The 57,671-nt window shown below is 38.2% G+C and carries 46 protein-coding genes; 12 read left to right on the forward strand and 34 right to left on the reverse strand.

Annotated elements, in window-relative coordinates:
- Nucleotides 1-195 precede the first annotated feature (195 nt).
- From tnpB to A7967_RS07435, 5 genes are all read right to left on the reverse strand, one after another.
- A complete protein-coding gene (gene tnpB, locus A7967_RS07415; RefSeq protein WP_054206959.1) occupies nt 196-543 on the reverse strand; it encodes an IS66 family insertion sequence element accessory protein TnpB in 348 nt (115 codons plus the stop codon).
- Nucleotides 540-839 carry an IS66 family insertion sequence element accessory protein TnpA gene (tnpA, locus tag A7967_RS07420; RefSeq protein ID WP_054206958.1) on the reverse strand — a complete coding sequence of 100 codons (300 nt, stop codon included), beginning with the start codon at nt 837-839 and terminating at the stop codon, nt 540-542. The genes tnpB and tnpA overlap by 4 nt, the downstream gene beginning before the upstream one ends.
- Nucleotides 840-915: 76 nt before the next feature.
- Nucleotides 916-3,039: a S46 family peptidase gene (locus tag A7967_RS07425; RefSeq protein ID WP_064435592.1), complete on the reverse strand. Its 2,124-nt coding sequence runs from the start codon at nt 3,037-3,039 to the stop codon at nt 916-918.
- A gap of 164 nt (nt 3,040-3,203) precedes the next feature.
- Nucleotides 3,204-4,475 (reverse strand): O-acetylhomoserine aminocarboxypropyltransferase/cysteine synthase family protein, encoded by a 1,272-nt coding sequence (locus tag A7967_RS07430; RefSeq protein WP_054203764.1) that lies wholly within the window; start codon nt 4,473-4,475, stop codon nt 3,204-3,206.
- A 344-nt stretch (nt 4,476-4,819) separates the two neighbouring features.
- Nucleotides 4,820-6,601, reverse strand: a complete 1,782-nt coding sequence (locus A7967_RS07435) for a M61 family metallopeptidase (RefSeq protein WP_054203765.1) — start codon at nt 6,599-6,601, stop codon at nt 4,820-4,822.
- A gap of 275 nt (nt 6,602-6,876) precedes the next feature.
- On the opposite strand from A7967_RS07435, the gene A7967_RS07440 reads away from it, so the two are divergent.
- From A7967_RS07440 to ilvN, 8 genes are all read left to right on the forward strand, one after another.
- Complete coding sequence (locus A7967_RS07440) at nt 6,877-8,355, forward strand: GGDEF domain-containing protein (protein ID WP_054203892.1); 1,479 nt, start codon at nt 6,877-6,879, stop codon at nt 8,353-8,355.
- Between the two features lie 39 nt (nt 8,356-8,394).
- On the forward strand, nt 8,395-9,738 hold the full coding sequence (gene ppnN, locus A7967_RS07445; RefSeq protein WP_054203766.1) for a nucleotide 5'-monophosphate nucleosidase PpnN: 1,344 nt from the start codon (nt 8,395-8,397) through the stop codon (nt 9,736-9,738).
- A 13-nt stretch (nt 9,739-9,751) separates the two neighbouring features.
- Nucleotides 9,752-10,525, forward strand: a complete 774-nt coding sequence (xni, locus tag A7967_RS07450; protein WP_054454648.1) for a flap endonuclease Xni — start codon at nt 9,752-9,754, stop codon at nt 10,523-10,525.
- Between the two features lie 70 nt (nt 10,526-10,595).
- A complete protein-coding gene (locus A7967_RS07455) occupies nt 10,596-10,979 on the forward strand; it encodes a DUF3192 domain-containing protein (protein WP_054203768.1) in 384 nt (127 codons plus the stop codon).
- A gap of 9 nt (nt 10,980-10,988) precedes the next feature.
- Entirely contained in the window at nt 10,989-12,674 is a 1,686-nt protein-coding gene (locus A7967_RS07460; RefSeq protein ID WP_054203769.1) for a hypothetical protein, read from the forward strand.
- A 181-nt stretch (nt 12,675-12,855) separates the two neighbouring features.
- A complete protein-coding gene (locus A7967_RS07465) occupies nt 12,856-13,863 on the forward strand; it encodes an isocitrate dehydrogenase (protein WP_054203770.1) in 1,008 nt (335 codons plus the stop codon).
- Between the two features lie 1,012 nt (nt 13,864-14,875).
- Entirely contained in the window at nt 14,876-16,600 is a 1,725-nt protein-coding gene (locus A7967_RS07470) for an acetolactate synthase 3 large subunit (protein ID WP_054203771.1), read from the forward strand.
- Nucleotides 16,600-17,097 carry an acetolactate synthase small subunit gene (gene ilvN, locus A7967_RS07475; RefSeq protein WP_054203772.1) on the forward strand — a complete coding sequence of 166 codons (498 nt, stop codon included), beginning with the start codon at nt 16,600-16,602 and terminating at the stop codon, nt 17,095-17,097. The genes A7967_RS07470 and ilvN overlap by 1 nt, the downstream gene beginning before the upstream one ends.
- Before the next feature lie 63 nt (nt 17,098-17,160).
- Here ilvN and A7967_RS07480 read toward each other — a convergent pair whose 3' ends face one another.
- The 15 genes from A7967_RS07480 to A7967_RS07550 all read right to left on the reverse strand — a co-directional run bounded on the left by A7967_RS07480 (nt 17,161) and on the right by A7967_RS07550 (nt 28,436).
- Nucleotides 17,161-17,436, reverse strand: a complete 276-nt coding sequence (locus A7967_RS07480; RefSeq protein ID WP_054203773.1) for an HU family DNA-binding protein — start codon at nt 17,434-17,436, stop codon at nt 17,161-17,163.
- A gap of 204 nt (nt 17,437-17,640) precedes the next feature.
- On the reverse strand, nt 17,641-18,177 hold the full coding sequence (locus A7967_RS07485; protein ID WP_054203774.1) for a DUF3833 domain-containing protein: 537 nt from the start codon (nt 18,175-18,177) through the stop codon (nt 17,641-17,643).
- A 43-nt stretch (nt 18,178-18,220) separates the two neighbouring features.
- Entirely contained in the window at nt 18,221-18,712 is a 492-nt protein-coding gene (locus tag A7967_RS07490) for a chalcone isomerase family protein (protein ID WP_064435593.1), read from the reverse strand.
- Between the two features lie 26 nt (nt 18,713-18,738).
- Nucleotides 18,739-19,203: a DUF2878 domain-containing protein gene (locus tag A7967_RS07495; RefSeq protein ID WP_054203894.1), complete on the reverse strand. Its 465-nt coding sequence runs from the start codon at nt 19,201-19,203 to the stop codon at nt 18,739-18,741.
- Between the two features lie 28 nt (nt 19,204-19,231).
- Complete coding sequence (locus tag A7967_RS07500) at nt 19,232-20,494, reverse strand: SAM-dependent methyltransferase (protein ID WP_054203775.1); 1,263 nt, start codon at nt 20,492-20,494, stop codon at nt 19,232-19,234.
- Between the two features lie 29 nt (nt 20,495-20,523).
- Nucleotides 20,524-21,261 (reverse strand): DUF1365 domain-containing protein, encoded by a 738-nt coding sequence (locus tag A7967_RS07505; protein ID WP_064435594.1) that lies wholly within the window; start codon nt 21,259-21,261, stop codon nt 20,524-20,526.
- Nucleotides 21,254-22,510, reverse strand: coding sequence for an NAD(P)/FAD-dependent oxidoreductase (locus A7967_RS07510; protein ID WP_054203777.1), 1,257 nt, complete (start codon nt 22,508-22,510; stop codon nt 21,254-21,256). Before A7967_RS07510 ends, A7967_RS07505 begins: the two co-directional genes overlap by 8 nt.
- Nucleotides 22,507-23,217, reverse strand: a complete 711-nt coding sequence (locus A7967_RS07515) for an SDR family NAD(P)-dependent oxidoreductase (RefSeq protein WP_054203778.1) — start codon at nt 23,215-23,217, stop codon at nt 22,507-22,509. Before A7967_RS07515 ends, A7967_RS07510 begins: the two co-directional genes overlap by 4 nt.
- On the reverse strand, nt 23,214-23,645 hold the full coding sequence (locus A7967_RS07520; protein WP_054203779.1) for a nuclear transport factor 2 family protein: 432 nt from the start codon (nt 23,643-23,645) through the stop codon (nt 23,214-23,216). The genes A7967_RS07515 and A7967_RS07520 overlap by 4 nt, the downstream gene beginning before the upstream one ends.
- Nucleotides 23,646-23,662: 17 nt before the next feature.
- Nucleotides 23,663-25,054, reverse strand: a complete 1,392-nt coding sequence (gene phrB, locus A7967_RS07525) for a deoxyribodipyrimidine photo-lyase (RefSeq protein WP_054203780.1) — start codon at nt 25,052-25,054, stop codon at nt 23,663-23,665.
- On the reverse strand, nt 25,054-26,007 hold the full coding sequence (locus A7967_RS07530; protein ID WP_054203781.1) for a YbgA family protein: 954 nt from the start codon (nt 26,005-26,007) through the stop codon (nt 25,054-25,056). The genes phrB and A7967_RS07530 overlap by 1 nt, the downstream gene beginning before the upstream one ends.
- An 8-nt stretch (nt 26,008-26,015) precedes the next feature.
- Nucleotides 26,016-26,675 carry a ChrR family anti-sigma-E factor gene (locus tag A7967_RS07535; protein WP_054203782.1) on the reverse strand — a complete coding sequence of 220 codons (660 nt, stop codon included), beginning with the start codon at nt 26,673-26,675 and terminating at the stop codon, nt 26,016-26,018.
- The gene (locus A7967_RS07540) at nt 26,668-27,291 is read right to left on the reverse strand and encodes a sigma-70 family RNA polymerase sigma factor (protein WP_054203783.1); all 624 of its coding nucleotides are present in this window, start codon (nt 27,289-27,291) and stop codon (nt 26,668-26,670) included. The genes A7967_RS07535 and A7967_RS07540 overlap by 8 nt, the downstream gene beginning before the upstream one ends.
- A gap of 66 nt (nt 27,292-27,357) precedes the next feature.
- Nucleotides 27,358-27,936, reverse strand: a complete 579-nt coding sequence (locus A7967_RS07545; protein ID WP_054203784.1) for an LON peptidase substrate-binding domain-containing protein — start codon at nt 27,934-27,936, stop codon at nt 27,358-27,360.
- Between the two features lie 206 nt (nt 27,937-28,142).
- A complete protein-coding gene (locus A7967_RS07550) occupies nt 28,143-28,436 on the reverse strand; it encodes a hypothetical protein (protein ID WP_054203785.1) in 294 nt (97 codons plus the stop codon).
- Between the two features lie 257 nt (nt 28,437-28,693).
- Between A7967_RS07550 and trhA the strand changes: the two genes are divergently transcribed.
- Nucleotides 28,694-29,329 carry a PAQR family membrane homeostasis protein TrhA gene (gene trhA, locus A7967_RS07555; RefSeq protein WP_054203786.1) on the forward strand — a complete coding sequence of 212 codons (636 nt, stop codon included), beginning with the start codon at nt 28,694-28,696 and terminating at the stop codon, nt 29,327-29,329.
- Nucleotide 29,330: 1 nt separating this feature from the next.
- Here the strand turns inward: trhA and A7967_RS07560 are convergent, their stop codons facing one another.
- Nucleotides 29,331-29,636: an MGMT family protein gene (locus A7967_RS07560; RefSeq protein ID WP_054203787.1), complete on the reverse strand. Its 306-nt coding sequence runs from the start codon at nt 29,634-29,636 to the stop codon at nt 29,331-29,333.
- A 1-nt stretch (nt 29,637) separates the two neighbouring features.
- Nucleotides 29,638-30,531 carry a LysR family transcriptional regulator gene (locus tag A7967_RS07565; protein ID WP_054203788.1) on the reverse strand — a complete coding sequence of 298 codons (894 nt, stop codon included), beginning with the start codon at nt 30,529-30,531 and terminating at the stop codon, nt 29,638-29,640.
- A 123-nt stretch (nt 30,532-30,654) separates the two neighbouring features.
- On the opposite strand from A7967_RS07565, the gene A7967_RS07570 reads away from it, so the two are divergent.
- Together A7967_RS07570 and A7967_RS07575 are read left to right on the forward strand one after the other, a co-directional pair.
- A complete protein-coding gene (locus A7967_RS07570) occupies nt 30,655-31,740 on the forward strand; it encodes an efflux RND transporter periplasmic adaptor subunit (protein WP_054203789.1) in 1,086 nt (361 codons plus the stop codon).
- Nucleotide 31,741: 1 nt separating this feature from the next.
- Nucleotides 31,742-34,804 (forward strand): efflux RND transporter permease subunit, encoded by a 3,063-nt coding sequence (locus A7967_RS07575; RefSeq protein WP_054203790.1) that lies wholly within the window; start codon nt 31,742-31,744, stop codon nt 34,802-34,804.
- A gap of 421 nt (nt 34,805-35,225) precedes the next feature.
- Here the strand turns inward: A7967_RS07575 and A7967_RS07580 are convergent, their stop codons facing one another.
- Nucleotides 35,226-39,152 (reverse strand): response regulator, encoded by a 3,927-nt coding sequence (locus A7967_RS07580; protein WP_054203791.1) that lies wholly within the window; start codon nt 39,150-39,152, stop codon nt 35,226-35,228.
- A gap of 178 nt (nt 39,153-39,330) precedes the next feature.
- Between A7967_RS07580 and A7967_RS07585 the strand changes: the two genes are divergently transcribed.
- Nucleotides 39,331-40,452, forward strand: coding sequence for a response regulator (locus A7967_RS07585; RefSeq protein ID WP_054203792.1), 1,122 nt, complete (start codon nt 39,331-39,333; stop codon nt 40,450-40,452).
- A 57-nt stretch (nt 40,453-40,509) separates the two neighbouring features.
- On the opposite strand, the gene rluF is transcribed toward A7967_RS07585, so the two are convergent.
- The 11 genes from rluF to A7967_RS07640 form a co-directional block, all read right to left on the reverse strand.
- Nucleotides 40,510-41,391: a 23S rRNA pseudouridine(2604) synthase RluF gene (rluF, locus tag A7967_RS07590; protein ID WP_054203793.1), complete on the reverse strand. Its 882-nt coding sequence runs from the start codon at nt 41,389-41,391 to the stop codon at nt 40,510-40,512.
- Nucleotides 41,392-41,454: 63 nt separating this feature from the next.
- A complete protein-coding gene (locus tag A7967_RS07595; RefSeq protein WP_054203794.1) occupies nt 41,455-42,525 on the reverse strand; it encodes an ABC transporter substrate-binding protein in 1,071 nt (356 codons plus the stop codon).
- 46 nt (nt 42,526-42,571) lie between these two features.
- Nucleotides 42,572-43,651 (reverse strand): DUF418 domain-containing protein, encoded by a 1,080-nt coding sequence (locus A7967_RS07600; RefSeq protein ID WP_212760595.1) that lies wholly within the window; start codon nt 43,649-43,651, stop codon nt 42,572-42,574.
- Nucleotides 43,652-43,663: 12 nt separating this feature from the next.
- Nucleotides 43,664-44,875, reverse strand: coding sequence for an EAL and HDOD domain-containing protein (locus A7967_RS07605; RefSeq protein WP_054203795.1), 1,212 nt, complete (start codon nt 44,873-44,875; stop codon nt 43,664-43,666).
- Nucleotides 44,876-44,988: 113 nt separating this feature from the next.
- Entirely contained in the window at nt 44,989-46,530 is a 1,542-nt protein-coding gene (locus A7967_RS07610) for a glycogen synthase (RefSeq protein WP_054203796.1), read from the reverse strand.
- Between the two features lie 320 nt (nt 46,531-46,850).
- Entirely contained in the window at nt 46,851-48,152 is a 1,302-nt protein-coding gene (glgC, locus tag A7967_RS07615) for a glucose-1-phosphate adenylyltransferase (RefSeq protein ID WP_054203797.1), read from the reverse strand.
- A gap of 14 nt (nt 48,153-48,166) precedes the next feature.
- Nucleotides 48,167-50,692, reverse strand: coding sequence for a glycogen/starch/alpha-glucan phosphorylase (locus A7967_RS07620; protein ID WP_064435595.1), 2,526 nt, complete (start codon nt 50,690-50,692; stop codon nt 48,167-48,169).
- Nucleotides 50,685-52,742: a glycogen debranching protein GlgX gene (gene glgX, locus A7967_RS07625; protein WP_054203799.1), complete on the reverse strand. Its 2,058-nt coding sequence runs from the start codon at nt 52,740-52,742 to the stop codon at nt 50,685-50,687. Before glgX ends, A7967_RS07620 begins: the two co-directional genes overlap by 8 nt.
- Nucleotides 52,726-54,957, reverse strand: coding sequence for a 1,4-alpha-glucan branching protein GlgB (glgB, locus tag A7967_RS07630; protein ID WP_054203800.1), 2,232 nt, complete (start codon nt 54,955-54,957; stop codon nt 52,726-52,728). The genes glgX and glgB overlap by 17 nt, the downstream gene beginning before the upstream one ends.
- Nucleotides 54,958-56,952, reverse strand: a complete 1,995-nt coding sequence (malQ, locus tag A7967_RS07635) for a 4-alpha-glucanotransferase (RefSeq protein WP_054203801.1) — start codon at nt 56,950-56,952, stop codon at nt 54,958-54,960.
- 9 nt (nt 56,953-56,961) lie between these two features.
- Nucleotides 56,962-57,261 carry an isoamylase early set domain-containing protein gene (locus tag A7967_RS07640; RefSeq protein ID WP_054203802.1) on the reverse strand — a complete coding sequence of 100 codons (300 nt, stop codon included), beginning with the start codon at nt 57,259-57,261 and terminating at the stop codon, nt 56,962-56,964.
- Nucleotides 57,262-57,671 lie beyond the last annotated feature (410 nt).

Consider the following 57,671-nt stretch of genomic DNA (forward strand, 5'->3'; position numbering starts at 1 on the left):
GAATTTGCGCATCTTTTTCAGCAACGACTTGTTGCAACTCAAGCACCATGCGCTTGAGTTGTTCTAGGTCGTCAGGAAGTAAGTGTGCATCAATTTTCATGTTCGCAATTTAACAGAATTTGACGTTGTTTTCTTGTTTGACGCAAAGATAAAGCAGACGGTGTGGCAACGATCATTTACTGTCAATATGATCGATTAGATCATCGATTGATACTGCAATTCTTCATGACCAAGCACATCATATCCCGACAACAACCAATCCAATTGCCCAGGACTGAGTTCAAATTCTTGCAAACTGACTTTACTTGGCCATTTGAACTTTTGTTTTTCTAAGCGCTTGTACCACAAAGCAAACCCCGTTTTATCCCAGTAAACCAGCTTGAGTTTATCTTTCGATTTATTGCAGAACAAAAATAATGCGCCAGTGTAAGCATCACGTTCAAGCTCGCTTTCAACGAGTGCGACCAGACCATCAATAGACTTTCGAAAATCCACGGCGTCACGATGCAAGTAAATACGCGCGGGTTCAACAAACATTTTCATAAGGCAAGCTCACGCAACAATTGACTCAAATAAGCGACAGGCATTGTGGGTGGGAAGCTAATTTTCACGCTGCCGATAGTAAGCATGATCGGCAGTTGCTGTTCAGTGGGGGCGACGTGTTTAGTGACTTTTGCTTGAACAAAACGACTGGATTCAGTATTAAGCTTACTTCGTGCCGTATAAAAGCTTGTTTTAGATAAGGCACGTTGCTGGCAAAACTCAGTAATAGTTAAATCGCTGGCTTGTTGTTCTTCGATAATGTTACGCCACTGCTCAAGGCTACGTGTTTTTCTCATGGCTATCTCCTAATTGAAATTCAGAAATAGCTTAATCGGTTTGACGAATTACTGGCAGGTGCACTTTGCTAGACGCTTACTTATCAACTTTATCCATCACCCATAACATATAGCGTGAATCGACGTGGATTGAGCGGTTAAGTGCAGGGTTATAATCCCAATCGCCAATGATGCTTTCGTACACGCCATCAAACAATAAACCAACAAGCTCAGCTTTGCCGTTAAGTGTTGGTGAGCCTGAATTACCGCCTGTTGTGTCAACATTTGATAAGAAGTTAACTGGCACAGTATTCATACCACCGGTGTAATCGCCATACAACTTAGCTTTGATCTGTTTTTGTAGATTTTCAGGCGCATTGAATGGGTCAACATTGGTGTTTTTAGCGAGTAAACCTTCAAGTGAGGTAAATGGCGTTGCAACCAAACCATCTTGTGGCGAATAACCACCAACCGTGCCATACGTTACTCGTAAAGTGCTATTAGCATCAGCATAAACTGGTTTATTTTGTGCTTTGTTAAATGCAATGATTGCACTCATTAGTTGCGGGCGTGCAGCTTGTAATTTACCAGCAAGCGCTTTGTCTTTATCTTCTTCTGCTTTCATTACTGCAAATATCGCTTTAGCGTATTGCATAAATGGGTCTTCGCTTTGTTCTACCTGCGCTAAAGATTGTTCAAATAACGCTAAACGAGCGGCTTCATCATTAAGTGATGAATTTGCGTACATTTGCGAGAGTAATTCACTGTGCTTTGTTTTATCAAACCCATTTTGTAGTTTAAATGCGTTATCAACATCTTCAAAACGTTCTGCTTTTGGTAACGCAGCATACAACTCTAAAAAGTGTAATAAAATTGCTTTATCAACTGTTGCATCAAAACGACGTGTCATACGCTTTAAGCCCGCTTCAAAACGCGGTAAATCACGTTCTTGATAACCAGATTCACGCTCTGCATTTGGCTTTTGTTTTTCATATGCTAAACGATATAAACCACGTGCAGTGCTGATCATTTGCGAACGATGTACATAGCCAAGCATACGGTCACGTTCATTATGATTTTGAGACTGTGCAACTAAAGCCGACAATTCATCTAAGATTTTACCGTATTGATTTTTACGTTTACGATCGCTATTGATCCAGTTTGTTAGGTCTTGCTCAAACTGATTTTTACGCTCAAACATACTGCCTTTATTAAAGCTTTCAATCATTGAACCGTAGTTTTTAATGTAGTTGTTGTAGCCTGCAATTGTGCTTTCATAAGCAATTCGCGCTTTACTACCATCTTCTGAGTTTTCTTCAATCAAAGACACATACTTTGAGTTATGTTTACGCGCTTTTGGGTAGCTGGTGTTAAATACATAATCAACTTCCGCAGCAATTCGGTAGCGATTAGTACGCCCCGGGTAACCTGTTACCATAACAAAGTCGCCTTCTTGAACGCCTTTGGCACTTACACTTAGGTAAGAGTCTGGTACGTACGGTACATTGTCTTCACTAAATTCAGCTGGCTTACCATCTTTACCAACATAGGCACGGTAAAATGCAAAATCACCGGTGTGACGTGGCCACATCCAATTATCGATATCGCCGCCGTATTTTCCTACACCCATTGCCGGCGTATATGCTAAACGTACATCTTTAATTTCTAATGATTTAATAAGGTAAAACTCTAAACCACCGTGGAATGAATATACGTTGCAACGGTAATTGTCATCAGCTTCACACTGAGCTACGAGGGCTTTTTCATTTTTTTCAAGCGCATCGTAACGTGCTTTTGCGCTCAACTTTTTAGTGCCTTTGATTACTTTATCAGTTACGTTGGTCACGGTTTCTGTAACATACACGCGCGATCCTGGTGCTGCAGGTAAATCCTCAGCGGGTGTTTTTGCTAAAAAGCCGTTTTCTAAAATGTTATTTTCAGGCGTTGAGTTATATTGAATAGACCCATAAGCACAATGATGATTGGTAACGACTAAGCCTTTTGGTGATACAAAAGATGCCGTACACCCACCTAAACTAATTACAGCATTCATCGGGAATTCTGTAAGCTTAGAAATAGATTTAGCATCAATTTCAAGCCCTTTAGCCTTTAGTATTGATTCAAGTTCTGGAAGTTGATGTGGCTGCCACATTCCTTCATCTGCAATAACTGTCGTCGAAAATGCAACAGCAAGTGTTGCAATGAGAGGTTTTAAACGCATTTTATAATCCTTTTTATTTTATCCGCAATAGGGTACGCGCGAAGTATGCTTGAGGTCAATCGCCCTGCAATGAATTGTTACATTATAACGGTCAGAAACTAATATATTGATTAATTAATAAATTTGAGAGGGAAAATGCCTCTAAAAGAGGCTTCTGATTATAGTTAAGCACGCTCTAAGGCTTGGCTTACATCTGCAATAATATCGTCAATACTTTCAATGCCGACCGACAAACGAACTAAATCTCGACTAACGCCTGCATTTGCAAGCTCATCATCATTGAGTTGACGATGAGTTGTGGATGCGGGATGACAAGCAAGTGATTTGGCGTCGCCTATATTAACCAGCCGCAAGACCATATTAAGCGCATCAATAAAGCGAGCGCCTGCTTGGGCCCCGCCTTTAATGCCAAAACTTAAAATTCCAGATGCTTTTGAATCCGTCATTTTTTTACTCATTTCATTATAAGGGCTTGATGCTAAGCCTGCGTAATTAACCCAAGACACTTTAGGATGATCTTCAAGGTACTGAGCGAGTTTTTGGGCATTTTCGCAGTGACGTTCCATTCTTAAGCCAAGTGTTTCAAGACCAATTAGAATGTCTGACGCGTTTTTAGGGGCCAATGCTGCGCCTGTATTTCTTAATGGCACAACACGGCAACGGCCTATAAAAGCAGCCTCAGCGAATGCATCTGTATAAACAACATTATGATAAGACGGATCGGGCTCGTTCATCATAGCAAAACGTGTCGCATTTGCTTTCCAATCAAATTTACCCGAATCAATGATGATGCCGCCAATGGCAGTTCCGTGGCCATTAATGTATTTAGTTAATGAATGCACAACAATATCTGCACCGTGCTCAAACGGACGACATAAGTAAGGCGTTGCAACGGTATTATCAACAATCAACGGTACACCCTTTTTGTGTGCAATTTCTGCAAGGCGTGCTATATCAACAATATTACCAGCAGGGTTCCCTATTGACTCACAAAAAACAGCACGGGTATTTTCATCTATAGCATTTTCAAAAGCAGTAAAGTCGTCAGCTTTGATCATGCGAGCTTCAATACCTTGGCGTGGTAATGTGTGGGCAAATAGGTTGTACGTGCCACCGTATACCTGACTGGTGCTAACAATATTAGTGCCCACTTCACATAAACATTGTATTGCGTAAGTAATTGCGGCCATTCCAGAAGCAACTGCCAAGGCACCAATTCCGCCCTCCATTGCAGCTAGTCGCTGCTCAAGAACTGCGTTGGTGGGATTCATGATTCGAGTGTAAATATTACCTGGTACTTTTAAGTCAAATAAATCAGCGCCATGCTGAGTGTTATCAAATGTATAAGATGAAGTATGATAAATAGGCACCGCGGCAGATTTTGTGGTGGCTTCTGATTCATAGCCATGATGAAGTGCTAACGACTCTAATTTCATTATTATTCCTTTTAATTGATGAACTACGTGTAACTTAGCACCTTTCACTTCGTTGGTTCAATTTTTAAGCTCTATGTAGCTTAAAACACTGTAAGTTGATCTGTAGATCACATGTTCAAGCAAAGTTTGGTTAATAACAAAAAAAGGAGCCGCAGCTCCATTTATACCCAAGCCATCTCAAGATCCAGTTTCAGTTGGAATTAAAAGCGATTTAGGCAAGGCATTGATTGAAAATAATGGTTGTTCCCTTATTAAAATCAATAATGCAGTGTAAATCGCTTTTAAACCAACCCGTTGGGCGTCTCATCTTGAGGTAGTTTGGGTATAGTCATTCGTCATGTTAATTATTTAACTAGATTAGGATGATCGACCCCCATCCATGCTTTAAACAATGCCATTTGCTGTTCAGTAGCCTCTTTATTTACGACGATTTTTTTAGCTTTATCAAAGTCTTCAGTAAGAGTTAGTGTCGTGCTTTGTAGTGCATCACGGCGTATAAAGTCAACCGTCACTTTGTCACCCGCTTTGAATGTTTCCAGACTCGCTTTTAAATCTTTTCCAACATGCTTTTTGTTAATTGCTACAATTTTATCTGCCGTTGTTAAGCCAGCTTGCCACGCAGCACCACCACGGCGAACATGCGTTAGCGTAAGTAACTCGCCACTATTTTTAGCCATCGCATCAACACTTGCTAATGTTTTAGCACCTTTAGGGCGTTCAAGCACAAGCCCTACTTTATTAAGTAAAATATCAAAATCAATTTTAGCTGGAGAGTCTACATTTGCAGCCCACCACGTACTATAGTCACGCCCAGTTAAGTCTTTTAAAATCGCTTTCACATTATCAACGCTAAACCCTTGTGGGAGTTTATGTAAATTATAAAGAGCACGATGAACATCGCGATAACTTTGCTTTCCTTGGCTATTCTCAAGTAGATCAATATCAAGCGCCATGGAGATTAATGACCCTTCTAAGTATATATTGGTGCTATAGTTACGCGCGTGGTCACCACCTTGATTAATCCATTTATCAAAACTTGTTTCTGTGGCGCTTTGTACGTCCCGACCCGGCGTTAATAAATGGCGGTTAACTGTTTTTGTTAAACTTTTAAAAAACTCATCTGTCGTTGATATACCAGAACGAACCATTAAATGATCTTCAAAGTAACTAGTTGAACCTTCAGCAATCCACAGTAACTTGTCAAAATTCATATTCGTATAATCATAAGGTACTAACCCTTCTGGGCGGTACGCTTTGACATTCCACGTATGAATAAATTCATGCGCTGCCGTACTAATAAATGCCAGGTAATCTTCGCGCGAACCAAAACGATCTCGCGGTCGTTGAATGATTGTTGAGTTTAAATGCTCTGTTGCACCACCAGCACCTGATGTGGCATGCACCATAAATACATAGCGCTCGTACGGATAATCATCCCAGATCACATTACCTGTTGTGACTAGTTTTTTAAGGTCTTTTAACATTAAGTCAACGTCATAGTTCCCTTCTCCCCAGATCACTAGCTCATAGTCGCGACCACCCACTTTAAAAGTATGATGTTCATTAAGACCTGTTTCGATTGGCGAATCGACCAGTACATCATAATCTGCAGCTTTAAAACTATGTTTTGAGCCTGCGTTATCCATTCCTGACACAGAACGCCACGCTTTTGGAACATCTAGGGTTACCGTCACAGGCTCTTGACGAAATGACTCACTAAACATAAAAAAGCCGGATGCATCAATAAATGCATGACTATCGTCAATATGACGGGCACGCTTACCTAATTCATTGGCATACACTTGGTAATCTATTTGCACATCAGTTGGTTCGTCTAAGTGCACACGCCATGTACTGGCATTTATTTTTTCCCAATTAAGCGCTTTACCTTCATCATCTTTTGCTTGAAAAAAACGCACACCATTAGCCAGATTTAAAATCTCATAACGACCCGTGCGCCATGCCGGTAATTTAACATCTAAATGAGCTTGTGCTGTTTGAGGAAACGCAACACTTACATTCCCTAAATGATGCTCTGGTTGAGTGATCTCAAGAGAGTAATTTACGTCAGCGAATGCTGACGGAGAGAGTGCTGCTAATACCGATAATGCTAAAAAACGTTTCATATAGACTCTTTATTCTAAATTATCATTGCTATGTTATAAATTAGCCTAACAATGATGGCTATTAATGTGAATTAAAAGCGACAAAAAGACACAGTTATAAGCCCGATGAATAAAAATCACCATCAAATGCTAAGTTTTTGACTTCGCGACTACATTTGTTCCAATTTTGTTGTAAACTTAAGGCAATATAAAGATTTAATCAATGGCGGTAGCTATCAGTGTCACAACAGATCGAAGTTTTAAATAAAAAACTTAAACAAGCCATTGAGTCGCGCATGGTGATAGAGCATGCGCGCAAACAACAGGTCGATACATTAACCCATTTTTCAGCTAAATTATCATTAAGCTGTAAAGGTATGGACATTGAACTTGATAACCGTTTAGCTAAATTTCGTAGTGCATTAGCAAAAGGGGTCGATTTTGAAATGTTCGCGCCGCTTATTGATGAAGTTCTTACTCTATTAAAGGGGCAAGAAGCCCTACAGTCAGCTCATCAGCGTGAACTTTACAATAGTGTTCAAGATGCCGGTAAACAGCTGCAAAAAACAAAAGGGCTGCCTGATGACGCAAGACGTACGCTACGTCACTTGCTCGATCATGAATTAAATCAGGTCCAATCAAATAGGGATTTCATTCCTATTCTTAACCGCCTTGTTACTATTTACCATCAAGCTTTACATGCAAAACTTACATTAACTGACTCTAAGCAAGCATCATTACAACCCTCATTGGCAAAAGAACTCTTAAATTTAGCCAATGATTTAGTCTTTGAAGATGAAGCTGCGGAACAAGTTAAAACTATAAAAAATAATATCTCTGAAACGGATACTGTGGATGACTTATTAGTTTCAGCAATTGAAATTATCCGTATTATTGCCGGTAATATAAGTAAAGAGCGGCAATCCGCTCAAAGCTTTTTAGTATCATTAAATCAGACACTTGAAGAATTACATCATTCAATTGTCTCAACCAGCAAACACTCACAATCGATGGGAGCTGAATTTGATGCACTTAATAAACGAATCGAAAGTAAAATAAATAATTTAACGTCACAAACGCAAAATGCAACGTCTATCTCATCGTTAAAGGCACTCGTTGATAATGAATTAAAGTCGCTTAGCCAAGATTTAATTGAAAAAGAACGCCTTGAACAAGAAGACCGTCAAGCGTTAATTTCCAGTTTTAACGAAATAAATCAACGAATTGGTAGTTTAGAAGGCAAGCTATCCAAGTATAAAAAACGTTTACATGAACAGCGTTTTAAAAGCCTACTCGATGGTTTAACTAAATTACCTAATCGTGCTGCATTTGATGAACGCTTTAATCATGAGTTTCACCTTTTTGCAGTCCAAGAATCAGATATGACATTAGTGGTTATTGATGTTGATCACTTTAAGTCAATTAATGATAAGTATGGACACAGTGCTGGTGACAAAACATTGCAAGTAATTGCAAAAGCGTTGCAAATGTCGATTCGTAAATCTGACTTTATTGCACGTTATGGTGGCGAAGAGTTTGTTTTATTAATGCCAGGTATGTCACTTGAACATGCAAGTCAGCCCCTTGAAAAACTACGTAAGGCTGTGAAAGGCATTCCATTTAAATTTAAGAATAAACAAGTCGAAATTACAATTTCACTTGGTGTTACTCAGTTTAAAAAAGGGGATACCCCTTTAAGTGCATTTGATCGCGCTGATGATGCGCTTTACAAAGCTAAAAATACAGGTCGTGACCGAATATGTATCAGTAAATAATCACGACCACCGAACTGCTTTTCAGCAAGGAGAATGCCTATGTTAATACAGTTAAACCCAACCGGTGTGTTAGATTTACTGTCACAATTAGAAGTAGACCTATTAGAGCAATCGTCCACGAGTGAACGTTATAAATTATTTAGAAATTGCGCGTTAGCAGTACTTAATGTTGGTAGCCATACAGATTCAAGCCTTGAAATTTATAATAAATATAAAGACTTTGACATTCGCTTAGTAAGTCGTGAGCGAGGCATTAAGATTGAATTAATTAACCCCCCTACTACGGCTTTTGTTGATGGTGAAATTATTACAGGTATCCACGAGCATATATTCTCTGTGATACGCGACATCTTGTTTATTTGCCAAAAATACGAAAAAGACTTAACAGATCAAAAAAGCATTACTCATATGGTCTTTGATATGTTGCGTAATGCTGCTGCACTTCGCGTGAACAGCGATCCGAGTATGATAGTTTGCTGGGGCGGACATTCGATCAATGAAGTTGAATATAAATATACCAAACAAGTTGGTTATGAACTGGGCTTAAGAGGCTTAAACATTTGTACCGGTTGTGGCCCTGGCGCAATGAAAGGTCCAATGAAAGGCGCAACGATTGGTCACGCCAAACAACGTAATACCAACAACCGTTATTTAGGTTTAACAGAACCAAGCATTATTGCCGCAGAGCCACCTAATCCAATCGTTAACGAACTCGTTATCCTCCCTGATATAGAAAAGCGCCTTGAAGCATTTATTAGAACGGCTCACGGTATTATTATCTTTCCAGGTGGTGCGGGAACGGCCGAAGAGCTGCTTTATTTACTTGGCATTTTATTACATCCTGAGAATCAAAAGCAGTCGTTACCTGTCATTTTAACTGGGCCTAAAGAAAGCGAAAATTATTTCATTGAACTCTGCAAATTTGTAGAAATGACGTTAGGCACTGAAGCTCTTGATAAATTTGAAGTGATCATTGATAACCCTGAATTAGTGGGTATTAAATTAAAATCTGCGATGGCTAATGTACGCGATTACCGCAAGAGCCAAGGCGATGCTTACTACTTTAACTGGACACTGAAAATAGAAAACGATTTTCAACAGCCATTTTCCCCAACGCATAAAAATATGGCGGGACTTGATCTTCATTTAGATCAACCTAAGCAACAGCTTGCAGCTAATCTACGTCGTGCATTCTCTGGCATTGTTGCCGGCAATGTAAAAGATGAAGGGATCCAAGCAATAAAACAAGACGGTCGCTTTATTTTAAGTGGTGAACCTGAATTAATGAACGCCATGGATAAATTATTACGTGCATTTGTTGAACAAGGACGAATGAAACTTCCCGGCAGTAAATATACTCCATGTTACGAAATTAAAGCATGAGGATTTTTATTTAGTGTCTGGACAATTACTTTTAATAGATGCGCTTAATTTAATTAGGCGTATCTATGCTGTTGATAGTAATCAAAATAAAGGCAGCGATGAGCAAATGATTATAACGTGCTGCGCGCGTGTAGCGCATGCCTGTGAAAAATTACTAAAAATCACCCAAGCAACACATGCTATTGCAGTCTTTGATGGCGATAAAAGCTGGCGTTATCATTATTACAAGCAGTATAAAAGTAGCAGAGCACCAATGCCTGAAACTTTAAGAAATTCACTCGCTAAATTTAAACACGCCATAGAGCAAACTGGTATTATTGTTTTTGCACCCGTTAATGATGAAGCTGATGATATTATTGCCACTTTAGCGCATAAGATGGCAAAGAATCAGCTACATTCGACTATTGTATCTACCGACAAGGGCTTTTTACCTAGCCTAAATAATTACATTAGTGTGTACGACTATTTTAAAAAAGAGTATCTAGATTTAAATTCCATACACCAACGCTTTGGTGTTGAACAAGCTAGGTTGATTGATTTTTGGGCCATGGCTGGTGATAAAACCAATGATATTCCTGGAATAAAAGGTGTTGGAACTAAAACAGCACAAGACGTGATAGCTAAACACGCTGATATTACGTTAGCCGCCAATGATGAATCGCTTTCTCCCGGCACCCGTAAAAAACTAGCGTCTGGTATGGAAGACTATATTATTTCAAAAAACTTGGTTAGTTTGCGCACAGATATAAACTTAGGCTTTAGTTTAAAGCAGTTAAGACTCAATTAATCGCATTAGCATGGCACTGAATTTCAACTATGCGTATACTCAATTTTAAGTTTCAGTGTAAGAGTGTCAGATGTTTAAAAAGGTTTTTCGCTATCTAATATTAGGTTTAGGTGTCTATGCTTTAATTGCTACCTTGGTTATTACTTTTTATAAAGATGACCCTCAAGCAATGATTTGGCAAGACCGCGAAGCTTTCAATAAGCGTTATATTGATAAGTTAACGATAGAAAATCCCGTTAATTTGAACAGCGTATTAGATTATTTAGGTAGTCCAGATCTTACCTTTGCAAAGCGTGATAAAGAAGAAGTATGGCAAATTATTTTCTACCGCACTCAGCATATAAAGTCAGACGGGATCACCACTATGGATGAGTGCTCGGGGTTACTATTTAAAAATGGTGAATTAGTTTTATGGGGCCCAAGTGCATTTGATGCCTATCAGCGCGAAGGATAATATTAAATAATGGATACCGTCAATCCACAATCACTGGTAACCCTTTTTGAAAAAACACACCAAGTGCTGCGCTGTTATAATAATAAAAGCCAATGGCCCAATATTTATCCACTACTTAGTCAATTAGCTGAACGCTATTATCAAGTCTATGAGCACACACCACATGCTATGCAGGCTCAACTTACTTTGTACGTAAAAAGCTATGGGTATACGACGAACCTAGTTGTCAATCAATGTGTATTGATCACCGCATTTTGCAAAAGTTTAGGTTATGATAGTAAAGTTACACAACAACTCATTTTTGTTTGCCTTACAAACTACTTATGTGTTCAAACGCAAAGTAACAAGTTAGCACTTCGCCAACCACTTAATTTACAAGAAAAAAAGCAGTGGCAATGTCGCCACCAGCTTGCTATTAAACTTTTGCAATCTTCTCAGGTGCCAACGGATAATATCTCAGCAGTTTTAGCACGACTAAATAAATACAAACAAGCCTTACTTAGCACACCACAAATTATGATTTACGATGGCGCAACAATTTTAGTCGCCCTTGCAAATATAATCGCGATGAATATAACTTATCGTGAACACAATGATCATATCAGCGTTTATAAAGCGGTGGCTGATATTTACTTACGTACACCCAATCAGTTTGCACAATACGCACTAAAAAGCATCATTGCACACATAGGCCCCTTTGTACCTGGAAGTGTTGTTAAACATGGTGAACAGGATCTCGTTTACATCGGTGAAGATAAAACTCAAAAACACCTTGTTATTTCTATTGATACAGAGCAAAAAATACGCTGGCATAGTATTAAAGCGCAACTAGATGCCAATGCTAAACAACGGCCTATTATAGATAAGCGAGTTTTATTCAGTGTTTGGTTTAGTGAGCACCTTGTAAAGAATGAGGAAGTTAATGAGCAGCAACAAGCGCTTTTAATACTGATAAGCCAAGTTAAAGTACAACATGAATATTCATACACGGCACTGATTAAATTATTACAGAATCAAACTCAAACAATTGAAAATTTATGTCAGTCAGTTAAACCTTATAATAAAGAAAATTTACCTGGTAAAGACTTACGGCATAGCCTGTGTATGGTCGGCCTAGATAATGCCCCCGCAATAATACAGCACGTACTATTTGAGCAGCTTGTAACATCCCATAAGCACCCTTTACAGCGTCATATTCATTGTCGTTTACGCGGTATAATTAATATTCTAGCACTGTTTTTCAGACATAATAGTGAGCAACAATTTGAGCAACTTGCCTTGCCTGTTTATGCATATATAAGTTATTTGATTGAGCACGCAAGTACTGATCTAAGCCGAAAAACATTGCATAGTAAAGAACCAAATAATGATAAAAGCCCCCTACTCTCATGGTTATTTGGTGTTCGACAGTTAGACCCTGACTCCCTCAGCCAGTACTTACTCACCGTTTTAAGTGATAACCCATGGACTCAAGCCTTATTAGATGCTGAGCAACATAAAAAGAAATCACTCAGTGATTCGGCTAAGTTATGGGTTGCGGTTAAGTTAATTTCAACACAAGTATATCAACCAAAATACGTACTCAGCCCGTGGCAAAAGCAAATTTTAGATTCTGTATTAAAAGAACTTGGCTGGCCTAGTACTGCGAATTTTTATTCACAATTAACCAGCCTAGGTTTAAGTAATAGTGTATAAACAGCGCATTTTATAAGACATATTGACTATTTTCACGGTTTTTACTGGCAAAAAGTTGAATAAATTGCTATAAAAGCCGCTTAAATTTTCAAACTCATTCACGTAAATTATCTAACAAGTTATCGCAGTTTATTTTTGCGACATATTTACGTGTATTTCTAACTCGTAATAGGAAAAGTTCATGACCAAAAAAATCATCACAGTAATCAAAGGCGACGGTATCGGTCCAAGTATTATTGATTCAGCTCTTGAGATATTACAAGCCGCAGGATGCGATTTTGATTATGAATTCGTTGATGCTGGTCTAGCTGCCTTAGAGAAAACAGGTGAATTATTACCGCAAGAGACTATTGACACTATTGCACGTAATAAAATCACTTTAAAGGGCCCATTAACAACGCCTGTTGGTGAAGGTTTTACTTCAATCAACGTCACATTACGTAAGCAATTTGGTTTATACGCAAACGTGCGCCCAGTAAAATCATTTGTCGGAACAAAAGCCCGCTACGATGATATTGATATCATCACAGTACGTGAAAATACACAGGGTATGTATTCAGGTTTAGGCCAAGTGACTTCAGAAGATGGTAACGAAGCACAAGCAATGTCAATGATCACGCGTGACGGTGCTGAGAAAATCGTTACTTTTGCATATGAGCTTGCCGTTCGTGAAGGCCGTAAAAAAGTAACAGCTGTTCACAAAGCTAACATTTTAAAATCAACATCAGGTTTATTCTTAAAAGTAGCACGTGAAGTTGCAGAGCGTTACCCTGAAATTGAATCAACAGAAATGATTGTTGATGCTACTTGTATGAAATTAGTAATGAGCCCAGAAGAGTTTGACGTTATTGTTACAACAAACCTTTTTGGTGATATTTTATCTGACTTATGTGCAGGTCTAGTTGGTGGTCTTGGTATGGCGCCAGGTGCTAATATTGGTGAAGATGCAGCGATTTTTGAGGCTGTACATGGTAGTGCACCTGACATCGCGGGTAAAAACTTAGCAAACCCGACATCTGTGATCCTAGCGTCAATTCAAATGCTGGAGCATTTAGAAATGGGTGATACAGCTGAGCGCATCCGTAGCGCTGTAGCTGATGTGATTAAGACCGGTGATCGTACAACGCGTGATCTAGGTGGCAACCACGGAACTACCGATTTCACTCAAGCTGTAATTGACCGTCTATAATTTTTTCTGAACGGTTAAAAAGCACAAAAAACCAGTGTTAAAACTGGTTTTTTTGTGCCTGTCAATTTTCGATTCAACGGCCCTTTGTACTAACAATTTTATACCAATCGAGTTAAGTTACTGACCACTTATAGCGACAGGTAAATACGGTGATAACAAGGCATAAATTTTGACATGGTGTTGATCTCGGCAATTGCTCCTGCATTGCTCTACCTCCTGCATCCATGCAGTCGAACATGAAAAATTTATAACGCTGTTAGCGCTTTATTTAGCCCGCTAGAATGGTTAAATATCTAAGTCGATTGGTATTAGTACTCAATTCATAGACGTTTAATGAATAAATTAAGCGCTATCACCTATGCTCATCCCTGCAACATCAGCTGAATACCCTGTGTTCAATCTTTAATTAATTGTATGAAATAGCATCTAAAAATATTTATCTCTCACATAATTAGAGCTCAACACCATTCCTATTATTAAGCTTTGTCATCGTAACGTCTTTGTCTACAATTAGACTCTGTAGCTGAGATCAAATCATCGCTCCATCAACAGCTATCATTTTAAGCATAAATTCTTTAATTACCTCGTAAAAAAACACATTTTAAAGCTAGCTTAAAATAAAAAACCAATTAATTTGGAATTTTAATGCAAGATAGTCTTGCTGGCGGTTGACATTAGGTAGTAAAACACTTAAAAATAGAGGTAATAAAAAAGTGAATTAATTGTGTCTTAGGCACCGAGTAATTAAATAGTTCATTAGAAATTTCATAACAAACATACAGAAGAAAAGTAATATTATGAAACATCAATTTCACCAAATAAACGTTCTCGTACTGGTCTTAGTCTTAAGCCCTGCGAGGATGTATTAAAAGGTGAAACAGCTTTTTAAAAACCCTCGCTCCAGCGGGGGTTTTTTTATGCATTTAAATTGTAATACTAATTTAATTAAGTCTATTAGGTAACTATTTACTTGTAACCTTAATTAAAAGTATCAGGTACGTGAGGAATGAGGATGAGTACGAAACAATATAATGGCTCCGAACTAGTGGTTCAGGCATTAAAAGAGTTAAAGGTTAAATATATATTTGGCTACCCCGGTGGCTCTGTATTAGATCTTTATGATGCTTTATTTCAACAAGATGATGTTGAGCATATTTTAGTAAGACATGAACAAGCAGCAACGCACATGGCCGATGGCTATGCGCGTGCTACAGGCGATGTTGGGGTGGTTTTAGCTACTTCTGGGCCAGGTGCTACAAACTGCATAACGGGCATTGCGACAGCGTACATGGATTCAATTCCAATGGTTGTATTATCAGGTCAAGTACCTACTAACTTAATTGGTGATGATGCATTTCAGGAAACCGATATTATTGGCTGTTCTCGCCCTATTGTTAAACATAGTTTTAACTGTCGTAGCGCTAAAGATATTCCAACAATTTTAGCTAAGGCATTTTATATCGCAAGTAGCGGCCGCCCAGGGCCTGTCGTTGTTGAACTGCCAAAAGACATGTTAAACCCAGCGTTAAAATTTGATTTTGAATTCCCTTCCACAACCGAATTACGAACCTACAACCCTAATACTAAAGGTCATTCAAAACAAATACGCAAAGCTGTAACTGCTATATTAGAAGCTAAAAAATTAGTTATTTATTCTGGCGGCGGTATCATCATTTCAAATACCTCAGAGCAACTAACACGTTTAGTAGAGTCACTTAATGCGCCAATTACCAATACTCTAATGGGTTTAGGTGGCATCAGTGGTGTACACCCCAACTTTATTGGCATGCTAGGCATGCACGGCAGCCTAGAAGCCAACAAAGCAATGGCCAATGCTGATGTAATCTTAGCCTTAGGTGCTCGTTTTGATGACAGGGTAACCAACAATGTTAAAAAGTTTTGCCCGAATGCAACTATTGTCCATGTTGATGTCGATCCAACATCTATTTCGAAAACAATAAAAGCCCATATTCCTGTCGTAGGTTGCCTTGCAACGGTACTTGAACAATTACAGACCGCGATAGATAAAAGCCCTTTAAATATAGACCGAAGTGCCCAAGAAGATTGGTGGCGTCAGATCATCAGCTGGCGCGAGCAAAAGTGCTTAAGCTACAGCAATGATGGCGAAAAAATAAAACCACAAGCTGTTATTGAAGCCCTCTATAAAGCAACAAATGGTGACGCTTATATCAGCTCAGATGTTGGCCAACATCAAATGTTTGCTGCACAATACTATCCGTTTAAAAATCCACGCCAATGGATCAACTCAGGGGGCTTAGGCACCATGGGTTTCGGTTTACCTGCAGCTATGGGCGTGAAGCTGGCATTTCCTGATAAAGAGTCAATTTGTGTGACTGGAGATGGTTCAATTCAAATGAATATTCAAGAATTATCAACCTGCATGCAATACAACTTAGCAGTCAAAATTGTTTCTTTGAATAATCGCTCATTAGGTATGGTACGCCAATGGCAAGATATGGTTTATGGTGGTCGCCACTCATCATCTTATATGGACTCACTGCCTGACTTTGTAAAATTAGCTGAAAGTTATGGTCACGTAGGCATTAGGGTAAATACACTAGATGAGTTACAGCCTGCGATTGACAAAGCTATGGCGATTACTGACAAGTTAGTATTTTTAGATATTTGTGTTGATGAAAAAGAACACGTTTACCCAATGCAGATTAAACTTGGGTCAATTGATGAAATGTGGCTACGTAAAGGAGTAAAAGCATAATGCGCCGTATACTATCTATTTTACTAGAAAATGAGCCAGGTGCCTTGTCGCGTATAGTTGGTCTGTTTTCACAACGCGCCTATAATATTGATAGCTTAACTGTAGGCACTACTGATGATCATTCATTATCACGGATCACCATCACCACAATGGGAGATGACCGTATTGTTGAACAAATCACTAAGCAAGTTAATAAACTTGTGGATGTTTTAAAAATCATCGACCTGACTGAAATAGCACATATTGAGCGTGAGTTATTACTCGTGAAAGTTCATGCTCAAGATGAGGCTAAACGTTCGGCAGTTACTCGCGTAGCCGATGTATTTAACGGCGCTATTTTAGATATGGGCCGCAATAGTTATACATTACAGCTCGTTAGCAGTACAGATAAAATTGAATCATTTTTAGACACTTTACGCCATGAGACCGATATTATCGAAGTGGTACGTTCTGGGGCTGTAGGCATAGGCCGTGGTGATAAAGCGTTAAGAATATAATAATTAAAAAGCACAAAAAAAGGGCTAAACAGCCCTTTTTTTGTTAATAAGTGCTTTAACTTATTAAGGATTAACTTGGTCTTTTAGACCTTTGCCTGCTTTAAAGCTTGGGATAGTTGCCGCTGAAATTTGAATTTCTGCACCTGTTTGTGGGTTACGGCCAGTACGTGCAGCACGCTCTTTTACTGAGAAAGTACCAAAACCAACTAATGCAACAGAATCACCTTCTTTTAAAGATGTTGTTACAGCACCAGTAAACGCGTCAAGTGCACGTGTAGCCGCTGCTTTAGAGATTTCTGCATCAGTAGCGATTTTTTCAACTAATTGAGCTTTATTCATTTGTTAAATTCCTATTCGTTATTATTTTGCCTTCGCAAAACCTATCTTTATGCATTTTTTAAGTATTGGCAACAGCAAATTGCCATTTTTGTTTAAATTCTTAATAAATGGATAAAATTTGGATAATAGTCTTAAAAAATAATGCTTATATCATTAACGAATACTGAATTTAATGACTTTTTAATACTATTATAAAAAAACTATCTACTGTTCAATTTTTTCAATCACCAAAGTAACTTCACCAACCTCAATACCAAATTTATCAATAGCGGTACGGTTAATCAAGCGAGAATCTGTTACCAAGTACATCCAATCGTCAAAGTTAACTTCATAACTGCTACCATCAACAGACAACTCTAAAGAATATGTCCAATGAAAAACACTTCCATTACTCGCACCTTGCGCTATCCCAATGACATCACTAGCAGTTCCTGTTAATGTATTATCATCGTTTAAAGTTATATACCAAACGCGGCGCTGTGTTTCCCCATCATCGTAAACAAAATCTTCTTCTATAACGCCCTTATTGCCATCCCAAAACGCATCCATATCAACAACTAGCTTACGGGTAAGTTCGCCTTTATAATCTTGTACGACACCGTAGGCTTTCAATTTACCATTGAAGAATGTCTTAAAATTAAACTCAGGCTGGCTTTGGCTGTAATAATCGACATCGGGCGCTGCACAGCTCGTTAAAAAAACAAGCATAAATAGAATTAAACCACGGATTGTATTGTTCATATTATTTCCTATTGATAGCGTTTGTAACAAATGGTAATTGTATTTAACGACCCAGTAATTGCTTGCGCATTTTAGGCTCAGATGTGTTTTCAGATAGCCATATAGAGAGGAAGTCATCCGCAAAATTAACATCCTTGATCGAGCCTAGCTCTTTATTTTGATGATAAAAAGTACCTATACCTGTTTCAGTCGTAATAAAAGTAAGTGTCTCGCCTTCTTTTATGTCAGGCCAGATTGCCAATAACTTATCATCATACTTTTTAACCAGTTGGTTTTTCCCTAGGTACCGCCACTGCTCGTTGGTTGCTTTGACAATGTCTTTTGCAGCAAAATCGCGAAGATAAGTAAGTGATAATTTAGTCGGGTGCTGAGGAAACTCGTACTGCCCTGTAGTCGTTGCCAAAGTAGCGTCATAAACATCCCAAAAAATGTACTCAAAACGAGACGTTCCGACGGTTTTAAAATCAGCCGAAACGCATTGACCAACAAAGGCTAAGCACACCGCACAGATTGTATTAGCTATAAAACGGTTCATGAATACCTTTAATTTAATTGTGAAGGTTAAATTTGTGGTGAGCTTTGATTGCTGTTTTGAGCAAAGCGTTTGTTCAAATACATAATGAGATTGAACATACATGACCAAGCCACCCCGTAAACAAGCCAAAACTGCAATAATGGTACAGAAATGGTAATAACACCAAAACGAGCACCCGCCCAATAACTTGCAGGTGCGCTAATGGCACAAACCAATAAAGAAAAAAACCAAGGGAGCTTATTTAAAAACTGCATTGAGGTATTCAGAGTCAGTAATAATGCACACCACAATAATACAAGCCAAAACGGGAAAGGTGACTGTTTAAAATACAACATCCCTGATAAAACCATTAAATACTCGTATGTTAGCGCTATAACTAAGCCAAATGTGATCAGTATTAAATCTTGTTTTTTCTGTTTAGACAAATAAACCATTAGACCAATTACACAGAGTATTGGAATTATTGCTCTAGTTTCAAGGAGTAAGGCCATAAACCAAACACCTTGAAACAATGCAAAATTAATAACCGAGCGCAATGTCGTCTCTTGAATGGCTAAAGCGAGGTTTACGTGCCACTAAATGAACAGTGCTGGTTGCTCTGGTGCGAAAAGCCCCTTCACAATAGGCTAAATAGAAAAGCCAAAGACGATAAAAGCGCTGATCAAACTTAGTTTTATCAATTTCAGGCCAACTTGCGACAAAGCGAGAACGCCAATCTGCTAATGTTCTCGCGTAATGGACTCCTATGTCCTTTATGCTATGGACTACCATGTCGGACTGCTGCTTTATTTGTTTATTCATTTCATCAATACACGGTAAGCATCCACCAGGGAATATATACTGCTGTATGAAATCAGAATTTTTTAAATAGTGCTTGTAACGTTGATCGGCAATAGTTATTGCTTGAATTAGCATCGCACCAGACTCTTTCAATAATTCATTGCACTTTTTGAAAAAACTCGGTAAATATTCATGCCCTACAGCCTCGATCATCTCTATGGAAACAAGCTTGTCATATCGCCCTTCAAGTAAGCGATAGTCTTTTTTAAGCAACGTTATTTTATCCTCTAACCCAAGCTCGGCTACTTTTTGTGCTACGTATGAGTATTGTTCATCTGAAATTGTCGTGGTTGTAACATGACAGCCATAATGCGTTACTGCATGTATTGCAAATGCTCCCCATCCGGTTCCAATTTCAACTACTTTTTCGCCTGGCTGTAAATCTATTTGCTGACAAATTAAATCGAGTTTATGTTTTTGTGCATCTTCTAAAGAAGCGCTTTTTGATGGATAAACTGCACTTGAGTACAACATTTCTGTGCTTAAAAACGATGAATAAAGCTCATTACCAAGATCGTAATGAGCAACAATATTCTTTTTTGAACCGTGCTCTGAGTTTTTGTTCTTAAAATGATTTAATCGAAAGTAAATATTACTGAAAAATGCAAATTTCTTCTCAAATGCATCGAGCTCATTTTGATTAATGGCAAATATTTCAATTAATTTGGTTAAATCATCACAATCCCAATGACCAAGGATATATGATTCACCCGCACCTACACTGCCTGATAAAGCGAAGGACTTGTACATAGCATTACTGTGAACTGTAAGCTTTACATTGAGTTCGCTTTTTTTATCACCAAAATGAGTTACATTGTTACCTTCTAACAAAATTACATGCCCGGTTTTTAGACTATTAAAGGCACCGAAGACAAGTTTTTTATATATTTTTATCAGCCAATCACTCGATTGCACAGTCTCTAAACTGGATACTTTTTCCATAACATCACCTAAATTCTTACTAATGCAGATTAGCTGCCTTTACCTGAGTGCCCAATAAATGGCACTTGTTTACAAAATAATTTAAAAGCATGGACGTATATCCCTTTGAAAATACTCCACGTCATTGCTGGAAATTGCTTTAAAAGTGCAGATACACTCTCATTGTTCAATGATTGGCGTTTTAATCTAAGCGTCGCATCAAACAATACAGTGCCATCTTTTTTGTTTTCTATATGAATCATTGCATTATCGTTCTTAAAACGCGTATTCCAATGATAGTTCATATCTAAATCCATGAAAGGTGATACGGAAAAAACCTTCTTAAAGTTCACTTTTTTTTCTATTGGTACTAAATAATAATGCCGCTCATTCCAAGGAGTATTACTTACCTCTGCGACCATATGGGTGAAATCACCGGACTTGCTTTGATAAAAGAAAAAGTTAACCGGACTAAAGTAAAGACCAAAACACCGTAACTGACCAAGCATGTATACGTTTTCAAATATATCTGAAACCCCCAACTCGGCTATTTTTTTAAATGCACGATCGGAGATAGTTTCATGTATATTTTCGTCTTGATTAAGATAATCTGCTTGATTAAACTTAAGCGCTTTAAACCCTTTAGTGCCCAACCCTTTATGTATATTATTGAGTGATTCAGGATCAATAAGATCCACCCACATCATATAGATGGGGTGTTTAAAATAATGGGATTTAACAGCAAATCGGCGATGTTTTATATCACCAATATACACCGCGCTAGTCAAACTCAACACCAAGCTGACGCGCAACATCTACCGCACTTTTAACGCCGTCTTCATGAAATCCGTTATACCAATAAGCGCCGCAAAAATAGCTATTATTTTCGCCATCAACTAATTTTTTTTGCCGCTGGGCTGCAATTGACGCTTTATTAAATACAGGATGATAATAGGTAAATTCACGAAGTATTTTTTCTTTATCAATACCTTGCTTATGATTAAGTGTCACACAAAACTGTGTGTCACTTTTAATTCCCTGCAAAATATTCATTTGATATGTCACAACAGCAGCTTTATCTACATTATCATTGAGCAGGTAATTCCAGCTTGCCCAAGCCGCTTTACGCTTTGGCAATAGTCGCGTATCTGTATGTAATATAACTGAGTTTTCAGTGTAAGGAATAGCACCTAGCACCTTTTTTTCATCATCTGTAGGCGAATCCAATAATTTAAGAGCTTGATCTGAATGGCATGCAAATACTACTTTATCAAACTCTTCACTGTGACCATCGGCAAAAGAAAGCGTTACACCTAGGCCCCTCCTTACCACTGACTTTATATCGCTATTTAACTTTATATTATCAGCAAAACCTTTTATTAATGGCGCTATGTATTCTCTGGAACCACCCGGTATTACGTACCATTGAGGGCGATTAGTAATATCAAGAAGCCCATGATTAAAAAAGAACTTTACAAAAAATTCAACGCCTACGCCGCTCATTTCTTTTATGCTGGTAGACCAAATCGCTGCGCCCATAGGCAAGATATAATGATAACGAAAAAAATCATTAAATCCGTGCTCATCTAATAAATTGCCCAGAGTTTGACCCTGCGTGTATTTATTGTCATGGTGTAGAACCTTGCATAATTTATTAAAGCGGACGATATCTGCCAGTAGCTTCCAAAAACGAGGACGAAAAATATTTCGTTTTTGAGCAAATAGGCTGGTAAACGTGTGGCCATTGTATTCAAAGCCTGTTTCTTCATTATGAACACTGAAACTCATTTCAGTCGGCTTTCGCTCTATGCCAATACGCTTTAATAGTTTTTCAAAGTAAGGATATGTACGGTCATTAAATACGATGAAACCGGTATCTATGGCGTAATTTTTACCATTAACATCAACATCTACTGTTGCAGTATGCCCACCAATATAATTATTTTTCTCAAAAATGGTGATATCGTACTGTTTATGTAACAAATGAGCACAACTTAAACCGGATACGCCGGAACCTATTATTGCTATTTTTTTCAACGTGATAATCCTTTTGCAAGCTTTAACCACAGAGGGAGTGGCAGCACGCGTAAACACTTTAATATTAAAGTAAATCGATACGGAAAATGAATTTCCTTACGGCGTTTGCTAACGCCTTTAATAATATAATCGGCCGCTTTTTCTGCCGTCACTGCCATAGGCATCGGAAAATCGTTCTTCTGTGTAAGTGGGGTTTTAACGAAGCCTGGATGAACGAGCGATACATCGACATCAGTTAAATCAACAGCAAGGCTTTTTGCTAAATAACTTACTCCCGCTTTTGAAGCTCCATATGCCTCAGAGCGAGGTAGTGGTAGATAAGTAACACTTGAACTAACTATAACTAATTGTCCACCTGACTTTATTTTTGGTAATAAAGCATCAAGGCAATAACCCATTGAGAGTAGATTTGTTGTAACGACACGCGTAAATAAAGCGCTGTCGAAATTTCGAGCATCATTAATATATTCACAATTTCCGGCATTTAATATGACACGGTCAAACTGTTCGTAATGAGCTGTTGCCTGTTTCACTGCATCAACATCGGTAGCATCAAATTTACATGCCTCAATGTTGTTATAACCTGACAATTGAGCTAATTTTTCCTCATTGCGACCACAAGCAATAACGCGATCACCTAGAGCAGCATATTGCTTTGCAAGCTCCTCACCAATACCAGAAGTCGCACCTGTAATGAGTGTAATCATGATTGTGTCGCTCGCTTATTGATAAGTTTAATAACGGGGCCTATTAATGGGATTTGTTGGTACAATAGCTCACCTACATCAAAGTAATCTCGGTGCAATTTTATTTTGTTCCCATCGAAAACCAGATGACTATGACCCTGAACAGCGATTTCTTTGTGCGATGCTAATTTAGGGTGACGATAGTACATAGTCCAATATAAAAAAGCGTCATCATCTACGCTATGAAAGCTTGAAATATCAAACCGACACTCAGTTACATTACTGTATAAATCGGCGAAGTAACTGTGAAGATCATCTAAACCATTAACAGTATGCAATGGGTCTGAAAAACAGATTGATGGATGATAAATATCGTCAAGTAAATGTAGGCTATCTTTACTTAGCTGTTGATAAATATTGACAAAATTCTCAATTTTTTGTTCGCGCATTTTATACCTTAAAACAATTATACCTTGAAAGCGTTTAAAGCCCTTTCACGTGCGGCTTTGTGATCAACAACAGCTGGCCAATATACCTCTTTCTTATTCATCTTCGCTAAATATTCATGCGGAAAATGAATCTGTTTATCCGGCACATTTTCCAGTTCAGGTATATATTTACGAATAAATTCCCCCTTTGGATCAAATCTTTCGCTTTGAGTAATTGGGTTAAAGATCCGAAAGTATGGTTGCGCATCACACCCTGTACTCGCTGCCCATTGCCAACCACCATTATTAGATGCTAGATCGCCATCTATTAGGTGTGTCATGAAAAAGCGCTCACCCTTTCGCCAATCAATTAAAAGGTGTTTAGTTAAAAAGCTCGCAACAACCATTCGCAAACGATTATGCATCCAGCCTGTTTCTAATAACTGGCGCATTGCAGCATCGACAAGCGGATAGCCAGTTCGCCCTTCACACCACGCTGTAAAATCGTTATCGTCTGCTCGCCACTTAACTGCATCGTACTTTTCATTAAAGTTTTTATATTTATTTAAATCTGGAAAAGCAACAATCAAATGGCGATAAAACTCTCGCCATACCAACTCATTAACCCAAGTGAATAAGTTACTTTTTGCACTAGTCAATACATCTACATGTTGTTGTTGAACAAGCGCGACAAGTTGATGAACGCTTACAATACCCAGTGCCAAATATGGACTGATCCCCGATGTTCCTTTTATGCTAGGAAAATCACGAGTGTCTTTGTAACTAACCAATTTTTTATCAATAAAACGCGCAATAACACCACTGAGGGAGGCATCATCAACAGGCCATTTTTCAGAGCTATTGTCACTTTCGAGTGATGCTGGTGGTTGCCAAATTATTTCTGCAAAGCACTGGGGAAATTGACGAAAATGAAAATGTGTATCTTGATGTAGTTTCAGCCATGTATTTTTGAAAGGTGTAAAAACTTTATACATTTCACCTGTTTTAGTTACAACTGTACCAGGTGGGGCAATTACGTCGCCATCGTAAAAAGTGCATTTTATCTGATGCTTGTCTGCCCTTGAAATAAAGTCGGCGTCTCGCTGCTGCTCATTATATTCATATTCTTTATTAGCAAAAACTTGTGTGATGTTATGAGCCGAGCAAAAACCATCTAAAAGTAAAACACATTCGTTGTAAGTTCCTGCATCAATTACATGCAATTTGATGCCATGTTTAGCCAACAAATCACCTAGAAATACAACTCTACGTTTTATCAAATCTATTTGGATAGGTGCAACATTATGCTGGCGCCATTGCGTGGGGGTAATAAAAAAAATGGCATTTTTACAACCACTTTCAATCGCATCGTATAATGCTAGATTATTAAAAAGGCGCAAATCGCGCCTAAACCAAAAAACTGTCTTCATTAGATACCGTATCTCAGCTTTAAATCATGAGGATAAGGATTGAAATAAACTTGCTTATCAAGATACTCATTAGGGTGAACTTTTAAATGGTGCTTTACTAATGTTAAAGGCACATATAAAGGCACGAGTCCTTCTCTGTATTCATCAATCGCATCTCTAAGTTCTTGTTTTTCAACTTTACAAAGTACCTTTTTAAAATAGCCTTGCAAATGCATAAGAGTATTACTGTTATTTTTGCGTGATGCAGGCCTCTTTAATGCAGCCATTAGCCCCGAAATATAGGAATCTGCAAGTGATTCACTATCTGCACCATCAAAAGTACCAAGTAAGTTACCTAAGTCTTTATAAGCTTGGTAATTATGAGCCATTAGTAAGTACTTGTATTGGGAGTGGAACTGAGTTAAACGATGTACACTTACTGGCTGCTCTCGTAAAATTTGCCAATTTTTGTAAGTATAAACTCGCATTACGAAGTTTTCCCGTAAGTGCATATCATTTAACCTGCCATTTTCTTCACAAGGAAGCAGCGGGTTATGCAACATAATCTGTTCAGCAAAAAAGCCGACGCCTTCAGATGTATTGCCGGTACCAGCCTCATTGTAAATTTTAATCCGTTCCATACCGCAGCTCGGACTTTTCGCACAAAAAACAAACCCACTCAATTGACTAGCCTGCTCTGTTGCAATTCTTTTACCATATTCGGTTAACTTAGGCCCAACATCTCCTGTGCCATCTGGGCGACATACTTTTATTGTGTCACCAACTCGAACTTGCCTGATTGTAGGCCTAGGTATGGGAAGCCCTACAGCTACCTCAGGGCAAAAACGAGTATATTCAACGTGTTTAGATAACTCGTCCATACAAAAATTTGATTTTTTATGTCCGCTATCAAAGCGAACTTTTTCACCAGCAAGACAGGCGCTTATTCCTATCTTAATTGTCGATTGCTGCATGTATTTCCTTAATAGATCAAGTTGCCAATTGGATTAAGTAGTTTACTCAAACCTTTATTAAAGTGTAGAGCACTACTGACAACTGTGTAACATAAACAGCCATTTTCTGTTACCGGTGTATGCTGATGCTGACCATCTAGAAGCATAAAATCTCCTGCAACATAATCTCCTGATTCATCACTAAATTCACCGGCAAGCAATAAAGTTAATTCAAAGCCTGTGTGAGTATGCTCTGGTATTTCGCCACCAGCAGCAATATGAAGTAAACTTGATCTAAGGGCGCCATCGTCTAACGCTATACGTGATCTAGAAAGTTTGCCCATTTGCATAAACTTACTATGAGCAATTCGAGACAACGCACGTGGTAGCTCATATGATTGTTCATTTACAGAAACTTCCTGCTTTTTAACTTCATACACTTCATCAATGCCATCATCTAGCATGATAGATTCTAATAGCCCTGCATCTTCTAAATCTATTTGTTCGGAAAAATCTTCTTGGTTGTTAATAAATACTTCGCTCGCATTACTCGCTTCAATAGCTTCAACCTTGTCTCTACAACAAGAGCACATATCAATATGGATAGACACTGCAACACTTAAACTAGCAGGTAATGTTCCATTACAATACTGAGTTAATAAAGCATCAGTTGGATGGTGTTTAATCATTTTTATCTCCCATCTCATTTCGTAACTTTTGTAAAGCTAAACGCAAACGAGATTTAACTGTTCCAACTGGAATGTTCAGTTGCTCTGCAAGTTGCTCTTGTGACATATCCTGAAAATAAACGCCACGTACAACATCTCTTTGGGCTTGTGGCAATTTATCAAGATAACCCTTTATCTGCTTATCTTCGAGGTGATCACTAAACTCATGGGCATCATTTTCATTTTGCTCAACTAAAGGCCAAATATCTTCACTGATATTATCCTCTTTGTTACTTTTCATTTTACGAAGCATATCAAAGGAGGCATTTCGCATAACAGTGTAAATCCACGTTGTCGCAGCGCCCTTATCGTTGTTATATAAGTGAGCTTTTCGCCATACTGAAGTGAGTGTTTCCTGTACAAGCTCCATAGCTTGTGCTTCAGAATTAAACTGTTTTATACCGAAACGTTTAATTTTTGGTGAAAAATACGCGAATAAATAAGAAAATGCTTTTTTGTCTCTTTTAGTAGCAACGGCGAATAGAGCATCAGCAAGTTCTTTGCTTGGTGTATCTGGCATGGCAGTGTAGTTACCTGTTCTAGGTTTACAACGTATTGACGGTTGTTGACTCACCATTTTTATATTCCCCTTAATGTTCTTATTTTTCAATACGCATCTGAAGAACATATGGATCATATATATTTAGGTAAATTCGTTATTAATGACAGTATGTAGGAAAGTGTGGATATTCGCAAAGTCAGATTTATACGCAAGCTGTTGTTTTTTATCTATTGAAATAGGAAGAAGTTCAAGCCATCGTGCAATCACCCAATTAAAGTTATCAAATTGGGTTTCTCGGTACAAATTACGCAGTTGCTTATTATCTGCAAATAAATCTTTTAGTGCGCTCACCAAACATGTATCACTGCGTTCAATTGTGTGGGGCTCTGTGAACCAATTTGGTTCTTTCGTCTTCGATGTTTGACCATAGCGTAGTTTATTTTTATCTTGAACCACATCTGTTATCTCAACAGCATACATCGCCGCCACGTCAATAACTAAAACCCCTCCTTCATCTAAGGTAAAATCGACGATCTCAACTAGGCAACCGCGGGTAGGTGTATTTAGGTAACAATCAATATCATATTGGCATAATACAAAACCACTCCCACTTTTGAGCGACTCTTTGACCATGTCAAGGTAACGCTGTTCAAAAATGCGTAATCGTGTATACCCATGTGGTAATAAAAAAACAGGTAATGGAAAGATTGCACGTTTCATAAGGCCTACTACATCAATTAACTATGCATTACTCTACGTGCCTTGCAGTAAATAAGATCAATTCACCTACTGTTGTTATACCTGTTTAACAGATATTAAACCACTGCCCCACATTACGGATAAGCTCAAACGATGCATATACACCTAATAAACTGAAAACAGGTGCTAACATTAAGGCTAATAATCCTAGTTCACTGCTCATTAGATTACCCTTCATTTGATTGAGATTGAACAGCTACCAACTCAGTTTTTACTATTTTTTCTAGATCTGAACCCTGAGTACGGCTTGTGTTTTGTACAACTTCAGTCATCAATAACTGCGAATTAATTGATAGGCTTTGTTTCAGTGAGTTACTTAATTCTTTATTCATCGTCTTTATATAGCTTGCTATATTTTGTGTTAATACTTGTGTAATCTCAAACTCACCTTCATTTGCACTTGCATGTGTAGAACCGACAATTAAAAGTGCTGCTACTGCTGATTTAATAATGCTTTTCATAATGGTATTCCCTGTTGTGTTATTAAGTTAGTCGCTATTACTTAATCAAAGGTTGTGCCAACTAGAAAATAAAAAATAAACCACTGATTTAAAAAGAAATAAATAAATTAAAATTCATACACCATTCATTGTATGATATTTTTAACCAATCATTTTAGTCAAAAAAACCAAAAAGTAGTGCATTAATTTAGATTGCCAAACTCAGCGTACACTTGTACACTGAAACTCGTTTTTGATTATTATTTTTAGAGCTTTATATGTCGATTGATCATGCTTATTCCCCAAAGGAAGAGCAACTTAATACCGTGTCTCACGGGGCTGGCGTTCTATTTTCAATTTATGTGTTGTGGGAGTTGCTTTCAAAAGCACAAAACTATGCAGAAATAATAAGTGCGGGGATCTACGGCACAAGTTTATTTCTACTTTTTTTATCATCAACTTTATATCACGCAAGTACAAGGAGCGAAGTTCGCGCATTTTATAAAAAATGTGACCACTGCGCTATTTACATTCTCATTGCAGGAACCTATACCCCATTTTTAGTGCTATCACTACAAGGTATATGGTCGGTTGCCACCCTATTATTTATTTGGTCTTTAGCACTTGGCGGAGTCGTTTATAAACTAGTAGTCAAAAACCAAAGTAAAAAAGTTTCACTATCAACATACTTATTAATGGGTTGGTTTGCAGTCGCAATCATCTACCCTATGTACTTAAATGTAGACGTTAATGCATTATGGTGGTTACTTGCAGGTGGCATATTCTATAGCTTAGGAACATTCTTTTACAGCGCAAAACACCGACAGTTTAGCCATGCTGTTTGGCATATTTTTGTGATTGCAGGCTGCGTTTGTCACTATATTTCAATTAGTAGATATTTATTAACGCGCTAATTTAAAGCCAGCGGTAAATTCGCATATTTACACGGTTATTTTTAAACGTCACTCCCTCACAGATGAGCAATTGGTGTTGTGTTATATACTGTGAAGAGCCTTCAGGGAAAGAAATTTTACCCTGACTATTGATAACACGATGCCATGGAATGGTAGAATCTTTTGGCATCAGTTTTAATAAACGCCCTACTAACCGTGCGTTGCTAGGCAACCCAGCCATTGCAGCAACTTGACCATAGCTGGCTACTTTCCCTAATGGAATATTAGCCATCACAGTATAAATCTTTTCTTCTTTGCTTAACTCCATATCATTTCCCTAAATATTCTTTACTTAAGCGTTTAAAATCACGCCATATAGCCCTTGCAACAGGCCCATGATGCGTTGAGTTTTGTCTAAAAACACGAATTTGAGCACTAAAAGTGTGCTCCCTATCGATTATGTTTATTTGCTGTAATGCACCACTATCTAACTCATTTTGACAATGAGCAAGGCTTATTATTGCCCAACCTGCGCCTGATAATAAAAATGACTTTAATGTCGAAACGTCATCTATTTTCATCATCGCAGACCCTTTCGAATAAGATAGACGTTCACTATCAAAACTCATATCACTTTCAAACATGGCTAAACATGGGTACTGCTGTAATTGTTCATAGTCAACTTTATTTGGTAACAACCCATTAGCACTAACAATGCCTATGTCTAACTTCCCAATAGGTAGACTCTCTAAATCTCCTGTTGCATGAAATAAATCAAACCAAGGACCAATCCCCAAATCCACTTGTGCCTTATTTACTTGCTCTAAAGACGCAAACCGCTTACCGCTTGTTACACTAAACTCCGTGCTTGTATACTTTACAAACGCATCACAAATAATATCGTTATAAAACGGTTGATGGCATAGTTGCTCATAGCAAATTTTGTAATTTGCTTCATTCCCTAGTGCCAATTCGTTGGCTAATTGCATTAAATGAGACTCAGCACCTAATAATAGTGCTGCTTCTCGATGAAAAATACGCCCTTTTTCGGTCAATTGGAGACGATAATAGTTACGGTCAAGTAATTCAAAACCCACTTCATTTTCAAGCTTTTTTACTGCAAGTGTCAAAGCGGGTTGGGATTTATGCAGCGCAAGTGCAGCCTGCGATAAACTTTGAGTGCGCACTATCGCATCGAGCATTTTTAATTGGACTAGGTTCATAATAACTTCAACCAAAACATCATTATTTTTATTTATGATCTTTTTAAAATTTAATAATTTTTATTTTATATGTTTGCGGCGTATGCTGCACGTAATATATTGTTTTATGACACGGAGAAGATAATGAAACTGGTGCCTGCCTTTTTACTCTCAGCATTAATGCTCACTTTAATTGCCTGCAAAGAAGATCCAATTCAAGTCGATCAGCAAGCTACAATTCGACCCGTTAAGCTTTTTAAGGTTGGTAGTGACTCTGACGAAACGATTCGAAGTTTTCCTGCTGAAGTTGTGGCTAATCAAGGGTCATATTTAGCATTTAGAGTAAATGGTGAGTTACTTAAGTTTCCAGTTCTGGCTGGACAGCATGTTGAAAAAGATCAATTACTAGCTAAATTAGATCCTGAAGATTTTCAGTTGCAATACGAAGAACGTAAAGCACGCTACGAATTAGCACACTCTCAACTTGACCGCATAAAAAAATTATTTGATAAATCAATTACCAGTCAATCTGAACTTGATCAGGCACTTGCTAATAAGCAGGTGGCGGAATCTGCATTAAAAATAGCTCAAACAAATTTAGATAATAGTGAATTACGTGCGCCATTTAGCGGCACTGTGGCAAAAGTATTTGTTAAAAACTTTGAAAATATCCAAGCGAAACAAAATATTTTACGCCTTGAGACTCGCGATCTCATGGACGTCGTTATTCAAGTACCTGAAAAACTCATTGCACGTATAGATAAAGACGCAAACTATCAGCCTAGTGTGGTATTTGATGGTTTTCAAAATAAATCATACACACTCACAATCAAAGAATTTGATACGCAGGCAGACCCTATTACACTTTCATATAAAGTGGTTTTTTCTTTACCTGTGCCAAAAGACTTCAATTTACTCGCGGGCATGACTGGTCGTGTTGATATTGATTTAAGTAAGATCACTCACTCTCAATCACAGTATGCATTATTGCCTGTTGAAGCCGTATTTTCAGAACCAACGGAGTCTTCAAACAACAATAGTTACGTATGGGTTTACGACGCTGTTAGCGAAAAAGTAACTAAACAAGCTGTAGAAGTTGGTCAACTCCATAAAAGCGGAATAGAGGTTCTTTCTGGTGTTACAAAAGATCAACAGGTTGTTGCAGCGGGTGTGCATTATTTAAAAGAAGGTATGCAAGTTCGTCCTTGGCAAAAAGAGCGAGGCTTATAATATGAGTATTGCTGAACTTACCATAAAAAGAAAAGTAATTAGCTGGATGTTCGCACTGCTACTTTTAATTGGCGGAGCAGTCTCTTATTTAGGCTTAGGGCAATTAGAAGATCCTGAATTTACACTAAAAAAAGCGATGGTTATTACTCTGTATCCCGGTGCATCACCGCAACAAGTTGAAGAAGAAGTTACATTTCCTATTGAAAACGCCATCCAACAATTACCTTACGTAGATTATGTGACTAGTATTTCCTCCCCTGGTAAATCACAAATTACGGTTGAGATGAAAAGTACTTACCGCAAACAAGACCTGCGACAAATATGGGATGAATTACGCCGTAAAATAAACGATCAAGCCTCCGCTTTACCAAGTGGTGTATACCCAAGTACCGTAATGGATGATTTTGGTGATGTCTATGGCGTTATGTATGCTGTTACGGGCGATGGTTACTCTTATGATGAGCTAAAAAATTACGTTGATTACTTAAAGCGTGAACTCGTTCTCGTTGATGGCGTAAGTAAAGTTACTGTTGCTGGTGAACAACAAGCGCAAGTAATGGTTGAAATTTCAACTCGAAAACTCGCTCAGTTAGGTATAGCACCAAATAGAATTTATCAATTATTACAATCACAAAATACTGTATCTAATGCAGGAAAAGTCCGCGTTGGTGACGAATCAATTCGCTTGCACCCAACAGGTGAATTTAAAGACGTTAAAGAACTTGAGAGTTTACTTATTTCAAAACCAGGTGCGAGCGAGCTAATTTATTTAGGTGACGTAGCGAAGGTTTATAGAGAGTACGCTGAACTTCCTAACAATATTATGCGCTTTAACCAACAGCAAACGTTACTGGTTGGCGTATCTTTCAGTACTGGTGTTAATGTTGTCGATATTGGTAAGAATATAAAAGCCCATTTAGCATCAATGGAGTATCAACGCCCCCATGGCATGGAAATTAACACCGTATATAACCAGCCCGTGGAAGTCGAAAAGTCAGTTGATGGCTTCATTATCAGCTTATTAGAAGCTATTGGTATTGTTATCGTTGTACTTTTAGTTTTTATGGGAATTAAAAGTGGTGTGTTAATTGGCGCTATTTTATTATTAACGGTTCTGGGTACTTTCATCTTTATGAAACTATTTGCAATCGACTTACAGCGAATTTCTTTAGGTGCACTTATCATTGCGCTTGGCATGCTCGTTGATAATGCAATCGTTGTGACCGAAGGCATTTTGATAAACCTAAAGCGTGGTCAAACAAAAATTAAAGCGGCAGTAAACATTGTAGAGCAAACGAAGTGGCCACTGCTCGGTGCCACGGTTATTGCCATCACTGCATTTGCTCCTATTGGGTTAAGCGCTGATGCCAGTGGGGAGTTTGCTGGAAGCCTTTTTTGGGTGTTGTTAATTTCACTATTACTTAGCTGGATAACCGCCATAACGTTAACCCCTTTTTACGCTGACTTAATGTTTAAGCAGTCTGAAGTTAAAGAAGATAGCCACGATGATGACCCTTATCAAGGAGTGATCTTTAACCTATATAAAAGCTTACTAAGTAACTCGATGCGATTTCGTAAAACAACATTACTCCTTATGGTCGTGCTGTTAATAAGCGCTATATTTGGGTTTAAGTTTATTAAGCAATCATTCTTTCCAGCTTCAAATACGCCTATGTTTTATGTTGATTACTGGCATGCTCAAGGTGCTGACATTCATACTACATTAGATGGTGTAGCAAAACTTGAAGCCTTTTTACAAAAAGATCCCCTCGTTGAAGATGTAACAACGACCATCGGCCAAGGTGCTCCGCGCTTTATGCTTACTTACGCACCTGAAAAGTCATATCCCGCATACGGACAATTGATTATTCGCGTAAAAGATAGAGAAGCCGTTGCTACCATGATCAAAAAAGTACGTGATTATGAATACAATAATGTTCTCGATGCTAAATTAAAAGTAAAGCGCATGGAAATTGGCCCTTCAACAGATGCAAAAATTGAAGCTCGTTTTTCAGGGGCAGATCCTGTCATATTACGCCAATTAGCAAAACAAGCTAAAGACATATTAAGTAGTGACGCAGGTTCATTTAATGTACGTGATGATTGGCGTGAACGCTCTAAATTAATCCGCCCTCAATTAAACGAGCAAAAAGCACGTCGTTTAGGCATCGGAAAAACAGATTTAGATCAATTACTGTTAACCAGCTTATCCGGTAAAAAGGTAGGTGTATACAAAGACGGTACGCAACTATTGCCTATTATTGCCCGCTCACCTGCTGAAGAACGGCTCAATGTTGAAAGCTTACGTGACTTACAAATCTACAGCCCTGTTTTAGGTGTATTTGTTCCGGTTACTCAAGTAGTCGATGATTTTATTGTTGAGTGGGAAGATAGTTTAATAATGCGCCGTGACCGAAAGCGTACAATCACTGTTATGGCCGATCATGACGTTATTGGCGACGAGACCCCCGCTAAACTATTTGCCCGGGTTCGTGCTGATATAGAAGCAATTACATTACCCCATGGTTACGAGTTACAATGGGGTGGAGAGTTTGAGTCATCCAGCAAAGCGCAAAAAGCAATATTTGGCTCGCTGCCACTGGGTTATTTAGCTATGTTTGCAGTGACTGTATTACTATTTAACTCGGTTAAACAGCCTCTCGTTATTTGGGCAACGGTGCCGCTGGCAATTATTGGTGTAAGCGCGGGGCTATTATTAATGAACGCCGCATTTAGTTTTATGGCTTTATTAGGCTTATTAAGCTTAAGCGGGATGTTAATAAAAAATGGCATTGTATTAGTTGATCAAATCAACCTTGAGCTAGCCAGTGGAAAAGACCCATACCAAGCGGTGTTTGACTCTGGGGTAAGCCGTGTCCGCCCTGTTGCAATGGCTGCAATTACAACTATTTTAGGTATGATCCCTTTACTGTTTGACGTATTTTTTCAATCTATGGCCGTCACAATCATGTTCGGATTAGGATTTGCAACTGTACTCACACTCATTGTCGTACCCGTACTTTATACTCTACTGTTTAAAATCGAAGTACCTAAAAACGCATAATAGGCTCTGCCCAAGTAATAAATCCCCTCCTTTATTACTTGGGTTTAAAGTTTTTTGATTACTAAGGCGTGTTGACCTTTCGTGATTGATTTTGCAACAGACTGTTTGGTATTTAGGCAAGGCAGCGCCTATGCAGTGTGGTTGTTCCCCATAAATAGGCGATAACGCAGTATAAATGCCAAACATGCGCTGCCCAAAGGGTTCTTCCTAGGGCGATTAACTCTTTGTTATCTACACGGATGTCGGTAAGGGGCGTGAGCAGGACGCGGAAGCTTTGCTCGGTTTTTACTTATTCTCACATGGATGTGAGCCAGTAGAATCACGCAGGAGCAGTTATCGAGCCCACTCGATTCCAAACCTCGCGTCGCGATTAAATCGCCCCTAGATTGAACAAATCTCAACCCACAAAGGTCAACATGCCCTAGGCCAAGCACTGAGTCAAATACATATCTGCTTTAACATATTCAAAACGACTCACCATTTCTTGTAGTTTTTTTATTTGCTGTAGCTCTAGGGTATCACTAACAGATAAGCATTGGACGATTTCACTAGCCTCAGTATCAAAATCTTTAAGCGCTTGCGATAGTTTTTGGATAAGCCCTCCCTGATTATCAACTTCGTTGATTTTTTGCTTACTCGAACTAATTGATTCTATAATTGCTAAACATTGTGGGTTTATTTTCTTAACGTATTCAATAAGACTGTCAATATCATGAGCATCGATCAGGTTAGCTTTTAAGCTTTGTTCTAGGTTCTTCATTTTATCTGCGATCACATAAACAGCTAAGTTCGCAGCGGCACCTTTAATTGCATGCAATAAATTTGACGCTAGCTCATAGTTTTCTATAGTAATTGCCTGTTTAAGGTTTATTAGCTCTTCCACTTGTTGCGATAAAAATTTTGATAGTATGCTGAAATAGGCCAACTCATTACCTGCCGCACGCTCAATTCCTTCATCTAAGTTAACCCCATCTAAATACTTTTCAACTACTTTCGTTTTCGCAATAGATGTCAAGTCAGGCTCAATATAAGTTGGCTCCCTCATCTTTTGTATAGGGGGTTTTGCAACGTGCAGCAAAATTTGTTCAACAAGCATATTTACATCTATTGGTTTTGCTATATGACCATTCATTCCAGCATTTGTGCATCGATTTATATCTTGTTGCATAGCATTTGCTGTCATCGCTAAAATAGGGAGTGCCGTATTTGAAAGTCCCTCTCTGATGATTTTAGTCGCACTGATCCCATCTAATACGGGCATCTGCATATCCATTAAAACAAGGTCATACTTTTCCTTTTCTATTTTCTTTATAGCTTCTTCACCATTATTTGCAATATCAACATGTGCCCCAAAGCTGGTTAAAATCTCATAGGCGATTTCTTGATTTACAGGTTGGTCTTCAGCTAAAAGAAGCTTTATGTTTAAAAGCGCATCATGTGCGTAAGTTTGTTCTTTTAACGGCTGTTCTGATGTATATGTGCCAAAGCATGCAACTAAAGAATCAATTAAATAAGAAGGGTTTATTGGCTTTAATATAATTGCATCTAATAAGCGTTTTTGATCTTCATTTAATTCAAGTTCTCTTCCATACGCTGTTGTTAACATAACCTTTGTATTAGCTAATAAGTCTTCATTCTTAAGTAACTCTATAGCATTCAAACCATCCATTTCTGGCATTTGCCAATCCATGATTAAAAGATCGAAATCATCATTAGCGTGCCTTAACAACTCAATTGCGGCAGTTGCATTATCTCGTCTCGTTATTTGTAATCCGGCATTTACAAGGATACCTTCCAAAACATCTAATGCTTGAGAATTATCATCAACTATCAATACCTGATAATTTGCAAATGATTTGGGTAAAGTACCATTTAATTCACATTCATCTTTTATAGGTAAATTCACATTAAAGTAAAATTCTGATCCCTCACCTAATGTGCTCTCTAAATAAATCTCGCCTCCCATTAGTTTTACTAACTGTTGAGAGATTGTTAATCCTAATCCTGTGCCACCATATTTCCTTGTGATAGATGAGTCAGCTTGGGAAAACGAACTGAACAACCTTTTTTGTTGCTGCCTATCCATACCTATGCCAGTATCTTTGACAGAGAATTTCAATTCAGTATTTTTATCGTCAATTGATTCAGCCACAATCTTAATTGTTACACTTCCTGAATCTGTAAACTTTACCGCATTACCAACTAAGTTGATTAATACTTGGCTTAATCTTAGTGGATCGCCTATAAAACTATTGGGCAAAGAAGGGGGGATATCGAATACCAATTCCAAGTTTTTTTCTTGTGCTTTAATACTGGTAACTGTTGATACTGTTTCTAATAATTTATCCAATCCAAAAGCCGTTTGCTCTATCTCTATTTTTCCTGCTTCTATTTTAGAGTAATCTAGAATGTCATTGATTAATCTTAATAATTGCTTCGCAGCAATGTCTATTTTATTAACATAATTAGCCTGTTTTTCATTTAATTGAGCCCCCATCGCTAAATGTGCCATGCCAATTATCGCATTCATTGGCGTTCGGATTTCATGACTCATATTGGCAAGAAACTCACCTTTTACTTTTGCAGAACGGTCCGCCGTTTCTTTAGCTTCTACAAGATCTCGCTCAAGTTCATTGCGTTTTGTAACGTCTAGAAACATCCCAACAATTCCTGACACAACTCCTTTGTTATCAAAAAATGGAGCTTCATAAATCACTAATTCAACGGGCTGATCATTACCGTTCATTGTCACCATGCTATATTCTACATTCGCTCGATCTTTGATAATTTCATTCGCTTGTTCATTAAATACGGCAGCCGCTTGCTGTTCGAAAATAAAGTCAACCGTGGTGCCAATAACGTCAGCTTCAAATTTATCTATAAAGTTTAAAAAGGCTTTATTAACCCCCATAAAGCACCCTTGCTTATCTCTGTAGTATGTTGGGTTTGGAATCGCATTAATAATATGATGATTAAGCTCTAGCTGTTGTGATAAGGCAACCTCAACTGCATTTTGCTTTTCAATATTGACTCCTAATTTAATTGCAATCGCTAAGTCGTTACATACTTCTTCAAGTGTTTCTATTTGCGCTTTATGGTAAGTAGATGTGGAGGCTATGTAGAGTGCACCTATACATTGTTCACTGACGATTAAAGGCATTAAATGGGCTTCTTGAATTAGGATTTGCTGCCCATTGACAATGATCTTAATTGAATTATTTTCCAAAGCAGTCATCGTCTGAACGTTTTGGTTTTTTAATAACGCCTTTGCTTGTGCACTGCTTTCATCAAAAATAGGGATATGACCTATATATTCATCTAATATTAGGTTATTCCCGTTTACTTTAAATATCGCGCAGCTAGGCGAATTAAAGTTTAGTGAAATAAATTGTAATGACTCTTCGATGATGTCTTTAGGTTTGTGAATACCACGAATAGCATGATTAAAAGCTTTAATGTGTTTAGATGCACTAATTTTAAAATTTAACTTTTTAAGCGTTAACTCAAATGCACCAATAAGCTCACCCAGCTCCCCTTTAACATCATTTGGTAAAACAATTTGGTGATTATGTAGCTTAATAGATGTAAATACAGCATCGTGGATCCGTTTAATCGGTGAAAAATATCTGCCTTTTAATAACGTATATGAAAAAAGCAGCAGGGCTACTATCCCTCCAAAACACAAAATACCGAGGGCTTTTATTAACTGTAAATGCTCCGCGGCTTTTTTTAAATCTAAGGACCTTCGTGCTTCTATTTCAGCAAGTACACTATTTATTGAAAACATGACTTTACTTTTTTCTTTTATATATACTTCTCCAAACAACAAAAGCCGAGCGTTAGCAACGTTTTCTTGTCCTCCTATTTTAATTAAATCAAACGCTTGCTGCTCAATATCAATCAAAACATTTGAGCTATCCAACGCACTTTTAAAAGCGGCAACTTCATTACGGCGCGCATCATTACTTTGAATTATTTCAAGTAATGATGGCCATGACTTTTGTGCAGTACGATGGGGAATTGTACTTTTAGGCGCCAAAGATAAACGTTCCCAATATATGGTCGGGTTTTCAACTGGTGAGGCAAAGCCTGTGCGTATATCAACAACATGATCAAATAACATGCGCCACTTTTCATCCATGGTTATTACGTACATTCTTGCAAACCGTGTTAATGAATCTGAGCTTGTTTTTAATTCAGTCGACATCGCAGTCAATTTTTCTAAAGCAACGAGATTTTTAGTTTGCTTCAAGTTATGCTGAAGAAATAAAACAACAATAAAAACCGACATTAGTAAAAAGGCACAAAACACGATATAGAGGATATTTAATACTTTCTTTGCAGTCATCTCATACGCTCGAATTACTTAATGCTCATATAAAAAATAGTCGTATTAAAAATATAAACAAGCTAAATACACTATAAGCATTTTTTGATGTGTTGCTGATGAAATAATAACTCATATTAAAAAAATAAATATTCTAACTATGGCTATACTTGATGAGATAATGTTAACGGGGTAATAAATGGCTAATATTTTGATTGTAGATGATATTGTGGAAAATTTACATGTTCTCCAATTAATTTTAAAATCTGAAAACCATACTGTTAGAGCTGCCACCAATGCAGCTCTGGCTTTGCAACTCGTTGAAAAAAAACGACCAGATATTATTATTACCGATATAAAAATGCCTGTTATGTCTGGTATAGAGCTATGTCAAACCCTTAAATCCAAAGACGAATCTAAACATATCCCCATTATTTTTGTAAGTGCTCAAACTGACACTGATAACATAGTGCAAGCATTAGAGGCTGGTGGCGTAGATTATTTAACAAAACCATTTCGCCCTGCCGAAATAGTCGCGCGCGTTAGCACTCAGATTAAATTAATTGAAGCTCATAATTTACGTGTAGGCCAAGAGTTATCGCACGCAATTAATCAAATGGTTGTTGGTGTTGCCCATGAAATAAACACACCTTTAGGTACAAGCATTACTGCTGTAACCCATTTAAAGAGCATCATTGAATCGCTTATGTCTAGTTATATGCACAAAACTTTATCCGCAACTCAACTAGAAGCCAAGTTAAAAGATGCAAGTGAAAGCATAACTTTATCTGAGAACAATTTGATGCGTGTAGCTGAGTTCGTTAATTTATTAAAAATGATCTCTAGAGCGAAGGGGCCTAGAAAACTTAAAAATACTAACTTAGAGAGTTTTATTAAAAATATCCTCACTCTATCTCAAGAGCTATACCATGGTCTGACGTTTAATTTACAGTTGAATATCCACCAATCAGATTTTAATCTAGATACTGAGTTATTAGCGCTCGTATTTAATAATTTAATCCAAGACTCTTTTACCCACGCACCACAAGCGGATAAGACACAGATTAATATAATTATTACTGAAAAAAATGATGGATTTGACATTCACTACTCTGATAATGGTAATGGCTTACAAGGGCTATCGATTGAGCAACTGCTAAAGCCATTCTATACGAGTAAAAGAGGTAATAGTGGGCATGTCGGGCTGAGTGCTCCCATGGTTGCAAGTATTATTTCAGGCCCACTTAATGGTAAATATCAAATAACGAGTTCAAAAAATGGTATTGAATGGGTAATAGAACTCCCCCATCTAAATGCTTAATTAGAAATCACACTAAAAGTAACGCAAGCTGCGTCAATTTTAGTGTTAATTATGTCATTATTTTTTTAAACTCAATGTGCCGGTCACACGTTTTGTACTTGTGCGGGGGGATGTTCTTTTTATAGTACTTTTAGCGACGCTTTGCGTGTTTGTAACTCGTTTTTTAAAGGTTTTTTTATTATCGAAAATCAGGTTATTTTTATTCTCATCAATTGAATGTTCTTGAGTTTTCCCTGAATCCATTATTGAGTTGTTAATCTCTGCCATTTCTAAATCGCTAAGATGGCGCCACTGCCCAACCTTTAAGCCCTTTAAAGTAACATTCATAATTCGAACACGTTTTAGCGTAACAACTTCATACCCTAAATATTCACACATTCGACGAATTTGTCGATTCAAGCCTTGGGTAAGCACTATGGTAAATTGCTGCGCACCTGTTTGAGTTACTTTACATTTTTTAGTAACAGTATCCAAAATTGGTAGGCCACCCGACATTTTACTTACAAATTGTCGATTTAGCGGCTTATCAACGGTAACAACATACTCTTTCTCGTGGTTATTACCCGCTCGAAGAATTTTATTAACGATGTCACCTTCGTTTGTTAAAAAAATCAGACCTTCTGAAGGACGATCTAACCGCCCAATTGGAAATATACGGTCGGGGTAGTTAACTGCTTTGACAATATTACTTTGAATTTTGCGTTCAGTTGTACAGGTGATCCCTACAGGCTTGTTATAAGCTATATAAGCTCGCTTAGGGACCTTTTTTAATGCTTTACCATCAATAAGAACATTATCACTCGCTGAAACTTTAACGCCCATTTCAGGGCGAATGCCATTAACAGTAACACGACCATCTTCAATATATTTATCAGCCTCTCGTCGCGAACAAAAACCGGTATCGCTAATAAATTTATTTAATCGTTTTAAGTCTGTCATGAGCCATATTCATATTAATTTCAAAGGCCGATAGTTTAAACCAGCGATAAAAATATTGCGCGGTTATTTTTCTAGATTAAGGTTATCTTTACGCAGGCTTTTTATATCAAAGCGGTAGCTAAGTTGTTCGTTATCGAGAAGGCGATAGCGGTTAAAATCTACAAAAGACCAATTATTCACATCGATAAGATACTCATATTGATTGATATTGTCTTTTGTGATCACATCAAGATCTATTTCAATATTGGTGTTATTTTTCCAGTAATCGTGGCCGTTTCTTAAATCAACCAATGTTATCAACGCCCAGCCTGCCATCATAAAGTGACCTCCAACACTTGCAGCCAATTTATCCTGCTTTATTAAGCGTAAATTATCTTTTAACCAATCAAAGCCACCCATTGAATAATTTTTCGCATTAGAAACCCCTGTGTAAGCTCCCAATGCCATTAAATCAGATGCACTCCAAATTACGTTAGTTTTTGGATACCGTTGAATTAATTTTTTTGTCTTGGTGATAGCTTCAAGTTTTGACCAGCCCGCATAGACTGTTTGGCTTAATTGCAATTTGTTATCAGCTAAATAGGCTTTTAAACCATCGCTTCTTGCATCTGACTCAGTACCATAATGCCCATTTATAGCCACAACGTGAGGCTGGCGACCTTGATTTTTAGAATGAGTGATTAATGCATCAGCCAAACCCCGGCCTGCTTTAAAATTATCATGATAAATTTCACCTAGCCAATTTTTATAACGTGCTTGTGGTTCGCCAATTGATCCCCGTTCATCGCCTGTAATTGTTTGTTCTAGAGTAATAAAATTAACGTTGTACTGCTTAAGCAAATTCATTGATTGCTCAGCCCCACCGGGGTAATTCAGCAATACTACATAGTCAGGCGTAGCGCGATATTGTAAGTATTTATTAAGCTCCGAGAGCTGAATATAACGATTGCCTTCTCCATAGATCACATCCAGGCTTATATTGTTTTGTTTTGCAGCCACCTCTGCAATACTTTGTACTTTCTCCCAAAATGGGTCCCCTTTAACTGAAGGGTTCACAAATAGTACAGAAAAAGGCTCAACAGCACTTAAGTGCAATGAAATACACGATAGAATGATAAATAAATAGCGCTTCATCTATTTCTCCAGTTTATTACTACCTCTGAGAATAGTCCCAAATAAACTAGCTAGCCAATTTACGCCAAATAAACTCCAAGGGCCCTTGGTCAAAGTAACGTCTATAAAGTACACTAAAAACGAGCTGAAATAAGGCAATTGAAGTAGCAATTAACCAATAATCAATTCGATCGAATGTCAGAACCCATTCCGGATAAAGCATTTTAAATAACATCACTAACAAAACACTTTGCATAATATACAAGGTTAAAGCCAACCGCCCAACGGATTGCAAGCCTGTAAGTAGAATCCCTTTCACTGTTACTAATTTAACCACAACATGTATAATAATTAAAGCCATGAACAAAGCTGAGAACCACGTTATAGGTTCTAAGATCGCAATATCGAATGTGCTATTTTGAGATTCTAGTAATATTCTAGTGCAGCTTAAAATCCCGGAACAAAACAGCGAAATGATTAACACTTTTTTAGGTAAACCATTTTCAAACACATTATTTTTGTAAGCATAAATACCAAGCAGCATAAGCCCTGCGGTCATCCATACGGTAATAAAAGGAAGTATCACAAGCATAAAGCCAAACATTGCCATGTTGCTCAAATACACAGAGCTTCCTGATTCACTATACGTATAAAAATGGTCTAAAAACTCAGCTGAATCACGTGTAATAACGATTGGGGGGGATAATAAACCTAATAAAACGGTGATAACTGAACCGAGTAAAAGAAATTGAAAACCACGCTTTAATTGCATGTTACTTTCTGCGTCGAGGTATTTAATTACGACCCAACCTGCGCATGCGTAAATGAATAATATATCACCAGCCCACAGTAAAAAACCGTGAAGTAAACCAAACACGGCGAGTATTTTTAAACGCTTAGTTAAACGTGATAAATCATTATTTCGTTGCCATTGAATATATAACCCAACCCCAAAAAGAATACAAAATAGGCTCCGAAAACGTCCATCGACAAATAAGAGACTGCTCAATTTAATAACATGATCTGAAAACGGAGGTGACGCTGAAGCAACATAGCCAAATTCAAATAGCCCGAATGAATATGCATTCATATACATTAAGCCAAGCACAGCAATACCACGAATAACATCTATACTGTGATTTCGCATTGTTAAATCCTTTTAATTATATTTATGGTTGTTAGACCATTCTAAAGCATTTTTATATAAACTTGGCAGTATATCACTTGGGATATTTAATAATATTACGGCTTGCTCTAGCGCCCACCAGCTTCCAGATTCATATGCTTTAACAATTTCGAGGATATAATAAAGATTATTCTTTTCTTCCATTAATGCCGACTTGATTATGTCAGGGAAAGGTAAACGTAAAAGCAACTGATCCATCGGCCTATCTAATATGGCATCCAACAATGAAAATAACCCTGTTAAGAATGCACTATTCGCATTAGCTGGTGCCACTTTTTTTGCTATTAATTCACAAAATCGCGCTCGAATTATGCACATTTTAATTAATTCATTTGGCTTACTTTGTGCTACATGGGCCGTCACTAAAAGACTGATAAACTTTTTGATATGATCATGACCCAGATACACCAATGCTTGCTTTAATGATTCTATTTCTTTTTGAACCGGGAACACCCCACTGTTTATCAACCGTAATAATTTGAAAGCAAGGGCAGTATCGAGCTGAAAAAGAGCTGCTATCGCATTAATATCAGGATTCTCTTTCATCGCTTGGGCATAGATAGACAATGCCAGCGCATGATTCATATCTATATCTTTTTGTTGAATCAACAGTGGTTTAGCAAAAAAATACCCTTGAAAATAGTCGAATCCCATTGCATGAGCGACTTTAAAATCAGCAAGCGTTTCTATTTTCTCTGCTAATAGTTTTAAATTTTTGTATTTTTTAAAGCGCACTATAAGCGATTCGATTTGGTTTAGAGGAGTGATTTGAATATCAAACTTTATCAACTTAACAAATTTCAAAAATCGATCCCATTTAGGATCATAGATAAAATCATCTAAAGCTAATGTAAACTCTTTTTTAAACAACTCTTTACATAATTGATAGTTTTCTTCTGTCGGCTCTATAGTTTCTAATAATTCAAGCACAACGTCTTGGGGGGGTAAAAAGCTGCACAAATCCATTTTTAATGAATCTGGGCCTATATTAATAAGCGCTTTCTTACCACATGTAATATGGCGAGTGCCGAAGTTTAGTTGATTTTCTACAATTAATTTGGCTGTAGCTACACTTTCGTCAATATTAGGAAAGCAATTATTAATGCTATTACGAAATAATAACTCGTAGGCAACCACAGACTGCCGACGATTAAAAATTGCTTGCCTTGCTACAAATACTTCCACTAGTCAGCCTTTTACAGTATTTTTTATTAATCAAGCCTATAAACCAATAAAAAAAGACTAGGCCACCTTGAAATATAAACACATTATAACTAGAAAGGTGGCAAATTGCAGTACTAACAATAAAGTTTACTAATGTACTCCTGAGCGACTTTCGACCATGTAAAGCGAGCCGCCCTCGCTTGTTGCACTATATTCTGCCATTGCTTTGGCTTGTGGGCTCGTAAATTAAGGGTATCTGAAAAGCAATCAATCAAGCCTTCACATTGAGTTTCAAGTGAGTTACCAGTAAAACTGAAACCCGTTTCTAAGTGATTTATCGTATCTTTAAGGCCGCCAACGCCATGAACTAAACAGGGTTGCCCAGCACGCATAGCTAACATTTGACTAATTCCACATGGCTCGAATGAACTTGGCATTAAGAATAGATCGCCAAGCTCATAAAGGTCCTCCCCCACTTTATGTCCATACCCTTTAAGGAACAGCAAATTACAATTGCGAGCCATGGCTTCTGTCATTATCTGCTCTAATTTTTCATCCCCAGAGCCTAAAATAATCATATTGCCTTGGTGCTGTGCTAATTTTTCACAAAGATGATCAATTACATATTTATTTTGATAGGTTTGGTGTAATAACAATACCTTTTGATCAGTCAATCGGCCTACACTGGTGATCAAAGGTCCTTTATTTTTTTGTTTTTGAAAGCCTATTAATCGTTGGTGAGCAATATAAAAACTACTAACTAATGTAGTTTTTTGAGCGATCCAACCAAATAGAGTTGACTCTATTTCTTCATATAAGTCAGTTAATTGAAGTGTTGAATTTGCTTCATGAGTTGGGTACTCACAGCCATTTAAAATACCAACGACTTTATTTTCTTCTGCTCCCTTTTGTAAATCTTTCTCAAGGCCTTCACCACCGAAGAAACCATTTTCAGGTGAACTTGCAGCTAAAACTTCCAGCGCATAAGTGGGTGATACTAAATGTACTTTATCTGCAAGATTAATCGCGGTACGCATTGGATTAAAACAATGCGGGTACCTAGGATCACACAATAAATGGCCGTCATAACTTAATGATGGAAACCAAGCTTCAAGGCTCGAATCATCGCCTTTAAAAGGTCGGATCCCCTGTAAAGCTATATTATGTACTGTAAACACTGTTTTTAATTGTGAAAATGCAGTAAAACGATGATCAAACTTTAGCAATAATGCCGCGCAGGCACTATGCCAATCATGTAGGTGCAACACGTCAGGGCGTATAAATATACCTTGTAATAATGCTTCACAAACGCCAGCATTAAACAGTGCAAACTTAGTTGCATCTGTAGCGAATGGCCTACCAGGTTCGTCATTGCAATATACCGCGCCATTATGCTGACTAAAATAAGGGTGAGACAAAATTAATTGCCTTACCCCATTATCAACTGAGTTAATTTCCCATGCATGTATTTCATGAATGTAGCCTGCAAATGGCACATATAATAATCCAAGATGCTCTTTGCTCAATGCGCTAAAACCATAATCAGGTATAACAACATCAACTGTTAGCCCTCTTTGTGCTAATGCTTTTGGACTATCTCTAATCACATCAGCAACACCGCCGACTTTAGCATTTGGTAACGTGTCATTTTCGGCTGCAACCATTAATACATGCATATTTTCTTTATTTCCTACAACTGGTTTATTAAGGTCTTTTGACCTTTCAGGATTAAAACTCGTTCAACCTAGAGGCGATTTAATCGAGCGGGCTAAGTAAAACCGAGCAAAGCTTGTGCGCCCTACTCACTCCCCTTACCTACATCTGTGTAGGTAACAAAGAGTTAATCGCCCCTAGGAAGAACCCTTTGGGCAGCGCATGTTTGGCATTTATACTGCGTTATCGCCGATTTATGGGGAACAACCACACGACATAGGCTCTGCCTTGCCTAAATACCAAATAGACTGCTGCAAAATCAATCACGAAAGGTCAACACGCCCTAGGCTAATTGCTTTTTATCACGCTCTTGGCGCTCAAGTTTTTTTGCAAGTTCAGTGAGCATATCACGGGTAACTAGTACAATACCCTTTTTAGATACTCTAAAACCATTTTCTTCATCTGCTTTACGGTCAAAACCAATCTCAACCCCTGCTGGGATCTCGCACCCGCGATCTATTATGGCACGGCGAATACGACAGTTTCGCTGTATGATGGCACCTGGTAATATAACCGACTCTTCAATTTCACAATATGAACGTATATGTACATTTGAGAACAGCAGTGATTTTCGCACAACCGAGCCCGAGATGATGCACCCGCCCGAAACGGTAGAATCAACGGCCATACCACGACGCTCATCATTATCAAAAATGAATTTTGCAGGAGGTAGTTGCTCTTGGTATGTCCAAATTGGCCATGTAGGGTCATATAAGTCTAGCTGAGGCTCTGGCATTACAAGCTCCATATTTGCTTCCCAAAATGAATCAAGGGTGCCCACATCACGCCAGTAAGGTTGACCTTCATGGCCTGGATCTCTAAATGGAAAGGCAAATACATTATGCTCCTCAATAATAGCAGGGATAATATCGTGGCCAAAATCACGTCCAGACCCTTCATTTTCAGCATCTTTTTTCAATTGCTCAAATAAAAACTCGGTATTAAATACATAATTCCCCATTGATGCTAAACATGTACCCGGTTTGCCTGGAATTGAACTTGGTGCCGCTGGTTTTTCATCGAAGCGACGAACACGCTTTTCTTCATCTACCGTCATAACGCCGAATGTGTCTGCAGCTTCTTCACAAGGAACTTCAATACAACATACCGTCATATCCGCGCCAGTTTCCAAATGCTTTGCTAATAAACCACCGTAATCCATGCGGTATACATGATCCCCAGATAAAATCATGACATACTTTGGTAACTCATGGCGGATAATATCCATGTTTTGAAAAACGGCATCCGCAGTACCACAATACCATTCGTCACCATAACGCTGTGATGCTGGTAAAATTTCAACAGACTCACCAAGCTCTTTTTTGAAGTGTCCCCACGCGCGATTAACATGACGGATCAACGAGTGTGACTTATATTGCGTCGCAATGCCCACACGTCGTATACCCGAGTTAATACAATTAGACAGTGGAAAATCGATGATTCGATGCTTGCCACCAAAATAAACGGCTGGCTTGGCCCGCCAGTTTGTTAACTCATGCAGGCGTGAACCTCTGCCGCCCGCCAGAATTAGTGCATAAGTTTCCCTTGTTAAACTACTAATATAGCGATTTGCATAACTTGGCATAATTTATCTCCGTATTAATCTAAGCTGTTACTAGCGGCTTGATTGGCCGAACTAGTTGTTGTTAATGCTTCTAGATGCCAAATATCATTACTGTATTGGCTTATCGTTCTATCACTTGAGAAAACACCACTGGCTGCCGTATTTAAAATACTCATCTGTGTCCAATGCTGTTGATCTAAGTAGGCGTGCTCAACGGCACGTTGGGCGTGTACAAAGCTCTCAAAATCATGCGCTACAAGCCATGGATCATGAGGGCTTTTAATTGCATTTATAATGTCGTCAAATAATCCTGGCTCAAATAAATTGAAGTGGCCACTTTCTAGCAACTGCATTACATTAAGTAAATCAGGGGTATTATGAATTAAATGTAACGGATTATAACTTTGCTTAATACCGTCAATTTGTTCAGTTTGTGCGCCAAACAAGAAGAAATTATCAGCACCAACAGCATCTCTAATTTCAATATTCGCACCGTCTAACGTACCAATTGTCAATGCACCATTCATCATAAATTTCATGTTACCAGTGCCCGAAGCTTCTTTTCCGGCAGTTGATATCTGTTCAGAAAGATCGGTTGCAGGACAAATAGTTTCCATGGCTGTGACGTTATAATTTGGTAAAAAGGCAACTCTTAAAAATGGCTTAGCAAGCGGGTCTTTATTTATTACATCAGCGACATTATTGATAAGTTTGATAATCCGCTTTGCCATGTAATACCCTGGTGCTGCTTTACCACCAAGTAGTACACAGCGAGGCACTAAATTAGCAGTATCACCACGGCGAATGCGGTCATAAAGGTGAATTACATGGAGGACATTAAGTAGTTGGCGTTTGTATTCGTGAATACGTTTTACATGCACATCAAACATCATACTCGTATCGAACTCAACACCGCATCGCTCTTTAACTAAATCAACTAAGCGCTGCTTATTTTCAAGCTTAACTGCTTGCCATTGTTGGTGAAATTTAGCGTCATCAAAATAACGACGTAACTGACTGATTTGTGAAAAATCACCCACCCAATTATCTCCTATTTTTTCGCCAATTAGTTTGGTTAATTTAGGGTTACAATGGGCAAGCCAGCGCCTAGGTGTGACACCGTTTGTTTTATTGTTGAATTTTTCTGGCCATAACTCATAAAATGTTTTAAACAGCCCTTCTTTTAATAGTTCTGTGTGAAGTGCTGCAACACCATTGACAGAAAAGCTACCAACAATCGCTAAGTAAGCCATACGAACCTGTGGCTCAGGACCTTCTTCAATTAAAGAAAGTGCTTGTTGTTTTACCACATCCCCTGGCCACGCAAGCGCAACGTGAGCAAGAAAGCGTGCGTTAATTTCATAAATAATTTCTAAAATGCGTGGTAATAAACGTGCAAATAGTGACACCGACCATTTTTCAAGTGCTTCTGGTAATAATGTATGATTAGTATATGCCATTGTTTTGGTTGTTATTTCCCAAGCATCGTCCCAATCTAGATCATAATCATCAATTAACAGCCTCATTAATTCAGCTACGGCTATACTTGGGTGAGTGTCGTTGAGTTGGAAAACATGAAAGTCTGCAAAGTCACTAAAATCTTCACCGTGTTGTGAAACCCATACACCGATGATATCTTGCAAGCTGGCTGACGATAAAAAGTACTGTTGCCTTAAGCGTAATTCTTTACCATTTTCACTGGTATCATTGGGATACAATACCATCGTAATTTGTTCAGCAAGATTTTTGTGAGCAACCGCTTCCGAATAACTACCCGCATTAAATTCGCTTAAATCAAATTCATCCGTGGCTTCAGACTTCCATAATCTTAATGTGTTAACTATGTTATTTTTATAACCAGGAATTGGTACATCATAAGGGACAGCGAGTACATCATGTGTGTCTAGCCATTGACGATGAACACGTCCTTTTTTATCAGTATAGCTCTCTACGTGACCAAAAAATTTAATTCGTTTAGCTTGTTCTGGCGCGCTGAGTTCCCATGGATGCCCTTCACGTAACCAATTATCTGGTTGTTCAATTTGATGACCATTTTCAATTGATTGGTTAAACATGCCGTATTCGTAACGAATACCATAACCCGTTACAGGTAAAGCAAGGCTTGCACAGCTATCTAAAAAACATGCAGCTAAACGCCCTAAGCCGCCATTTCCTAGGCCAGCGTCATGCTCGGCTTCTGCCACATCTTCTATTTTGGCACAGTACTGATTGAGCGCATCTTTAACCTGATCATCTAAATCTAAATTTAGAATTGCATTGCCAAGTGCACGGCCCATCAAAAACTCTAATGAGATATAAGCTGTTTTACGACGTTTTTCGCTATTCATTTGTTGCTTCGTTGCTCTGCAACGAGCTACTAAACGATCACGAATTGTCAATGCTAACGCATTATATAAATATAGTTGAGATTTACCGACTCGATCACGCCCTAAGGTATAGTAAAAATGGCGTGATAAATCATCTTCAAGCGTACTTTCATCAATTAAAGGAGCATCTTGCCATCCTTTAGCTACACACATTTGTTCACCATTATTAGCCATGACATTCGTCCTCTAAATTGGCTGTAAAAACCCAGCTGCTTTGTGCAGCAACCTCAAATTCATCCGTACTTTTGATCATTGCTTGATCAACACTCGATATCGCTAAACTCCATGTAGATAACCCATTACTCACGGGTAATTGGCATTTGACCTTCACTTTACTGGCATTCAATATAATGAGTAGTGCTGTTTTGGCCTGTAAATCCCGCAGGCTATACATTAAAAATTGCTTAGAGCCATCATGCCAATCACTTTCTTCCATCGCTTTACTTTCTTCAGAATACCAATCAACGCAAAATCGATTATCGCTGTCATGCAAAAACACACTGTGCTTAAAAACATTATGCTCTTTACGTATACTCAACACGTCGTCAATAAAACGGGTTAAACTGTGTTGACGTTGAGAGTCTTTCCAAGCTAACCAGCTGGTACGATTGTTCTGGCAGTATGCATTGTTATTACCGCCCTGCGAGTGACCCATTTCGCTGCCGGCCGACAGCATAGGAACGCCTTTAGAAAGTAATAATGTAAGAAGTAGGTTCTTTTGTTGCTGTAAGCGTAATTTGGTAATTTCTACATCATCAGTGAACCCTTCAAAACCACAATTAAACGAATAATTTGCACTATGACCATCACGGTTTTGTTCACCATTAGCTTCGTTATGTTTTTGCTCATAGCTAACGAGATCTGTTAATGTAAAGCCGTCGTGGCTAGTTATAAAGTTAATACTATTTAACGGGCCTCGTAGATTATGTTCAAACAAGTCAAATGAACCATGCAAACGCTTTGCAAGCTCAGGTAACATATTGCCTTCACCTTGCCAAAATCGTCTGACAACATCTCGATATTTATCGTTCCATTCACGCCAAGGAGCAGGAAATGCACCAAGCTGATAACCACCGGGCCCTATGTCCCAAGGCTCTGCGATAAGCTTTACTTGGCTTAAAACAGGATCTTGGTTTATTGCTTGTAAAAAGCTATGTGTTTGACTAAAACCATGAGGAGTACGCCCTAGAATAGTGGCTAAATCAAATCTAAAACCATCAACCCCCATCACTTCAACCCAATAACGCAGACTGTCTAGCACCATTTTCAAAGTATAGGGGTCATCTATATTCAACGTATTACCACAACCGGTATCGTTAATATAAACTTCTGGGTTGTTATTAATTGAACGATAATAACCGAGGTTATTTAACCCACGCCAAGACAAAATTGGACCATCACTGCCTGCTTCTGCGGTATGGTTGTATACAACATCTAAAATAACTTCAATATCTGCTTTATGTAGCTTAGTTACCATTTGCTGAAACTCTGCTACTTCGCCATTTACTAAGTAATCTTTATGCGGGGTAAAAAAATTTAAAGAGTTATAACCCCAATAGTTTTGCAAACCTTTCGCTGTTAAAAATTGTTCACTGATAAAACTATGAACAGGTAAAAGCTCTAATGTTGTTACCCCTAGCTTTCGTAAGTGTTCTATAAAACTTGCATGACTCAAGCCCAAATATGTACCTTGGAGCTGACTTGGAATTGATGGATGTCGAGCTGTCGCGCCTTTTACATGACATTCATAAATAACTGTTTTACTCCAGTCATGCGCGGGCTTTTTACCTTTATAAGGCTGTAATTCAGTGACTTTAGATTTAGGCATGTCAATTGCGTTGTTTACTGCACTGAATGTTCCAATAGGCATTTGACCATAATGACGCTCACTCCATGTAAACTCACCAAATAAATCTTTTGCGTAGGGGTCTATCAATAATTTTTGGCTGTTAAAGAATAAGCCTTTTTTAGGCTGATAATCGCCTTCAGCTCGATAGCCGTATAACGTACCTGGCGCGAGTGGACTGATATATAAGCTCCAAATTCCACCTTCATTATTATTCATCGCCAATTTCAGTACTTCGGTATGCCCACTTGCATCAAACAAACATACATATAATTGCTTAGCAAAAGGTGCATAAACAGCAAAATTAACACCCGAGTCAACGACGTTTGCCCCCAACGGAGATATATGACCTTGATTTAACTCAATTGATAGGCTCATCAGACACCTTTTTTAAATAAATTGTCGCAAGCGCAGGCAAAGACAATTTAATACTATGTTGATGGCCATGACTTGCAGTCGCAACAGTACTTATTACTTGCTCCGTTAATGCTACAACATGCACTCCTGAACCAAATAACGCTTCCTCATCTGTATTTAAAATGACCTTAAACTCACCAGCACTTGGCACACCAATACAATAATCATGATAAACCGTGGGTGTTAAGTTACTGATCACGACAACATAATCGCTGGCTTTTTTAGCGAATCGAATAAAACTAAAAATACTTTGCTGTGCATTTTGGCTATCAATCCAACTAAAACCTCTTGGATCATTATCTAGTTGATGTAGCGCTGGTTCAGAGGTATATACTTTGTTAAGTTGACTAATCGTACGCTGTACACCTTGATGCGAGATGTGTTCCAATAAATGCCAATCGAGTGATTGATTGTGGTTCCATTCACTGCGCTGAGCTATTTCCCCCCCCATAAACAATAGCTTTTTACCTGGATGCGCCCACATAAATGCATAATAAGCACGTAAGTTTGCAAACTTTTGCCAATCATCTCCGGGCATCTTTTCGAGTAATGAGCCTTTACCATGTACCACTTCATCGTGGCTCAAAGGTAAAACATAATTTTCACTAAAGGCATACACCATTGAAAAAGTTAATTCATGATGATGATGCTGGCGATACAAAGGATCACGTTGCATATAATGCAAACTGTCATTCATCCAACCCATATTCCATTTATAACCAAAACCTAAGCCATCTTGATCTACTTGACGTGTAACTCCTGGCCACGCTGTTGACTCTTCAGCAACCATCATGATGCCAGGGTTATTGGCATAACTACGTAGATTAACTTGCTTTAGGCATTCAATCGCACCTAAATTCTCACGACCACCATAGCAATTTGGGATCCATTGACCTTCTTTACGGCTGTAATCTAGGTAGAGCATCGACGCTACCGCATCAACACGTAAGCCATCAATCGCAAATTCTTCAAGCCAATACATTGCATTAGCAACTAAAAAACTACGAATTTCAGGGCGATCATAGTTATAGATGTATGTATTCCAATCTGGGTGAAAACCCTGGCGCGCGTCAGCATGTTCAAATAAATGCGTGCCATCAAAACAATGTAGGCCATGCGGATCACTTGGGAAATGACCGGGAACCCAGTCAATAAGCAAACCAATATTTTTTAAGTGGCATTGCTCTACAAAATATCTAAAATCATCCAAACCGCCAAATCGGCTCGTCGGTGCAAATAAACCAACCGGCTGGTATCCCCAAGAACCATCAAATGGGAATTCACTAATTGGCATTAATTGAATATGCGTGAAGCCTTGCTCAATTACATATCCAATTAAGCGCTGTGCTAATTCTCGATAATTTAAGTAACGATCCCCAGCCTCTCGCTGCCATGAGCCCAAGTGGACTTCATAAATACTAATGGGTGCATCTATTGCATTTCGCTTGACCCTTTGCGCTTGCATTTCTTTAGTCAACGCTATAGCAGTTGGACGAATTTGTAATACTGATGCTGTCCCTGGCGCTTGTTGCATTTTAAAAGCAAATGGATCAGCTTTTTCAAGCACCTCACCACTTAATGTTGTAATTGCAAATTTGTAGCACTGGCCTTGTGTTAATTCAGGAATAAATAGATCCCACACACCCGATGCTGGATGAAAACGCATAAAATGCTGGCTTTTTTGCCAGTGGTTAAATTCACCAATAACAGAAACACTACTCGCATTTGGTGCCCACACGCTAAAACGCACCCCTTGTTTACCTGATAATTCAATAAAATGAGCACCAAGGTGTCGATATGCGTGCTCTAATGTCCCTTCATTAAATAAGTACATCGCGCTATCATCAAGGCTACTTTCGAAGCTGTAAACGTCATCGCAAATAATTTCGTATTCACCATAATCAACCACAAATTGATAAGTGCCCATATCTTTACTATTGACATGTGCTATGAATAAATCTGACTCAGAGTATCGTGCGCACTCTAATCTTTGCTCACCAAGCTTTAAACTTACTTTACAAGCGCCTGGCATGTAACAACGTACTTCACTTTTTGTTTCAGAAATTGAATGCGTTCCTAAAAAGCTAAATGGGTCTTTAAAACAACCACGCTGTAATGCATCAACTTGCGGGCCATAGTGCTGCAACGTCGATTGTTTACGAACAATACTGTTCATTTAATTAGTCCTTATGGAATTAATAGCACGCAGGAATTCACGATGACGATCGAAAATGCTTTCACTTGAATAAGTGAGCACTCTACGCCAATTAGGGTATTCCTTATCTGTCCCTGGGATATTTACAGGTAGGGTTTGATCATCTAAATCGTCTAGTTGGATAGTAAATAAACGTGCGGGTGAATGAGCTAAACTTAATGTTAGCGCCTGATAAACATCAATCACTGGGCTTTGTAAACACAGTGATTTTCCACAGTTTGCCAAGAAACGTAATAATCGCTGCCTTTCTAAGTCTCTTGCTTGTTGTTGTTGAATTAATTGCGATTCATCAATTAATTCATAGTCATATTTTAAACTCAGATCACAGCCTTGCCACCAGCCAAAAAAAGGCGGTACATCATGATTTGCAACCATCAATAATGATTGCGCTGAAAAAGAACTAACAGGTAAAAATTCACCGTCACAATCCTTTTCAAAGTAAAATAAGCCATTTGAGAAGATTGCTTTGTCAGCTAATGCAGCTTTGACTTCAGGCGGTACGACACCCAAATCTTCACCAATTACAATACATTGATTTAAATGAGATTCAATGGTTAAAACAGCCAGCAAATGTTCAAATGGATAATAAACATAACAGCCATCTTGCTGATATTGGTTGTTAAAACACCACCATAAACGACGAATAGCCATTACATGGTCAATCCGTAAGCCTCCCACGTTTTCCATATTGGCGCGGATCAATGCTCGATAATAAGCAAAGTTATTATCGCTAAGCTTAATCGGGTTAAGTGCTGGTAGCCCCCAATTTTGACCTTGTTCAGCCCAAGGGTCTGGTGGCGCGCCAACATAAGCAGAATCTGTAAATAAGTGTTGCTGATTAAGATACTCACTACCATCACCAGCACAGCCAACAGCTAAATCATTAATTAAACCTATACTCATGCCACTTTCACGCGCAACCACTTGGCACTGCTTTAATTGTAGGTGGGCCTGCCACTGAAGATAGCTCGCAAACTCAAGATCATCCACTTTCAAAGTCGCGAGTGTTTCGCTATGTTGCAGACAAAAATCTGCAAATAACTGCTTACGGACACGACTTCCAGATTGACAAAAACCTTGATACAGCAACTTAAAAACAGCATATTTAAAATAATTTACAGCTGTGTAATCAATATATTGCGCCTGCTGATTAGTAACTTTAAAATCCAGAATATCTGCATTTTTCATAAAAATCGCGACTGATTCATTATCAAGATAATCTTCACATGACTCAACAGCAATATAAAGCGGGTTTAATAATGCTCGGCTATTTGGACTATAAGGGCTTGCTCGTTCTGGCTGTTCACAAAACAGTAAGTGCAATGGGTTTAATAGGATGTAATCGAGCTGGTGTGTTGCAGCTTGCTTCACTAAATCAAGCAAATCAGTAAAATCGCCTATTCCTAATCCCGCTTTATTTTTTAAACTGTAAAGTTGGATTGAAAGCCCGCTTTGTTTTTTTTCTGTTACTTGGTAACTGTGCTTTGGTGTTACCCACAATTGGGTCACTCCAGATATTTCAGCAACGTCAACACGAACATGGTGATAACCGATTGGTAGTTTAGGTAATGGACAAGCAAGTTCTAAATATTTAATACCGTTAAATATATAATCGCCAGTACACATTAAATCAGCCAAACAGACATTAATATTTTCTAGTTCAAGTTCCATGAATGAAATAACACAATGTTGCGCCAATAAACGTTGATCAATACGTATTTTGAATATTGGTTTCTCTTCGCAGACAATGCTGCAATTAGGCACTAGTTGCAGCCATTTATTTGCATCTAAGGTGACATTTAAATGTTCAACTTCAGCATTATTTGTAATATCAATCCCACAGCAACTTAATGCCGCACCGCGAGTTTCGTCACTAAAAATAACGTGTTCACCAGTGTACTTTGTATACTCATACCCAATTCCATGCAGGTAAAAAAGCTGCGAAAGTGACTCCATAATCGCGCCTTATATACGTTGTGTATTAACTATACTATTTTCTGTTCCGAAGCTATTTGCAATGTAACCATCAGCTTGATGATCATTGTCCCAAATGCAGCCATTTACTAAATATCTAAAGTGGAACTGTTGATCACTTGGTAATCGTTGTTTGAATTTAAAACAGCGCCCTTTCTTGTTGAACTTCATATTAACGGGTTGCCAATCAGTAAACTCAGCAACAAGTTGAACTTCTTCAGCTTCCGGGTGCTGAAATTCAAATGTCACTTCAGCTTCATTTTTGGTTTTAAAAAATCGTTTGCTTAACATAGCGGGCTCCAACTAAACCTTTTGGTTAATTAATCCTTGCCACCGTGCTGTGTTCAACTACTCAACATATGCAGGGGTGTTATACGTAAAAACATTGTTTGTTAGTAAATCAAAGTTATGTTTATGCTTTATGACAGTGCAATTAAAATTTAATTGCACAATTTTAGTGCAATAAATGATAAAAAACCCATCAAAAAGAAACATCGCAATGAAGATAGCAATAAACAAACCACTTTGTGGTTAATGTTCGAAATATAGCCTATAAAGTAGTTAAGAATTATTCTCAGGTAAAGTGAAAAAAATTAATGTCCTCCTTGAGTAAAAAAGCTATACACCTTATGTATTTACTCTATTTCATCATAAAAATGATCACTCCTGTACAATTGTACTCGAAATGTTTTGTCACCCGC

Source organism: Pseudoalteromonas neustonica (genome assembly GCF_001653135.1).
Lineage (GTDB): Bacteria > Pseudomonadota > Gammaproteobacteria > Enterobacterales > Alteromonadaceae > Pseudoalteromonas > Pseudoalteromonas neustonica.

Bases quoted from the DNA above. Each gene is read 5' to 3' on its own strand.
- A7967_RS07495 (WP_054203894.1), bottom strand. From the start codon at position 19,203: ATGGCCTTACTCCTTGAAACTAGAGCAATAATTCCAATACTCTGTGTA.
- A7967_RS07580 (WP_054203791.1), bottom strand. From the start codon at position 39,152: ATGACTGCAAAGAAAGTATTAAATATCCTCTATATCGTGTTTTGTGCC.
- A7967_RS07620 (WP_064435595.1), bottom strand. From the start codon at position 50,692: ATGGCTAATAATGGTGAACAAATGTGTGTAGCTAAAGGATGGCAAGAT.
- A7967_RS07535 (WP_054203782.1), bottom strand. From the start codon at position 26,675: ATGATTAAACACCATCCAACTGATGCTTTATTAACTCAGTATTGTAAT.
- A7967_RS07485 (WP_054203774.1), bottom strand. From the start codon at position 18,177: ATGAACAATACAATCCGTGGTTTAATTCTATTTATGCTTGTTTTTTTA.
- A7967_RS07440 (WP_054203892.1), top strand. From the start codon at position 6,877: ATGGTGATAGAGCATGCGCGCAAACAACAGGTCGATACATTAACCCAT.
- A7967_RS07480 (WP_054203773.1), bottom strand. From the start codon at position 17,436: ATGAATAAAGCTCAATTAGTTGAAAAAATCGCTACTGATGCAGAAATC.
- A7967_RS07500 (WP_054203775.1), bottom strand. From the start codon at position 20,494: ATGGAAAAAGTATCCAGTTTAGAGACTGTGCAATCGAGTGATTGGCTG.
- ilvN (WP_054203772.1), top strand. From the start codon at position 16,600: ATGCGCCGTATACTATCTATTTTACTAGAAAATGAGCCAGGTGCCTTG.
- rluF (WP_054203793.1), bottom strand. From the start codon at position 41,391: ATGACAGACTTAAAACGATTAAATAAATTTATTAGCGATACCGGTTTT.
- A7967_RS07430 (WP_054203764.1), bottom strand. From the start codon at position 4,475: ATGAAATTAGAGTCGTTAGCACTTCATCATGGCTATGAATCAGAAGCC.
- tnpB (WP_054206959.1), bottom strand. From the start codon at position 543: ATGAAAATGTTTGTTGAACCCGCGCGTATTTACTTGCATCGTGACGCC.
- A7967_RS07570 (WP_054203789.1), top strand. From the start codon at position 30,655: ATGAAACTGGTGCCTGCCTTTTTACTCTCAGCATTAATGCTCACTTTA.
- malQ (WP_054203801.1), bottom strand. From the start codon at position 56,952: ATGGAGTCACTTTCGCAGCTTTTTTACCTGCATGGAATTGGGTATGAG.
- A7967_RS07515 (WP_054203778.1), bottom strand. From the start codon at position 23,217: ATGATTACACTCATTACAGGTGCGACTTCTGGTATTGGTGAGGAGCTT.
- A7967_RS07425 (WP_064435592.1), bottom strand. From the start codon at position 3,039: ATGCGTTTAAAACCTCTCATTGCAACACTTGCTGTTGCATTTTCGACG.
- tnpA (WP_054206958.1), bottom strand. From the start codon at position 839: ATGAGAAAAACACGTAGCCTTGAGCAGTGGCGTAACATTATCGAAGAA.
- A7967_RS07490 (WP_064435593.1), bottom strand. From the start codon at position 18,712: ATGAACCGTTTTATAGCTAATACAATCTGTGCGGTGTGCTTAGCCTTT.
- A7967_RS07640 (WP_054203802.1), bottom strand. From the start codon at position 57,261: ATGTTAAGCAAACGATTTTTTAAAACCAAAAATGAAGCTGAAGTGACA.
- phrB (WP_054203780.1), bottom strand. From the start codon at position 25,054: ATGAAGACAGTTTTTTGGTTTAGGCGCGATTTGCGCCTTTTTAATAAT.
- A7967_RS07465 (WP_054203770.1), top strand. From the start codon at position 12,856: ATGACCAAAAAAATCATCACAGTAATCAAAGGCGACGGTATCGGTCCA.
- A7967_RS07520 (WP_054203779.1), bottom strand. From the start codon at position 23,645: ATGCGCGAACAAAAAATTGAGAATTTTGTCAATATTTATCAACAGCTA.
- A7967_RS07610 (WP_054203796.1), bottom strand. From the start codon at position 46,530: ATGCATGTATTAATGGTTGCAGCCGAAAATGACACGTTACCAAATGCT.
- A7967_RS07585 (WP_054203792.1), top strand. From the start codon at position 39,331: ATGGCTAATATTTTGATTGTAGATGATATTGTGGAAAATTTACATGTT.
- glgB (WP_054203800.1), bottom strand. From the start codon at position 54,957: ATGAACAGTATTGTTCGTAAACAATCGACGTTGCAGCACTATGGCCCG.
- A7967_RS07435 (WP_054203765.1), bottom strand. From the start codon at position 6,601: ATGAAACGTTTTTTAGCATTATCGGTATTAGCAGCACTCTCTCCGTCA.
- A7967_RS07575 (WP_054203790.1), top strand. From the start codon at position 31,742: ATGAGTATTGCTGAACTTACCATAAAAAGAAAAGTAATTAGCTGGATG.
- A7967_RS07550 (WP_054203785.1), bottom strand. From the start codon at position 28,436: ATGAAAAGCATTATTAAATCAGCAGTAGCAGCACTTTTAATTGTCGGT.
- ppnN (WP_054203766.1), top strand. From the start codon at position 8,395: ATGTTAATACAGTTAAACCCAACCGGTGTGTTAGATTTACTGTCACAA.
- glgX (WP_054203799.1), bottom strand. From the start codon at position 52,742: ATGAGCCTATCAATTGAGTTAAATCAAGGTCATATATCTCCGTTGGGG.
- A7967_RS07530 (WP_054203781.1), bottom strand. From the start codon at position 26,007: ATGCAGCAATCGACAATTAAGATAGGAATAAGCGCCTGTCTTGCTGGT.
- glgC (WP_054203797.1), bottom strand. From the start codon at position 48,152: ATGCCAAGTTATGCAAATCGCTATATTAGTAGTTTAACAAGGGAAACT.
- A7967_RS07600 (WP_212760595.1), bottom strand. From the start codon at position 43,651: ATGCGAAATCACAGTATAGATGTTATTCGTGGTATTGCTGTGCTTGGC.
- A7967_RS07460 (WP_054203769.1), top strand. From the start codon at position 10,989: ATGGATACCGTCAATCCACAATCACTGGTAACCCTTTTTGAAAAAACA.
- A7967_RS07560 (WP_054203787.1), bottom strand. From the start codon at position 29,636: ATGGAGTTAAGCAAAGAAGAAAAGATTTATACTGTGATGGCTAATATT.
- A7967_RS07455 (WP_054203768.1), top strand. From the start codon at position 10,596: ATGTTTAAAAAGGTTTTTCGCTATCTAATATTAGGTTTAGGTGTCTAT.
- A7967_RS07565 (WP_054203788.1), bottom strand. From the start codon at position 30,531: ATGAACCTAGTCCAATTAAAAATGCTCGATGCGATAGTGCGCACTCAA.
- A7967_RS07595 (WP_054203794.1), bottom strand. From the start codon at position 42,525: ATGAAGCGCTATTTATTTATCATTCTATCGTGTATTTCATTGCACTTA.
- A7967_RS07545 (WP_054203784.1), bottom strand. From the start codon at position 27,936: ATGAAACGTGCAATCTTTCCATTACCTGTTTTTTTATTACCACATGGG.
- A7967_RS07540 (WP_054203783.1), bottom strand. From the start codon at position 27,291: ATGGTGAGTCAACAACCGTCAATACGTTGTAAACCTAGAACAGGTAAC.
- A7967_RS07470 (WP_054203771.1), top strand. From the start codon at position 14,876: ATGAGTACGAAACAATATAATGGCTCCGAACTAGTGGTTCAGGCATTA.
- trhA (WP_054203786.1), top strand. From the start codon at position 28,694: ATGTCGATTGATCATGCTTATTCCCCAAAGGAAGAGCAACTTAATACC.